Genomic DNA, 56687 nt, shown 5'->3' on the forward strand with positions numbered 1-56687 from the left:
TGAGTCGATGTCTTCGACAGCACAGCCGTTCTCGATCAGGCGAGCGCGCAGTTCTCCCAGCCGAGCCTGATCGCCCAGGTCATAGGCTGCCGCGAGCAGGCCGCTGTGGTCGGCGGGCGATACGAGCATGGCGCGCTGCGGGCCACTGAGTGTCCAGCTGCCATCGGGCTGTGCCAGGCTGTCCATGTCCAGCATGCGCCGGTAGAAATCGATTTGTCGTTGCGGCTCTTTGCTCGCCAGATGCAGATAGCACAGGCGCGCAGGGGTGCAGGTTTGTAGGGTTTGCATAAACACCTCCGTAGCTTTATGGGTTCAGGGAAAGACCGGCGCGATGCTCGACTCGGCTGCCTGGTTTCGCGCCTGCGCGATGCCGAACAGCGACTGCAGAGACTCGGCAGCCTTTGTTTCGCCGGCCTTATCGAAAATGGCGGCGATATAGCGATCCGGGCGCAGCAGTAAGAACGTGTTTGAATCGCCCAGTATTTCTTTGAGCAAACCCTGGCGGTCATGAAGCACCGTGCAGCCAGGCATCGAAGGCATGTTTTCGACAGGCTCGGGAAGGATCAGAATGCGCTTGGCTTCGAGGTGGAACCACAAGCCATGCTGGAGTTCGTCGATGCGTTGGCGGCTGTGGTCGCCGTACTGAATCAAGGCGAAGCCGGCACCGATCGAGTCATCGAGCAGAAATTCCTGACCTTGAGCATCGGTGAGCATCGGTTGAGGGAACATGTGTCCGCAGGACAGTTTCCCGGCTTTGCCTTCGGTCAGTACCAGCCCTTTGGTGAATCGGGGTTTAGGCTTGAAGCGCATTTGCAGGAAATAGTCCCGCAACGGTGGCAGCAGGCCGATCAAAGCAAATGCACCGCTGATCAAACGAGCGCGCAAGACAGTTGCCGGCGCCATGACCACGCCGAGGTTCAAGGCCAGTCTGATCAGTGCCCAGGCGTGATCGCGACGCTCGCTTTCGTAAGACAGTAGAGCTGTTTCAGCCATTTTGCCCTTCAGCACGCCGATCAGTTTCCAGGCCAGGTTATGGGCATCGCGAACACCGCTGTTCATGCCCTGTCCGGCATAGGGAGGAGTCAGATGCGCGGCATCGCCGGCGAGAAACACGCGATTCACTTGCCACCGTTCGGCAACCCGGGCGTGGAAGGTATAAACGGTCTTGCGCACGATGGATGCCGGGGTGTTGCCCTTGAAGGGATGAAGCAACGCTTGCAGGCGAGCATCGCCGAGTACCTGCTCATCGGTTTCGTCCGGCTTGAGTAGAAATTCGAAGCGGCGTGTGCGGTGGGGGCCGGGTACTTCAACGACGGGACGGCGTGCATCGCAGTACACACGTGTTTGCCAGAACGGATCGTCATCCTGATCAGTGTCGACCACCAGCCAGCGCGAGGAGAAGCTCGAGCCAACCATCTCGATTCCCAGTTGCTTGCGCACCGGGCTACGACCACCGTCGCAGGCGACCAGATAGGCCGCATGGACTTCGACAGTTTCGCCGTCTGCGTCACGGATCAGTGCGCGCACGCCATGCTTATCCTGACTGAATTCCAGCAGGTCATGACTGAACCGGGCCTTCAGGTTGGCAAAGCGTTCAAGGCCCGTTTTCAGGGTGCGTTCAAACAGTGGCTGGCGAAATGCATTGCGCTTGGGGAACCCATACAACTTGCCGGTGGGCTCGACTTTGCCGAAGCAGCGGCCACCGGGCCGAGTGAAATAGTGCACGCCATAGCCCGGCACTACATCTCGCAACACGGCTTGATCCAATCCGACGGCCTGCATGGTGCGCAAGGATTCGTCATCGATCGAAACAGCCCGCGGCTCGGTCACGGTGTCTGGCTTGCGATCAATGATCACGGTGTCCACATCGGCTTGGCCAAGCAAGTTGGCCAGGGTCAGCCCGGTGGGCCCGGCGCCGATGATCAAGACGTGCGTACTGATTTTTTTGAGGGGTGTCATTGTTGTTGTTCCCTTCCGGATGGCTCAGTCCAATGGCTTGGGGCGGTTGGCGAGTGCAGCCATGAGCTGCGACAGGTTTTGCGCCAGGGCAAGGATCTGCTGTCCTTGCTGTTCTTCCTGAGTGCTGTCACGTTCCTGAATCGGGCGCACGCAGCTGATGCTGCCGACGACTTTGCCATCGCCATCGAAGATCGGGGCGGCGAGGCCATAGACGCCAGCGTCGACTTCGCCGGCGCTGGCCACATAGCCCTGATGACGAAGACGCAGTAGCGAGCGACGGAACTGTTCCCAGGTCTGACCAAGGTTGCTGGCGCGCACCTCATCGGGGTTTTCCAGGAAAAGTTGGCTGTGTTGACGCGAGGTCATGTTGGCGAGGATGGCCTTGGAGGTCGCCCCCAGGAACAACGGCCTCGGTGAGCCGCGTGAGTAACTGACCTCGCTGAACAAATCGCCGTATTGATGAATGCAGACCACCTGGTCCTTGAACAGGCGGCAGATCAGCCAGATCTGCTGCTCGCTCCAGCGTGGGAGGCTTGGCTCCAATGATTGTGCGGCGCGCACCAAAGGGTCGCTCAGTCGCAACTGACGGTCCCAGGTAATGATTCTCGCGCCCAGGGCGTAACGTCCGGCCCCGACCTGGAACAACAAGTTGGCCTCGGCCAGTTCGCGCACATAGCGGTAGATGGTTGAACGGGTAAACCCCAATGCACCGCCCATGTCATCGACTGCCCAGATCGGGCTCTCTTCGGTAAACAGATCGAGTACCCGCAGCATGCGCTCCAGGCTCGAACCTTTACTGTCGATATCCTGCACCGGCAATTGTTCCGATTCGCGTAGTGTGGCCATGGCTTACTGCTCGTCGACGATGCTGTTGCGCAGGATGCCGATTCGCGAAATTTCGATCTCGACTTCATCGCCCGGTTTCATCCATACCGGCGGTTCACGGAACGCGCCGACGCCGCCGGTGGTGCCGCTGACAATCACATCGCCGGGGGCCAGTTCGGTGAAGGTGGAGCAATATTCGATCAGTGCGCGGACATCGAAAATCATGTCGCTGGTGCTGGTGTGCTGCATGACTTCGCCATTGAGACGGGTAGTCAGTTCCAGGCCCTGCGGATCACCGATCTCGTCGCGGGTAACCAGCCAAGGGCCAAAGCCGCCGGTGTTCGGGAAGTTCTTGCCCGGCACGAATTGAATGGTGTGTTTCTGCCAGTCGCGGACACTGCCGTCGTTGTAGCAGGCGTAACCGGCGACATAGTCCAGCGCGTCGGCTTGCTTGACGTGACGCGCCGGTTTGCCGATCACCACCGCCAGCTCGCCTTCAAAATCAAGCTTGTGCGAGGCCTTTGGGCGAACGATGGGTTGCAGGTGGGCGGTCTGGCTGTCAGCGAAACGAGTGAAAATCATCGGGTAGGTCGGCATCTCACGACCGGTTTCACGCACGTGTGTGGCGTAGTTGATGCCAATGCACAGCACTTTGCCCGGGTTCGGGATAACGGGGAGAAAAGTTACTTCAGCCAGTGGGATACGAGGCAGGCTCGCCAGGACCTCGTGGCTCAGTTCGGCCAGGCGATTGTTGGCGATGGCCTGTTTGAGATCGGTGCCGAAGGATTGCTTGACCGATTCCAGATCGATGACGTGTTCGCCATCGACGACGCCGTAGGTGCTACGGCCTTGAACAATAAAGCTCGCGAGTTTCATTGAGTGCTCCTTGATAGAGGATCAGTGCATGGGCAGGGAGCAAAGAAGCTCGGCACTGCTCATGCAGCTATGGCGGCAGGTAAGCCGCGGCGGTTGAGGTTCAATCTAGTTGCGGAGATTAATCCTGTAAAGCGGGATTTATTAAAAATCCCAAAATGCAGGAATTTTGCTTTTTTATGTATTTTTGGCAGCATTTTGCCGACCCTCCGGAACAGGCAATACGAGACAGTGACGTGTTTGGAAGGTCAGGGCAGGCGCCGTATTCCGGCCTGGTTAATCACAGGCTTCCAGTCATTTCAGTGGGCCGCCCATGGTTTCATTGTTTGCTCGGCACCCAGCAACCATGCAGCGACATGCGCATCCGGAACGGCACTTTGATTCGTGCAGTGGGGCCATTCTCCATGTCACGAGAATCCAGGACTACAAGCTCGCTGCGACCGTCCGCGATGTGATTGAGAACGGAAACGACGTAGCCATCCGCCTCCTGCGCATCTGGGGAGCGCGGAATGAAAATGGGCTCCTGGAAGCATCCGCTGTCACCGGGAAACCAGGCATCGGTGGTGCCTGTTTCCAGGTTCACATGGGCCAGCAGATTGAAGAATTGAAACGGAATCGGCCCATTCGCCGGGTTGTACGGGCGCTCTGGATCGAACGCGAGCACAAAGCCGTGCTCATATTTTCGACCGATATAGCGGTCATCGCACCTTGGGAATTCGCAGGGGTAATCCGTCAATGGCTGCGGTTGAATGTCCTCCTGCGTACTGGTCAGGTCGAAGGTCCAGCGCATCAGGCTGGCAGCCAGTGTTTCGGGTGGCGGGACATGACCGTCGGCCTGGGGAAAGAAGTAAAAGATATTCCCGCCGGTGACCGGCATGTCTACGTAAACCTTGTCGCCCTCATCGAACGCGTTGAGCGTATGGCCCTGGAAACCGTCCTTGGGGCCCTTGAACCATCGAACGTCCTCCGCGCGCCCATTGCGTGGTACGACGGCGAAGAGTTGAGGCAGATCGGGTTGCCATTGGAAATGCTGACCACCTTTCTTCATACGCTCGACGTCGGTCGTCAACGGAATCAGCGGGAACACCACGTAGTGTTCAGTCACCGCGAAATCATGAACCATGGCCGCGTACGGCGCCTGGAACCAGATTTGGTGCAACAGCTTTCCGTCGGGCGACAGTTCGAAATAGGCCAGGTCAGGTGTGCCGTCACCTTTGGCTTCGTAGCTGAAGGCCAAGAGGTTTCCTGTTACCGGGTCGAGCTTGGGGTGGGCGGTGAACGTCGCTGATTCGATCTGCCCGTCAAAATTCCACTCGCCGAGGGTTTCCAGTGTTTCAAGATCCATTGCCCAGGGCATGGCATCTTCTTTGAGTGCAAGCAGCACACCGTTATGAGCGACAACGCTGGTATTGGCGGTGGTGTTGTTCTTCGCCGCCAGTGGATCATTGGTGTAGACGTTGCGATAGATTCCATTGAGCGAGCGACCTTCGCGGCGCTGAGCCATCAACCGCTCGGTTTTTACGTAGCGACGTCGCATCGACACCTTGCCATCGGCAAAGTAGAACGCGCTGACCATTCCGTCGCCGTTGAAGAAAATATCCGAGCCCAGCATCGGCGGGTATTGCGGGTCTGGCGCAACCTGATAAAAGGCGCCACGGATCGACGCGGGAAGGGTGCCTTCAATCTCCAGGTCGAACACCTCGGCTTCTACTCGGCTGGGTGCATAGAGCGCGCCGGAAAATTCAGGGGTTCGGGGAAACGGGGTGGTCATCGGCATAACCTCTGAAGATGGGTATCGATTGTTCATTGACGGGTTCCTGTTTGATATCAGGTCAGGTCGACTGAGGCGACAGTGCTGTTGCGCAAGGCTTCGCGTCCCGACGAAAACGTGCGACGAGCAGACACGAGATAACCAGGGCTGTCAGGTAGGCCGAGGCCGCCAGCCATCCGACGGCGCGGAATTGTCCTTCGCCTACCACGAGTGCCGCGCCAAACGGGCCAAGCCCCTGACCAACGAAAATCGCGGCATTACCCAGCCCGGCCAGTCGGCCGGAAGGGTCCAGTTCGGCCGCCATGGACAGCAAGTAAGGCAGGCTGAAAAACCAGACTGCATGGATCAGGCAGGCAGTGACCGCAAACGCGACAGGGGTATTGCCATAGACCATGACCAGAGTCGCAATCAGCGCCGTGCCGAAGCTCAGTAGCTGCGGAAACAGCAACCCAAGGCGTCTGCCGATAAGTCCGGCCAGTGCCGCTCCAAGGGCACCGGCAAGGATGCTGCCGCCGAGTATCCCACCAATCTGTTGCGGTTCCAGGCCAATGCTTTTACCGATGCGCTCTTGGTAAACCCACAGTGCGGAATGGCCAAAAAACAGCAGCGTAAAAAGCATCAGCAGTAAGATCGATGTGAGCCCGAAAGGCGGGATTGAGCCGCTCGCTGCCCGATGTGCCTCGGGGTAGCTCTTCGGCACTCTCCAGCTACCAACCATCGCCAGGGCACTGGCGATGGCCAAGAGATAAAACGCCCCGGCCACGCCGAATGATTTCAGAATCATCGGCATGGAACTCACAAGCAGCATCCCCCAGAGCAGGTTGCCGATGTTGATCACCGCGAACGTCGAATCCTTGGATGTGCGCAGGGCTGCGGTGGCGTAGACAACGGCCATGAGCGCGCCACCGCTTGCGCCGCATATCATTCGGCAGATCAGTAGCAATCCCTGGCTATGCAGTTGAGCACTGGCCAGATTGCCGAGTACCAGCATCAGCAAGGCAATCAGGGCAAAGCGACGCCGGTCGACGCTGGCCATCAACATGGCGCAAACGCCGCAGGCGACGGCCATTGCTATCAGTTCTGCCGCAAAAATGGCGCCGATGGCGTTCAGTGGCAAACCGAGTTGGTCGATGAAGGCTCCGCCCAGAATAGGCTGGATTTGCAACGTCCCTAAGGAAATGACCATCATCAGGCAGATAGCGGCCAATGATTTTTTACTGTCAATGGAGTCGAGCGCGTTCATGAAACATCACCTCGGGTAAAAGGGCCCGCTCATGCATGAGCGGGCGCAAATCGGTCAGAACGTGTGGGCGTATCGGATCTGGACGGCGTAATCCGTTTGCGCGCGGTTCTCGACGCCGGTCTCTTTATAGGTGTTCAGCCAGAAGCCCTGGCCATCGCTGATTTTCCAGAACATGCCCGGGCCGATGCCCAGCACCTTTTCCCGAGAGTTGCTCAGCCGACCTCCGTTAACCTCGTCATCTGATATTTGCCTGAAGTAGTACCCGTTGATCCCGACGGATACGTTGGGGACCACTTCATACGAGGCCGTGAAGTTGGCCCACGCCGATTGTCCTGCCTGGGTGTCGCGCACAGGCTGACCCTCGAAAAGTTGCGTCGAACTGCTCGCCGGATCGTTGTTCTTGAAGTTGTACAGGTAGTGCAGCCTCCAGCTCACTTCCCAACGAGGCGCCGGCATCCAGGTCGCGGCCCAGTAGGGGTTCAGAGAGAAGTAGTTGGAGCCTGGGTTCAGGTCTTTATGTTTATCGTATTTGCCGGTTGGAAGGATGGTGTCGAAAGCCAGGCGCTGCACGAACACGGGCCTGCCGTGGGCGTCGACGATCGGGTCGAACTGGATCTGCGGCCCTACCGTGACATCACCAAGCCCTGTGCCGTTATCCTGGAGCTTGGCACCGTTGTCGCCAAAGTCACCGTCCAGGGAGATGACGGGCACCAATAAGCTCCAGCCCAGGTGTGCACCACCGCCGATGGTATCGGGTGAGTAATAGCTCAGTTGGTTGATCAGCGAGATGACGTTGATCTTCGGATTATCGAAGGCGCCATTATCCTTGCCTGCATTGTCCCTGATGCTGCGTGCGGTGCTGAATTTCAGATAGGTCAGGTGGGACAGACCGGGCGGCCCCGCGAAACCGTCGTAGAAACTGGTGCCGCCCAGATTGATGCCGCTGGGTTCACTCACTGACGGTGGTGGAGGGCCCTCTGCTGCGGGTACGGCAAGCGATGCGAAGCTGAGTGCCAGGCATACTGGCAGGGATTTTTTCAGGCTCATCGAAGTGGCTCTATTCTTGGAATTGTGAGCCGGGGTAGCTCCCCTGGCACTTCGACTTTAATTCCCGAACGTTCGTGATGCTTGAGCACAACGGCCAGAGTTGACTGAGAGCGCCATGATGCAGGGGGGAGCGCGAAACCTGTGGGGGGGGCGGGCTTGTCCCACATTCTGCACTTCGTGTCAGTGCAACAACGAAGTGGAATGCATGCGGACTCACCGGTTCAAAAAGTCTGCCCCATGGAGAACTGGAACACTTGGGTATCAGCGTTCTCAGGCTTTTTGACCGGGAACGCCAGGTTGAAGCTCAGGGGCCCCATCGGGCTGTACCACGTGACACCGACCCCCACGGAACTGGCCAACTCGCCAAGGTCGACACCGTCGCAACCCTGGGTGGTACTCAGGTAGCACTTGTTGGAGTAGACGCTGCCGACGTCCCAGAACACCGAGGTACGCAGAGATTTGTTGTCTTTGATGAAGGGCATCGGGAACAGGTATTCGACCCCGCCGGTGATGAGGATATTGCCGCCCAATGCGTCGGTGTCCCGATCGGAGTAGTACGCCTGGCCGGCACTGGCATAGGTGCCTGTGGCCGGGGTGTTACGCGGGCCGAGGGTGCCACTCTCAAAACCGCGCACCGAACCTTCGCCACCGGCCGTGTAGTTTTCATAGAAGGGCAGGCCGTCGGTTGAGCCGTAGCTGTTGCCATAACCGAGCTTGGTGTGGAAACGCAGCGAAGTGGCATTGCTGATCGGCAGGAAGGTCTGCCCGGTGTAATCGATCTTGTAGAAACTCAGATCACTGCCGGGCACTGTCACCGTCAGGTTGAGGTTCTGCGAATGCCCGCGGGTGGCCAGCACGCCCTTGTTCAAGGTCGATTCCGACCAGCCAAGGTTGGCCTTGAAGTTGTTGAACTCCTTGCCCTCGCGTGCAATGAAATCGTAGATCTCATCGGCGCTGTAGGTGCCTGGCTCGATGCTGTCGTGTTGCACGGTCAGGCCGAAACTCAGCCGTGAGGTTTCATTGATCGGGTAGCCAAGTGAAGTGCCGGCGCCATAACTGTTGATGGAGTAGTACGAAACGCCGTCACTGTAATAATCGCTGTAGTCGGTGGCGTTGTAGAACAGGTTGTAGCCCAGGCTCACCCCGTCCGGTGTGAAGTAGGGGTTGGTAAAACCGAAGTTGTACTTGCTTTGGTAGTCCGAGCGGGTCAGGCCCAGGCTGGCGTAGTTGCCCGTGCCCAGGAAGTTGTTCTGAGTGATCGAACCTCCGAGGATCAGGCCAGAGCTCTGGGCGAAACCGACGCTGGCGGTAATCGAACCGGAGGCCTGCTCTTCGACGCTGTAGTTCACGTCAACCTGGTCGTCGACACCCGCCACCGCCGGCGTCTCGACGTTGACTTCCTTGAAGAAGCCCAGACGCTCAAGACGGGTCTTGGACTGGTCGATCAGGTAGGTCGAGGCCCAGCCACCTTCCATCTGACGCATTTCGCGGCGCAGCACTTTGTCGTCGGTCTTGGTGTTGCCACGGAAGTTGATGCGGTTGATGTAGGCCCGCTTGCCCGGGTCGACCACGAAGGTGATATCGACGGTATGGTCGTCATTATTCGGGTTGGGGACCGCGTTGACGTTGGTAAAGGTGTACCCCTCGTTACCCAGGCGACGGGTGATCAAGTCCGAGCTGGTGGTCATCAGCTTGCGCGAGAACACCTGGCCCTTTTGAACCAGCAGTAGCGATCTGATCTGGTCTTCAGGCACTTTCAGGTCACCGCTGAGCTTGACGTCACGAACGGTGTACTTCGCGCCTTCGTTGATGTTGACGGTGATGTAGACGTGTTTCTTGTCCGGGGTGATCGACACTTGGGTCGAGGTGATGTCCATGTTGATATAGCCGCGATCCAGGTAATAGGAGCGCAGGCGTTCCAGGTCACCGGAGAGTTTTTCCCGGGCGTACTTGTCATCGTTCTTGAAGAACGACAGCCAGTTGCTGGTCTTGAGGGTGAATTGATCGGTCAATTCACTTTCGGTAAATACGGTATTGCCCACCACGTTGATGTGCTGGATCGCCGCTACAGAGCCTTCATCTATTTTTATTTTCAGGCCCACGCGGTTGCGCGGTTGCGCGATCACCTCGGCATCGACCGAGGCCGAGTAGCGGCCTTGAGCGAAGTACTGGCGCAGCAACTCGTTACGCACACCTTCGAGGGTGGCGCGCTGGAAGATCTCACCTTCGGCCAGTCCGGATTGTTTGAGCCCCTTCATCAGGTCTTCAGTGGAAATCGCCTTGTTGCCTTCGATTTCGATACTGGCGACCGAGGGGCGCTCGACCACCGTGATGATGAGCACATCGCCGTCGTGCCCCAGCTGGATATCCTGAAAGAAACCGGTCTTGAACAATGCACGGGTGGATTCCACCAGGCGACGATCGTCCGCTTCATCACCGACGTTCAACGGCAATGCACCGAACACGCTGCCGGCGGAAACCCGCTGCAGGCCATTAATGCGTATATCGGAAATTTTGAAGCCTTGGGCGTGCGCAAGTGAGGCGTTGAGCAGTAGTGCAGCCGAGCAGAGCAGGCGCGAAAAATTCATCAAGATCTTATCCAGAACACATCGACAAGCAGCGTAGGCGGGCGCGGATATCTCACAGCAAGACGAGTTACCGCGAAGCGAGCAGGCTGGTGGAGGTGAAGCATAAAAGCTCGGTGCGTTTGATGCGGTTAACCAAGTGTCAAGTTAGGTAAAGGTTTGCTCGGGGCGATGACGCTGTGCAGCGCAAGGGCGATAATGCGCGGCCCCCACTCAAGAGCCCGCCATGATCTCTGTATTGCTCGTCGACGATGACCAGGAACTGACAGGAATGCTCAGCCAATACCTGGAGCGTGAAGGCTTCGAGGCGACTGCCGTGCACACGGGCGAGGAGGGCGAGATTCAAGCGCTGTCCGGGCGCTACAGCATTGTGGTGCTGGACGTGATGCTGCCGCGCCTTTCGGGCATCGAGGTGCTCAGGCGCATTCGGGCCGTTAGTCAGGTGCCGGTGGTATTGCTCACGGCCCGTGGCGACAACATCGACAAGATCACTGGTCTGGAACTGGGGGCCGATGACTACGTGCCCAAACCCAGTTCACCGGGGGAACTGGTGGCGCGTTTGCGGGCAATCATGCGTCGGGTGCAGCCGGCGGATCAACCCGTCTCAGAAGTGATCAGGACCGGCCCGCTGGTCTTGTGGCCCGGCAAGCGTCAGGCCCAGTGGCAGGGGCGCGAGCTGGGGGTGACCAGTACCGAGTTCAGCCTGCTCGAAGAGCTGGCCCGCTGTGCCGGGCAGGTGGTGAGCAAACAGGACCTGTCGCTCAATGCCTTGGGCTGTCCCTTGACCCGCTACGACCGGCGCATCGACGTGCACATCAGCAGCATTCGCCAGAAGCTCGGTCCGCGCCCTGACGCCAAGGCCTGGATTCAGAGCGTACGTGGCCTCGGTTATCTGTTGATCGCTGAATGATGAAACCCAGCCGGCTGTTCTGGAAACTGTTCCTGGCGTTTTGGCTAGCCACCAGCCTGACGTTTCTGGTCGGGGTGGGCATTCTGGTGCTGGGCAATCACGGGCCTGGCGATCCTCATTTGGAGGCCATCCTGAGCAGCGAGGAACAGCTGCTGCGGCAATTCGGGGTCGAGTCGGGAAGGCAATTGCTGGCAGTGTGGCGGCACCCCGGTGACGAAACCATTGGAGTCTATGACAGTGCCGGTCAACTGTTGGCCGGGTCGCCGGTTCCGCGGCCGGCCTTTGAACGAACGGTCATCAGCAAGGACGGTCTGACCCTCTCGCTCAGATCCTCACAGCCCCTTGGCAAAGAAGGTGAGCAAGGGCCGGGGCGTTCGATCCCGCTGATCATCGGCACGGTGATGAGTGCGCTGTTCAGCGGCTACATGGCGTACTACCTGGCGTGGCCGCTGGCCTACCTCAGGCGGGCGATGAGCGATGTGGCCAAGGGACGCTTCGAAACCCGGGTCAAGCCGATGATGGGCGGGCGCCGCGATGAAATCGTCGATCTGGCCGCAGACTGCGATCGAATGGCCAACCAGCTGAAGCTGCTGGTGGAGGCCCAGCAACAACTGCTGCATGACATCTCTCACGAACTGCGTTCACCGTTGACGCGCATGCAAGCGGCCATCGGGTTGCTGCAGCAAGAACCGGCCCGCCAGGAAATGGTGGAGCGCATCCAGCGCGAGTCGGTACGGATGGATGCGCTGATCGAGGCGTTGTTGACCTTGGCGCGCATACAAGGCCGGCCCGAGAGTATCGATCGCCAGCAACTCGACGTCATCGAGTTGCTGGCGGTGATCGTCGAGGATGCTCAATTCGAGGCGGGAATGAAAGGTTGCCGGGTTAGCCTCCAGGCGTGTCCGGTCTTTGTCAGTCGGGTCAGCGGCGAGTTGCTGTATCGGTGTTTCGAGAACGTCATTCGCAACGCGGTGCGCCATACCAAACCGATGACGGCGGTTGTTGTGTCGGCTGAGGTGAATCTCGAAGCAGACTGCCTGACGGTGCGGATTACCGATCAGGGGGCGGGTGTTGAAAACGAGCGGCTGCTGAGCATTTTTCACCCGTTCGAGCGTGGCTTGAGCGAGGCCAGTGCCGGTTTCGGCCTGGGCCTGGCGATCGCTTCAAGGGCCGTGGAAATGCACGGCGGCACGATTGTGGCGCGCAACGAGCCGTCCGCTGGGCTGACCGTGGAAATCAGCTTGCCCCGTCAGGCGTGATCTTTACACGATATTACATTGGCTTGACGGCTCTGTACGCCTCGTCTCAGTAGACTTCCCGCTCAAACTTACGCAGCGTTTGCTGATGTTTCAGCGTGGAGGTGGGCATGTTTCTGGTTCATAAAAAGGGCTTCGTTTCCGGCAAGAAAATGGTCGACGGGCTGGTGCCCTATGACTTCTTTTGTGAAGACAATCCGGCCATCAATCTGTTTGTGTTTACGGGTTCTACCGCGCAGGGCAAAACGGTCGAGGAGCAGACGCTCTGGGGCTTTACCCGGTTGGAGCGTTTCGAGGCGCTGACCAGCACCCTGGTATCGAACAAAAAAAATGATGGCTGGTTTCAAACGGTCAATGTGCTCACCGGGCCTGCCCAGAACGGCACCCAAAGCGTGAAATTTCAGCGGGTGCTGAAGATCATCAAGCATGCCGCTGTATCGAGCCGTGTCGCCGGCAAGGTGCAATACGAGATCCTCACGGATGACGGCGATACATACTTCACCCGGCCGCCCGCGACAGCAGACAGCGCGCAAACCATCATCTATGCGGCAGAGCAATAACTCGTTAGTTAATAGCCGCGAAGGTGTTTACTGGAAATACATCGCACCATACAATGAGAATCATTACTACTAACTCATTGAGTGCGACGTCTTGAGCCATCCCCATCCCTTTGCTCGCCGCAAAGTTTTCATCAAACACGCGTTGCCAACACTGTCCTGCGTGATGTTTGCCGGCCCATTGTGGGCACAGGAACTCATCGAGCTGCCGACCACTGATATTCAGGCGAGCCGCGTCAGCCAAGACACGAGCTACACCACCTCTCAAGCCAGCACCGCGAGCAAAAGCGATGTGCCGATCAAGGAAGAGGCGCAATCGGTCAATGTAGTAACCCGGCAAACCCTGGCCGACTATCAGGTGCGCTCGCTGAACGACGCGATGAAGTTCGTCAGCGGCGTCAGCCAGGGAAACACCCTGGGCGGTTCCCGGGACTCGCTGGTCAAGCGCGGTTTTGGCACCAACGATGACGGCTCTATCCTGCGCGATGGCGTGCGTTCCAATCTGGGACAAAACTTCAGCGCCACGACGGATCGCATCGAAGTGCTCAAAGGGCCTGCGTCTATGCTGTACGGCGCGCTGGAACCCGGCGGGTTGATCAACGTGATCAGCAAGAAACCTGAATATACCCAGAGCACGACCCTGAGCGGCTCGGCCTACAGCGAAGGCGGCGGCACCATGGCCGTGGACACCACCGGGCCGCTGGGAAATACCGGCCTGGCCTATCGCCTGATTGCCGAACGCGGCCACGAGGATTACTGGCGCAACTACGGCGTGAATGAAAGCACCTTGGTCGCACCGTCGCTGACCTGGACGGGCGACCGTGCCAGCCTGACCCTCAGCTACGAATACAACGATTACTCCAAACCTTTCGACCGTGGCACGGTGTTCACCAATGGTCATCCGGCGGACATCGACTACGACAAGCGCCTCGACGAAAAATGGGCCAAAAGCGTCGGTATCCGTGAATTGGCTACCGCGCGTTTCGAGTATCAGCTGAGTGACGACTGGAAAACCCGCGTTACCTACGGCTGGAACAACGACCGCTACAGCCTTTCGATTGCCCAGCCGAGTTCGTTGACCGGCAACAACCTGCGACGTGCTGCCAACGGCGCTCACTACGATGACGAGACCCGCTACGCCAGCTGGGATTTCATCGGCCAGCAGGAACTGTTCGGCCAGCGCCATGACTTGCTGATCGGCGCGGACACCGAAGCGTCCGACCAATTCCGTGGCAAAACCTACCGTAATACCGCGCAGTCAGGCTTCGACATCACCTCGCCGGTTTATGGTCGTCTGGCCGAGCCGAGCCTTGTCAGTGCCAGCCAAAGTGACCTGAGCAACCAGTTGAACTCCAGCTCCGTGTACTTCAAGGATAACTGGCACCTCGATGACCGCTGGATCCTGGTTCTCGGCGGTCGCCAGCAGCATTTCGATCAGTACAGCGATCAGGGCCGCGGCAGCAGCTACAAGGTCAACCGTGACGATAACGGCGATGCCTTCGTGCCGTTCCTGGGGCTGGTTTACAAAGCCACCGACAGCTTGTCGCTGTACGGTAACTACAGCCGTTCGTTCAAGCCCAATACCCAAGTCGACGATGCCGGCCATACCTTCGATCCGGAGGAGGGCCGCAGTTATGAGGTCGGCGCCAAGTACGATCCGCTGCCGGGGCTGAACATCAACCTGGCGCTGTTCGACATCGAGAAGAAAAACGTCGTGACCACCCAGACGGTCGGTGGCGTCAGCCTCTCGGAGGCCGCGGGCAAGGTCGGTTCGCAGGGTCTGGAACTGGACGTCACCGGGCGTGTGGCCGAGCGCTGGGACCTGATCGGCACCTACGCTTACACTCACACGGAAATCCTCGATGATCCGGATGACGAGGGTCACCGTCTCGCCAACGCGCCGAAGCACACCGCGAGTCTGTACCTCACCCATCACCTGAACGTCCCTACGGAATTCGGGGCCTGGCATGCGGGTGCCGGTGCGCGTTACGTCGGCGAACGTGCGGCCAACAACGCCAACGATTTCTGGCTGAGCAGCTACACCGTTGCCGATGCCTTCGTGCGCTGGGAGGCGCCGATGTTCGGGTACAAGACGTCGTTGCAGTTCAACGTCGACAACCTGTTCGACAAACAGTACTACCCATCCTCCACTGGCAGCCAACTGGCGGTCAGTGTCGGCGAGCCGCGCACGGCACGCCTCAGCGCCAGTGTGACATTCTGATCGCACTGTCTTGATGTGCCGCCCCGTTCTGCCCGTGGAACGGGGTGGTAGTCTTCCTTCATCTCGGCGACGCTTCAGGCGTCGGCGAGCTGAAACCGATACCCCACCCCATACAACGATTCAATCGGATGCTCCCCCGGGCAGGCTTGTTCAAGCTTGCGCCGCAGATTGCGGATATGGCTGTCGACCGTGCGGTCGGTGACCACCCGGTGATCGGAGTAGATCCTGTCGAGCAACTGATCGCGGGAAAACACCCGTCCCGGCGAGCGGGCGAGGGTGCTTAGCAGGCGCAGTTCCAGCGGTGTCAGGTCCAGTGTCATGCCATCGAGGGAGGCCAGGTACTGTTCTTCATCAATCTGCAAGCGCGACGGCGCAGTCGTCAAAAGCTGAGGGCTGCGTCGCAGGATGGCTTTGACCCTGGCCACCACTTCACGCGGGCTGAAGGGTTTGCAGATGTAGTCGTCGGCGCCCAGGTCCAGCCCGAGCAGGCGATCCACTTCCTCGACGCGAGCGGTGATCATGATGATCGGTACGGCACTGAAACTGCGCAGCTCCTTGCACACTTGCAGGCCATCGCGTCCAGGTAACATCAGATCGAGCAGGATTAGTCGCGGCTCATGGGTGCGTACTGCTGACACCACCTCTAGCCCGTTGTCCAGGCACAGAGTCGCGTAGCCGGCGGCGATCAGGTAGTCGCGCATCAACGCGGCCAGTTTGGGCTCGTCTTCGACGATCAGGATCGGTTTGTCGTTGAGCATGCTTCAGGCATTCCGTGGCAGGCGCAGGGTCAGCCAAAGGCCACCCAACGGGGAATGATCAGCACTGAGGCTGCCGCCATGAGCGAGGGCGATGCTGTGACAGATCGCCAGCCCCAAACCGGCGCCACCGCTGGCGCGGTTGCGTGAAGTTTCGCCTCGGTAGAAACGCTCGAACAGCCGCGGTAACTGATCTGCGTCGACCCCGGGGCCGGAATCAAGGAAATCGATGCGTACGTCGTCGCCATCGCTGGATGCGCGAATGCGCAGTACACCGCCTTCATCGGTATAACGTACGGCGTTTTCCAGCAGATTGCCGAACAGTTGCTGCAAGCGCTTGGGGTCGGCTTCCACCCTTGGCGCTGGTGTCGGTAGTTCCAGCTCCAAGCGCAAGTGCCGGGCATTGCAGCGTTCCTGGAACATCGCCACGCAACTGTGCAGCAGATCGTTGAGATCGCACTCGCTCTTGCGGTAGGTCAGCGCGCCCACATCGGCCAGGGACAGTTCATACAGGTCATCCACCAGTTTGCTGAGCATGCCGACTTCGCCTTGCAGCGATTTCATCGATGACTGATCGAGGGTGCGCACACCGTCCTCTATGGCCTCCAGCTCACCGCGCAACACCGACAGCGGGGTGCGCAGTTCATGGGACACATCGGCCATGAACTCCCGGCGCATTTTTTCGTTGCGCTCCAGCGTATACGCAAGTTGATTGAAGTCGCGGGCCAACTGCCCGACTTCGTCATTGGAGGACACCGCCACCCGGTTGCTGTATTCCCCGGCAGCCAGTCGGTGCGTGGCGGCGGCCACTCGCTTGACCGGCTCAAGCAAAGTGCGGGCGATCCACCAGGCAATCAGCATTGCCAGCAGCAACGAGAACACGCCCACGGCCAGACTGGTGCGCAACAGGTACAGGCGAAAGCGTTCACCGCCGGCTTCGGTCACGTTCTGGAACGGCGTTACCGCCAGCCAGCCGACGGTTTTACCGGCCACCTTGATCGGGCGCATCAGGGCGTCGTCGGCAATTGCCGAGTAGCCCATGACCAACTGCTTTTGCTGGTCCAGCAGGGCGATGCGAAACACCGCGCCGGTCAGGTCAGACGTGGGCAGGGTCGGCTGCTGCGGGTTGGTGAAGTCTACGCCCGGCTCCGGTCGCATGAGTTCGAACCAGCGATCCGGCTGGTTGCGCAGAAATTCCCAACTGCCTTCGCGCTCATAGGCGCTGGCCAGGCGCGGCAGCACTGGGGTCATGCGCAACAGAGCCTGTTCGTTGAGGTAATCGAGAAAGCCTTTGCCGAAGCTCCAGCCGTTGGCCAGCCCCATGCTCAGGATGACAAACAGCACACTGGCCAGTACCGCGATAAACAGTTTGGTGGAGATACTCAGTTTCATGGGCTCGGGCAGGTCGGTGAATGGCCCGCCCATTTAGGCCCTGGCGCGACGAAGATTCAAGGGCGGCAGGCAATCTTCAATTTTCCTGCACATTTGCCTCGCAGTATGGCGCCTGGCTTCAGCCATCCCGTCTTGCAGAGGCATTTATGTCGACCAAAATTTTCGCCAAATCCCTGGTAACCGCCGCGGTTTTACTGTCCTTGATCATTCTGGTGGTGTTGAGCGGTTGCTCCCCCGGCGCATCCGCGCCCGTGGTCGAACCGGCCAAAGTGTCAGTGATCACGGTGCAACCTCAAAGCCAGGCGCTGACCACGGAGCTGGCCGGGCGTACTCAGGCGTTTATGGTCGCCGAGATTCGCCCGCAGGTCGGCGGTATCGTCCAGCAGCGGCTGTTTGTCGAAGGCGCCGAGGTCAAGGCCGGACAGGCGCTGTATCAGTTGGATGCAGCCTCGTACAAGGCCGCCTTGGCTGAAGCGCAGGCGACTCTGGCCAAGGCTCGCGCCACATTGAAGTCGGCTCAGGCCACGGCCAAGCGTGATGCCCAGTTGGCGAAGATCGATGCCATCAGCCAGCAGGACAACGAGGATGCCCAGGCCAGTCTGCTGACCGCCGAGGCTGAACTGCAAGTGGCCCAGGCCGGCGTGGATACCGCGCGCATCAACCTGGCCTATACCCGCATCAGCTCGCCCGTCAGCGGGCGCATCGAAACTTCGACGGTCACCCCCGGCGCATTGGTGGTGGCCAATCAGGACAGCGCACTGACCACGGTGCAGCAACTGGACCCGATCTACGTGGATATCACGCAATCGACCACCGAGCTATTGCGCCTCAAGCGCGACCTCGCCAGCGGTGTGCTGCAAAGCAACGGCGAGGGCGAAGCGCGGATCAGTCTCAAACTCGACGACGGCAGCACCTACGCCCATGAGGGCCGCTTGAAATTCAGCGGGGTCAGCGTCAATGAGGGCACCGGCACCGTGACCCTGCGGGCGGAAATCGCCAACCCGGACCGGCTGTTGCTGCCCGGGATGTATGTGCGGGCGGTGCTGGAACAGGCCCGGGACGATCAAGCCATTCTGATCCCCCAACAAGCCGTGACCCGCAGCGCCAGTGGCGTGACATCGGTGTTGCTGGTGGTTAACGGCAAGGTCGAGCAGCGCGTGCTGACCATCGATCGCGCCGTGGGTAACCAGTGGTGGGTTACCTCTGGCCTGACGGCGGGTGATCAGGTGATTGTCGAAGGCGGGCAGAAAGTCCGGGTCGGCGCCCCGGTGCTGGCGCAAAACCCGGGCACTCGCAGCCGCACGCGGCAATCGGCGCCGACTGCCATTGCGCAGGAGGGTTGAGCATGGCGCGGTTCTTTATCGATCGACCGATTTTTGCCTGGGTCATCGCCATCGTCATCATGCTCGCCGGCGCCTTGTCGATCAGCCAACTGCCGCTGGAACAGTACCCGGACATCGCGCCGCCAACGGTACGGATCTCCGCCACCTACACCGGCGCCTCGGCCAAAACCGTGGAAAACTCGGTGACCCAGGTCATCGAACAGCAGATGAAAGGGCTGGATAACCTGACCTACATGTCGGCCTCCAGCAGTTCGGCGGGCAGCGCCAGCATCAGCCTGACCTTCGCCGCCGGTACTAACCCGGATGTGGCGCAGATGCAGGTGCAGAACAAACTGCAACAGGCCGAATCCCGACTGCCGCAATCGGTGCAGAGCGAAGGCTTGACCGTGACCAAGGGCGGTTCGGACTTTCTGATGATTGCCGCCCTGGCCTCCGATAACGAAAGCGTTACCGGCACCCAGATCGGCGACTACATTTCCAGCACCTTGCTCGACCAGATCAGTCGTATCGATGGCGTCGGCGACGTGCAGACTCTCGGTTCGGGTTATGCCATGCGCATCTGGCTGGACCCGGCCCTGTTGGAAAAGTATGCGTTGATGCCCTCGGACATCAGTAGCGCCCTGGAAGCACAAAACACCGAGGTGTCCGCCGGCCAGCTCGGTGCCTTGCCGGCGGTGGCCGGGCAACAGTTGAACGCCACTATCAGTGCCCGCAGCAAGCTGCAAACCGCCGAAGAGTTTCGCAACGTGGTGGTCAAGTCCACCAGCAATGGGGCGGTGGTGCTGTTGGGCGATGTGGCGCGGGTCGAACTGGGCAGTGAAAGCTACGACGTGAGTTCTGCCCTCAACGGCAAACCTGCCGCCGCCATGGGCGTGCAGCTCGCCGCCGGGGCCAATGCCCTGAGCGTGGGTGAAGCGGTGAAGGCCAAACTCAAGGAACTGGAGCCTTTCTACCCTGCAGAAATGCAGCTCAAGAACGTGATCGCTTACGACACGACCCCCTTTGTCAGCCTGTCCATCGAAGAAGTGGTCAAGTCTTTGGGCGAAGCGATCGTGCTGGTGGTGCTGATCATGTTCCTGTTCCTGCAGAATCTGCGGGCCACATTGATCCCGGCGATCACCGTGCCGGTGGTATTGCTGGGCACCTTCGGCGTGCTCGCGCTGTTCGGCTATTCAATCAATACCCTGACCATGTTCGCCATGGTCCTGGCTATCGGACTGCTGGTGGACGATGCCATCGTGGTGGTGGAAAACGTCGAGCGGGTGATGAGTGAGAAGGGACTTCCGGCGCTGGCGGCGACTCGCCAGTCCATGGCGGAAATCACCAGCGCGCTTATCGGCATCGCTCTGGTGCTCAGCGCCGTGTTTATTCCCATGGCATTTTTCGGTGGTTCCACAGGGATTATCTATCGGCAGTTTTCGGTGACCATCGTCTCGGCCATGCTCCTGTCGGTGCTGGTGGCGATGACGCTGACACCGGCCTTGTGTGCGACCTTGCTCAAGCCGTCGGATGGCCAGGGCCATGGTACGCAAAGCGGTTTCTTCGGCTGGTTCAACCACAGCTTCGAGCGCAGTGCCTTGCGTTATCAACAATGGGTCGGCGGCATTCTGCAGCGTGGGCGTCGGAGCTTGCTGGTGTACGGGGTGATTTTGTTGGCGATGGGCGCTGGTTACGCCAGCCTGCCGACTTCGTTTTTGCCGGATGAAGACCAAGGCATCCTCATGGCGCAGATCCAATTGCCGGTGGGCGCCACCGATAGCCGTACTCAGGCCGTGATGAAGCAGTTCGAGAGCTACATGCTCGAACAATCGGAAGTCGAGGCGCTGATCAGCATCAGCGGTTTGGGCATGGGTGGCAACAGCCAGAATACCGGCCGGGCTTTCATCAAACTCAAGGACTGGAGCGAGCGATCGGGGAAAGGGCAGGACGCGGCTTCTATTGCCCAACGTGCAACCCTGGCGTTGGCGAGCATTAGCGATGCCAACGTGTTTGTCATGCAGCCGCCGGCTGTACGTGGCCTGGGGCAAAGTTCGGGGTTCGACCTGCAACTCAAAGACCTTGGTGGACTGGGGCATGACGCCCTGGTTGCCGCGCGGGAGCAGTTCATCGAGTTGGCGAAGAAAGACCCGCGGCTGCTGGGAGTACGCAGCAATGGCCTGGACGATACACCGCAGCTCAAGGTCAGCATCGACGATCGCAAGGCCGGGGCCTTGAGTCTGAGCACCAGCGACATTAACAGCACCTTGTCCACCGCGTTGGGCGGCACTTACGTCAACGACTTCCTCAACCAGGGGCGGGTGAAGAAGGTCTACGTGCAGGGCGAGGCGTCGGCGCGGATGCAGGCGGCCGACCTGGAGCACTGGTTCGTGCGCAACAGCAAAGGTGAGATGGTGCCGTTTTCCTCGTTCGCCAGCAGCGCGTGGAGCTATGGCTCGCCGTTGCTGGAACGCTACAACGGCAATGCCTCGCTGGAGGTGGTCGGTGATCCGGCACCGGGGGTGAGCTCCGGGGTTGCGATGGATGCGGTGGAAGCGATCATCAAACAACTGCCCGAAGGCATCGGCTATGAGTGGACCGGGCAGTCATATCAACTGCGCTTGTCCGGCTCCCAGGCGCCGCTGCTGTACGGGATCTCGGTGTTGTTTGTGTTCCTCTGCCTGGCGGCGTTGTACGAGAGTTGGTCGGTGCCGTTTTCGGTAATGCTGGTGGTGCCGCTGGGGGTGGTCGGCGCGGTGCTGGCGACTCGTTTCAGTGGTTTGAGCAACGACGTGTACTTCCAGGTCGGGTTGTTGACCACGGTGGGGCTGGCGGCGAAGAACGCGATCCTGATCGTTGAGTTTGCCAAGCACCTGCAAGAGCAGGGCAATAGCTTGAGGGACGCGACGCTGACTGCCGTGCGTCAACGCCTGCGACCGATCCTGATGACGTCTTTAGCCTTCATGTTCGGCGTGTTGCCACTGGCATTGAGCTCCGGCGCCGGTTCTGCCGGTCGCCAGGCCATCGGCACTGGCGTGCTGGGGGGGATGTTCAGCGCCACCGTGCTGGGGATCTTCTTTGTGCCGCTGTTTTTCGTGCTGATCCGTCGTCGTTTCGGTCGCGTATCCACCGCAACAACCGCCAACCCAACCGCGCAGAAAGGTGATGCATGATCAAGTTTCATTGGCCCTTGTTGGCTGCTCTGGCGTTGCTCAGTGGTTGTGTCAATCTGGCGCCGCAGTATCAGCGCCCCGAAGCGCCGGTCGCCGGGCAATGGTTGCCGTCAACCAGCGTGGCCTCAGGCGATGCGGCGGCGGATATTCACTGGCAGCAGTTCTTTACCGACAGTCGCCTGGCGCGTTTGCAGACCCTGGCGCTGACCAACAACCGTGATTTGCGTCTGGCCAGCCTGAACATCGAAAAGGCCCAGGCTCAATATCGCATTCAACGGGCGGCGGCGTTTCCCACCATCGATGCCGGAGTCAGCGGTACACATAGCCGCACGTCCAGCAGCGGCACGGCGAGCACCAGTCATGAGTACAGTGCGCAACTGGGGCTGAGCAGTTATGAACTGGATGTGTTCGGGCGGGTACAGAACCTTCAGGACGAAGCGCTGGAAGACTATCTGGCACTGACCGAAACCCGGCGCAGCACCCAGATCAGCCTGGTGGCTGAAGTGGCCACGGCCTGGCTGACGCTGGCGGCGGACAACGAGCGTTTGCAACTGGCCCAGGAAACCCTGCGCAGCCAACAGGCAACCTACGAACTGACCCAACGCAGCCATGCCTTGGGCGGTTCTTCCGGCTTGGCCCTGGCTCAGGCGCAAACCACTGTGGAGTCGGCCCGAGGCGATGTAGCGGTCTACGCCAGTCAGATTCTCCAGGACCGCAATGCCCTGCGCTTACTGGTCGGCAGTGATTTTCCCGATGAGCTGCTTCCCGGTGCGAGTCTGCAATCGGTCGCGCTGCTGGTTCAGGTGCCGGATGAGTTACCGTCCAGTTTGTTGCAACGGCGCCCGGATGTGCTGGCCGCCGAACACACCCTCAAGTCGGCCAACATGGATATCGGCGCGGCGCGGGCGGCGTTCTTTCCGAGCATCAGCCTGACCGCCAATGCCGGTTCTGCAAGTTCGGCCTTGTCCGGCCTGTTCAAGTCCGGCAGCGGCGCCTGGACCTTCGCCCCGAGCGTCAGCCTGCCGATCTTCGATGCCGGCAGCAATCGCGCGACACTGGATGCGGCCAAGGTCGAGCGTGAAATTCAGGTGCAGACCTACCAGCAAACCTTGCAGACCGCCTTCAAAGAAGTGGCCGATGCCCTGGCGGTGCGCAGCACCCTGGACCAACGTCTGACGGCGCAGCAAGCCTTGACCGACGCCAGCCGTAAAAGCTTTGAACTGGCCGACGCGCTCTATCGCGGCGGCTCGCAAAGCTACCTCGAAGCGCTGGACGCCCAGCGTTCGTTGTACAGCGCCCAACAGGACCTGATCACCCTGCGTCTGGCCGAGCAGAGTAACCGGGTGACGTTGTACAAGGTGATGGGGGGCGGCTGGAATTAATATTCGCGATGAGGCCCGCCCCCCTGGATCAGTGCCCGCCCACCACCATATGACTGAACGGCGCCACATACGCCTGCAACGTCACCAGCCCGCCGACCAGAATTGCCAGCACCACGGAGTGGAAAAACACGTAGCGCAGGATTTCCCCTTCATGGCCGTACCAGCGGGTGGCGGTGGACGCGACCACGATCGACTGGGCGTCGACCATCTTGCCCATGACCCCGCCGGAGCTGTTCGCGGCGGCCATCAGCACCGGGCTCAGGCCCAGTTGCTCGGAGGTCACCCGTTGCAAGCCGCCGAACAGCACGTTGGAGGCCGTGTCCGAGCCGGTCAGGGCCACGCCGAGCCAGCCGAGCAGGGTGCCGAACATCGGGTAGAAAATGCCCGTTGCGGCGAAGGCCAGGCCCATGGTGGCGTCGAGGCCCGAATAGCGGGTGAGAAAACCCAGGGCGAGCATCGCCACAATGGTGGTGAGCGAATAGCGCACTACCCACAGCGTTCGCAGGTAATGGTGCAGCAGTTGCGGGATTGAGTACCCCATCAGCAGCCCGCCGAGGATCGCCGCGAGCAAGATGCCGCTACCGGTGCTGGTGAACCAGGTGAACTTGTAGATCGCGTCCTCGGCTTTCGGTGCGGGCACCACCGGCGGGACCTTCTCGATCTGTTGATGAATCGTGGTGAAGGTCACGCTCGGGGCAAAGATCGGGTTGGCCTCGCGCATCGGTTTGCCCTGCGGATCAAGCTTGGCCGAGTGGGTTTGCGGATCCATGGCCGGGCGGGTATCGAACAGGTTTTTGAAGCCCTGGGTGCCCCAGGCGAAAACGAACACCGTGAGGATGATCCACGGCATCCAGGCGCGCATAACCGCGGGTTTTGCATCGCTGGCAAAGGTCGCGCTAGCGACGGGTTTTTGGTCATGCTCCTCGGCTATTTTGGAGTGGTCGACTCGCCCTGAAAGGGCGGCAGAGGTATGCACGGTGGCCGGTTTCCAGACCCTGAGGAAACCGGTCAGGCAGGCCATGGAAATCAGCGCCGCGATCACATCCACCAGCATCGGCCCGTGGTAGTTGGAGACGAGGAATTGCGGTATGGCGAAGCTGACGCCGGCAACCAGAATCGCCGGCCATATTTCCAGCATCTTGCGCCATCCGGCGAAGGCCCAGATCAGCCAGAACGGCACGATCACCGAGAAGAACGGCAACTGCCGACCGACCATCATCGACAACTCCATTTCATCCAGCCCGGTCACTTTGGCCAGGGTGATGACGGGCGTGCCCAGTGCACCGAACGCCACGGGCGCGGTATTGGCGATCAACGCCAGGCCAGACGCGGCCAGGGGCGAGAAACCCAACCCGATCAAAATGGCCCCGGTTACCGCCACGGGAGTGCCGAAACCGGCGGCCCCTTCGAAGAAAGCACCAAAGCAGAAGGCGATAAGCAGCAATTGCAGACGTCGGTCGTCGGTGATGCGCGCCAGGGAGTCTTGCAGCACTTTGAACGAGCCGTTCTCGGTGGTCAGCCGATGCAGGAAAATAATGTTGAGCACGATCCAGCCAATCGGCAACAGACCGTTGGCGGCGCCGAACAGTGCGGCCGAGCCCGCCATGTTCGCGGGCATGCCGAAGGCGAAAATCGCGATCAGCAAGGCCGAACCCAGGGCCAACAACGCCGCCAGATGCGCCTTGATGTGGAAAAACGCCAGGGAAACCAGCATCACCACCACCGGCGTCGCCGCCATGAGGGTTGATAGCACCGGGTTACCGAAGGGGTCGTAGATTTGCTGCCAGACCATGTTCCACCTCTGCTTTTTATTGTGGGTAGCGCGGGGAAGGTGGCTTGAGTATAGGTGGCATTGCGCTGACAGCCTGGAGGGGTCTGAGGCCGGTCCGCAGGTCTTTAGGGCGCTGGAATTTTTACAGACAAAAAAAGAGCCTCAAAGCTCTTTGATGGGGAGGAAGTAGAGCCGAGAGGCTCAAGATGCGCATGAAACAAGTGGTGGGCTTATTGGGGTTCAGTTCACCCACCACTTACGCAACGGTTTAAACCTCCAACCGCTGCGTACCATTATCGTAGAAAGTCGCGAGTTAGCACTCAAGTACCATTAGTCTGCTGCCCCTGGCCAACCAGCCCGGCGCAACGCCTTGAGCAAGGTGTCGGCGTCCAGACCGGGCACTGTATGACCGTTGCCTTCGGTGGTGTTGGCGGCGAGCAGGGCATTGATGATCGCTTCTTCCACGGCTTCGGTGGCGGCCAGGAACAGTTCACTGATGTGGTCGTTGTTGACCATGCTCAGGTGGTCGCAGGTGGGTGCGCCTTTGCCTTGATAAGCGGCCGGCGGCACGTGTTGATTACCGGTGGCGAAGGCCACGAAGATGTCGCCGCTGTGGTCTTCGTTGCCGCCGCCGGTGCGGGCCAGGCCGAGGCTGGCGCGTTGCGCGAGGCGTGTGCATTGGTGCGGCAAAAGCGGCGCATCGGTGGCCAGGCAGACGACGATGGAGCCCATGCCCGGATGCGGCAGGGCGGCTTTGAGGAACGGCGAATCGACCTGTTCCATATACCGTCCCACCGGATATCCATCGACGCGTAATTCGTTGCGAATGCCATGGTTGGCCTGGACAATCGCACCGACGGTCCAGCCTCCCTGCGCTGGGTTCAGCTGTCGCGACGAGGTGCCGATCCCGCCCTTGAATTCATGACAGATCATCCCGCTGCCGCCGCCCACGGCGCCTTCGATGACCGGGCCGCCGACCGCTGTGCGCAAAGCTTCGGCCACATGTTCAGGGTGTACATGAAAGCCGTTGATGTCGCTGAGCAAACCGTCGAACGTTTCCAGGACCACCGGCATGTTCCAATAAAGACGCCCGTCGTCGGGCTGGTCCTGACGATCCAGAACAATCAGCGCATCGCGCACCACACCCAGGCTATGGGTGTTGGTGAAGGCGATCGGGCTGGTCAGCAGGCCGGCCTCGCGAATCCACTCCAGCCCCGTGGCATCGCCATTGCCGTTGAGTACGTGGACGCCGGCGAAGCATGGTTGTTGATTGGTGGAACCGGCACGGGGTTCGATCAGCGTGACGCCAGTGTGAATATCGCGGCCATTGGCGGTTCGCCCGCGCACATTGCTGTGGCCGACCCGTACGCCGGGCACATCGGTGATGGCGTTGAGGGGGCCGGGTTGCAGTTGGCCAAACTGAATGTTCAGATCGCGGGCACGTGGTTTCATTGTTTCTCTCATCTTCAACTCGTTCAAAAAAGGCGGCTTATCGACCGTTCCAGTAGCAGCTGCCGAACGCCGTGTTCGGCCGTAGCAGCTGTCGAGCCTGCGAGGCTGCGTTCGGCGGCGAAGCCGTCGTGAATCCGGCTGACGCGGTCGGCCTGACGCACCGCGAGTTCTGGTTTTACGACGGCTGCGCCGCCGAACGCAGCCTCGCGCTGCTCGACAGCTGCTACAAAAAATGCGTTGCGGTTTGGATCGCGAGGTTTACTGGCCGTTCTTCACCATGCTCCAGACGCGCGTGCGTACGCGCTCGGTCGCCTTCGGCAAGGGCTCCAGGGTGAACAGCTTGGCCATGGCCTCGGCCGGTGGATAAACGGCAGGGTTGTTGCGGGTTGCCTCGGTCACCAGGCTGGTCGCGCTGCGGTTGCCGTTGGGGTAGGACAGATGGTCGCTGACCGGGGCGATGACGTCGGGGCGCATCAAGTAGTCGATGAATGCCACGCCTTGCTGCGGATGCGGGGCGTCCTTGAGCAGCACCAAGGTGTCGAACCACACCGGCGCACCTTCCTTCGGCAGGCTGTAGGCGATCTTCACGCCATTACCCGCCTGCTCGGCGTTGGCCTTGGCTTCCAGCATCGCGCCAGACCAGCCCACCGCCACGCAGATGTTGCCGTTGGCCAGGTCGCTGATGAATTTGGAGGAGTTGAAGTAGGCGATGTGCGGGCGCAATTTGAGCAGCAGCGCCTGGACTTTCTTGTAGTCCTCGGGGTCGGTGCTGTTGGGCGGCAGGCCCAGGTAATGCAGCGCGACCGGCAGCATCTCCGAAGGCGAGTCGAGCATGGCCACGCCGCAGTCGCCAAGCTTGGCCAGGTTCGCTTCGTTGAACACCAGATCCCAGGAGTCCACTGGCGCCTTGTCGCCTAGTGCGGCGAGGACTTTGTCGACGTTGTAGCCGATGCCGTTCGTGCCCCACAGATACGGCACGGCGTACTGGTTACCCGGATCGTTGTTGGCCAGTTTCGCCAACAGGTCGGTGTCCATGTTTTTGAAACCGGGCATTTGCGCCCGGGGCAGTGGTGCCAGCGCACCGGCCTTGATCAGGGTCGGCAGGCTGAAGTTGCTGGCCACCACCACGTCATAACCACTGCGGCTGGTCAGCAGTTTGCCTTCCAGGACTTCGGCGCTGTCGAAGGTGTCGTAAACCGGCTGGATCCCCGTGTCGCGCTTGAAATCCTGCAGGGTGGTGGGGCCGATGTAGTCGTACCAGTTGTAGACGTGCACGGTGGGGTTGTCGGCGGCGACTGCCGACAGCGAAGCGCACAAGCAGGCGCTCAGTCCCAGGTTGATATGCGAACGGTGACAACTCATGATGCGGCACTCCTGGCCTGCTGCAGGCCGGTTATGATCAGGTGCTTGCAGCGTATCGGCATGCGAGGTACTCACCCATTCCCATCATGGGTTACTCAAAAGGGGTAGGGCGTGGACGCGTTGCTCAAAGAATTGCCGATGCACCAGGGACTGGCGCGGGTGTTTGGCACATTGGGGCAGGAAGGTTTCTGGCGAGCGCTGGTGGACACCTTGCGGCTACTGGTACCACTGGATAACGCGTTGGTCGCAGTGATGCGGCCAGGGCGGGTGCCGCGGCTGCTGATCGACTTCGATGCCAAGGGCGGCGCCGATGAGGATGAGGAGTTGGCGGACTACAGCGCCGGCATGTATTTGCTCGATCCGTTCTACCAGGCCGCATGTGCCGGTATTGCCGATGGCTTGCACAGCCTGGCGTCGGTGGCCCCCGACCAGTTTCAGCAGAGCGAGTATTACCTGAGCTACTTCCGCTCGGTGGTGGGTAGCGATGAGTTGCAGTTCATGGTCAACGTCAACGGTGCGGTACTCGGTTTATCGCTGGGGCGCTCGACGGCGTTCACTCTTGAGGAGCAGGGTCGTCTGCTGTGCGTACGCGACTGGGTGCTGGCGGCCATGCGCCGTCACCTGCAACTGCGCCCCCCGGAAGGGCCGACCGCCGAGGCCGTGGCCGGCGATCTGGCGACCCTGCTGGACCGCTTCGACGCACGTTTGTCGGGGCGCGAAGTCGAGACGGCGCGGTTGATCCTCCAGGGCTTTTCCAGCAAAGCCATCGCCCAGCAACTGGGTATTTCCCCGGAAACGGTGAAGGTGCATCGGCGCAATCTTTACCACAAACTCAACGTCAACGGGCATGGCGAGTTGTTCGCGCTGGTGTTGCAGCCGCGTTGACCTTTGGATCTTCAATTACCCCTGTCTGAACACCAACGCTTTCAACCCGCACTCAACATCGGCATCGGGAAACTCCGGCGGATTCTCCAACCGTTGCTCAAACCGCAGGCTCGGTGCTTCGCGAGTGACGCCGTCGATGAGGAAGTCCGCGCCAAAGGCCGGATCATTCATGCAGGCCAGCACCGTACCCTGAGGGCTGAGCAACTCCGGCAGACGGCGCAGTACGCGCTGATAATCCTTGGTCAGCAGAAAACTGCCCTTCTGAAAGGAGGGTGGGTCGATGATCACCAGATCATAAGGGCCGCTATTGATCACTTTGCCCCAGGACTTGAACAGGTCATGGCCGAGAAAGCTCACCTTGCTCAAGTCATGGCCGTTGAGCCGGTGGTTGTCGCGACCACGGCTCAGGGCCGCGCGGGACATGTCCAGGTTGACCACATGCGTAGCGCCTCCCGCGATGGCGGCCACTGAAAACCCGCAGGTATAGGCAAACAGGTTCAGCACCCGCTTGCCGTCAGCATTGGCCCGCACCCAATCGCGGCCGTAGCGCATGTCGAGAAACAGGCCGGTGTTCTGTTTGCGGCCCAGGTCCACGCGATACTGCAGGCCGCCCTCGGTGATCGTCATCTCCTCGATCGGCTCCCCGAGCAGCCATTCGGTGGTGCTTTCCTGCAAATAGCGATGTTGCAGCAGCAAGGTATGCGCGCCTGAGGCTTTCCACGCAGGCGCCTGCGTGATCGCCATCAGTCGCTGCTTCAAATCATCCAGTTGCGACGCTTGCGGCTCCTTGAACACGCAGACCAGCACCACGCCCTGCAGCCAGTCGACGGTCAATTGCTCCAGCCCCGGCCAGCAGCGCCCACGGCCGTGAAACAGCCGACGGGTTTCGGCGGGGACGGCCGCAAGCGCTGTCAGCAGATGGTCATGGAGGATGGAAAGGGCGTCTGGATTCATCGGGCAAGGTCGGCAAAGTAGAAGGGGCGGCATTTTAACCACAATTACGCGCTGACAAACGGTCGTGTTTGGCGGTCTGAACAGAGAATCTCCAAGACAACCGTATCAAAAATGAATTTCCGCGAACTGTGCTGCTCATACCTGAAACAGGAGGCGGATTTGAGCCCGCGCAAACATTGAAACAATCAGGGAGTGGCACAGTGATGAGTCCAGTATCGGCGGCGGGCACGCATTTGTCTGACGGTTTGATTCTTGTGGTTGAGGACGACCCGTTGATCCTGGAATTTCTTTGCGAAATTCTTCAGGAGGAAGGCTTTGCGGTTCAACCACAGATCAGCGCGGATGCGGCTTCGCAGTTTCTGGAGCAGCACGCGCCGGAGGTGGGGCTGTTGCTGACGGACATCACCATGCCGGGAAAACTCAATGGCGCGGACCTGGCCAATCAGTTTGGCGACCGTTGGCCAGACAAACCGATCATGATCATGTCCGGCTTCGAAACTCCGAAAAGCTCCGGGGTCAAGCATCCGGTTTCGTTCATCAAGAAACCCTGGGCGGTGGGGCAGTTGCTCGATTGTGTGCAAAACGCCTTGCTGTCGCACCGAACCCCTTAGCGGGTGGTGTACATTACCTGACAACATTTGCCTGGTTCTTGCGGAAGGAAGTCTCCCTTTTGTCTGTTCAAACACCCCTGTTCAACAGGTCATACCGCGCCTTCCTGTTCGATATGGACGGAACCGTCCTCAACTCCATTGCCGCCGCCGAGCGGATCTGGACCGCCTGGGCCGTGCGCCATGGTGTCGATGTCGACAGCTTCCTGCCGACCATTCATGGCGTTCGCGCCATCGACACGATCAACCGTCTGGCGTTGCCCGGGGTGGACGCTGAAGCTGAAGCCGCGTGGATCACCGAAGCGGAAATCGATGATGTGCAAGGGGTTGTCGAGGTGCCCGGTGCAGCGAGTTTCTTGCAGTCACTGCCCGCCAACCAATGGGCTATCGTCACCTCCGCACCACGGGCGCTGGCCCTGCGCCGGATGGCGGCGGCCGGTATTCCCGAACCCGAAGTGATGGTCACCGCAGAAGACGTCAGCGCCGGCAAACCAGACCCTGCGGGCTATCGGCTGGCGGCTCGTCGACTGCAAGTGGATCCTGCCGAATGCTTGATCTTCGAAGACGCCGACGCCGGTATTCGCGCGGGCGAAGCGGCGGGTGCCCGCGTCATGGTCATCACCGCGACCCATGTCCATCCACTTCAGACCACGCATGCCACATTGGCCAGTTATGACTTGGTCGCGGGCTGTGTGGATGCCAATAACCTGATCCGTCTACACTTTTTATAATCGATACGCGCCCTAATAATGTGGGTTTGTTTTTAGTAAATCCCTGGTATCAATCTCCAGCTACGGGCGCAATAAGCGTCGTATTCGCTGCCGAACTGCGTGCGTAACAGCGCTTCTTCAGAGCGAATGCGGGCGATCAGCGGTATCAACATCAGCGCCACCAGCAGCAACCCGACGCCGGAACGAAAGGCCAGCGCCCAGCCCACGCCGTTGATCAGCAGCCCCAGGTAGCTGGGGTTGCGCAGGTTCCGATAAATCCCGTCGGTGACCAGGTGGTGCCCCGGTTGAATCGCCACCAGGCCGCTGAAGCGTTTGCCCAGTACAAACACCGGCCACATCCGCAGTGCGCCACCGCCGATGAACAGCAGCGCGCCCAGCCAGCGCAAGCCCTCGCCCCCGAAGGTCCAGAAGTCGATCCGGTCGGTGTAGGCCGGCAGATACCCACTCAATAACCCGATCACCCCGAAAACCGGCAGCACCCAGCGATTGGCCCGGTCTTCACGTACACCGGAGCTCAAATTACCTTCACTGAACAAAGACACGATCGCCATCACGAGGGTGGCAAGCGCAATGACCACCAGTGACGGATGCGAGAAAAAAGCCGCCAACCCACCCAGTCCGAACACCGCGAGAGCGAGGTACGCAAGGGTGGAAACGAGGATGAAAAACGCGAGTCTGGCTGAGATTTTCATGACTGATTTCGCAAAAAGGGCATATCACCAGTGTAGAGGGCAGCCCGTTATGAGAGCGGTAGTCGTCGAGCCGGGTGAACTAAGCTTGGATAAGGATGAGTCTGCCCGTTCACTCCCGGTTCGTTGAAAGACCTCAACGCGCTGGTGCTGTCACAAGGAACACACGATGCTTCACATCAGAACGCCCCTGATTCTGCACCCGGGTCTGTCGATTCCGACTCGGCGGATCTGGCTCAAGCTGGAAAACCTGCAACCCAGCGGCTCGTTCAAACTGCGCGGCATGGGGCTGCTGTGCAGTCAGGCGGCGGAGCAGGGCAAGCGCAAGGTTGTCTGTCCTTCCGGTGGCAATGCCGGTCTGGCCACGGCCGTGGCTGCCGCCAGTCTTGGGCTGAAAGCTTGCATTGTAGTGCCGAATACCACCCCGGAAACCACCCGCGCCAGGATCAGGAAAACCGGTGCCGAGGTGATTGTTCATGGCAAGGTCTGGGATGAGGCCAATCAACGGGCGAAAGAACTCGCGCAGGGCGCAGACACAGAATATGTGCCTGCTTTCGATCACCCGGTGCTGTGGGAAGGGCACAGCACGATGATCGATGAAATCCTAGAGGACTGTCCTCAGGTCGATGCATTGGTGACATCTGTGGGGGGCGGCGGTTTGCTGGCGGGCCTGCTCACCGGCCTGATCCGTCATCAGCGCATGGATTGTCGGATTGTTGCGTGCGAAACCCAGGGTGCGGCGTCGTTCGCCGCTGCCATAGCTGCCGGCCATCCCGTCAGACTGCCGCGCATCGACACCGTCGCCACGTCACTCGGCGCCGCGCAAGTGGCCGCCTGGCCGGTGCAGCACATCCTTGATTTCCCGCATGAATGCGTGGTGCTCAGCGATGATGAGGCGATCATGGGCGTGGTTCGTTACGCCAACGACTTGCGCCAGTTGGTCGAACCGGCGTGCGGCGTTTCATTGGCAATTGCCTACCTCGACCATCCTGCGATTGCCGAGGCGCATGACGTGGTGATTGTGGTGTGCGGTGGCGTCAGCATCAGCGCGCAGTTGGTCGCCAATTGGGCACGTTTGTCCGCAGGGGTCGAGAAGGGCAGCGCTGAAGCAAGATAGGCTGTCAGGGGGCGAGGAACCCCATAGAGAACGCCCCCTGGACCTACCGCTTACGTTTGAGACATCAGTTAGCCGCTGGCACACCATCCTGAACGAGGATCGCTCTGGCCAAGTCTTCATCGCTGGCCTTCAGGCCGGGATGATTTTGCCGAATTTCCTTCAATACCGATTCCAGGTAAACGCCACGGATCGTACCTCCACTGGCGACAAAACTGGAGGCGTCATCCCGGGCGGGAACGACCATTTTGTGATCCTTGAACGTTGAGTACAGCGATGCGGAGATCCCGGCTGAGGTGGCGACATCTTTTGCATCTACATCGGCCATGGCCGAACCAACGGGCAAACAAAGCACTAGCGAAGAGATGAGAAACAGACGGCGCATGACGGCGTCCTCCGAAGCGTGAAGCGTAAAAGAAGTAACACATAAATTTGGATGCCTGGCGGTGGTCAGGAGTTCCCTGACGATTCGAACACCGAGCCCCCTGCACAGATCCATGCAACTCATGGTCATGGACTGGCGATATTCTCCAGCCTGATCGATTATCTCTCCCAGGTTTGGTTTGAGTGAGTGGAAAAAACGGGTGAGCGTCGATATCGAATGCGTGGTGATCGGGGCTGGCGTGGTCGGGCTGGCGGTGGCCAGAGCCCTGGCACGGACCGGGCGAGAAGTGATCCTGGTGGAGGCGGGCGAGGGGATTGGCGTGGGCGTCAGTTCACGCAATTCGGAAGTGATCCACGCCGGGATCTATTACCCGAGCGGCAGTCTCAAGGCGCAATTATGCGTGGAGGGCAAGCAACGCCTGTATGCCTTCTGCGATGAGCGCGGCGTCGATTACCGGCGCCTCGGCAAGCTGATCGTGGCCACCGATGACCGTCAGCGCCATGCCTTGCAGGCGTTGCTGGAGCAAGGCCGGCGCAACGGTGTCGATGACCTGCAATTGCTGGATGCCGGTCAGGCACGGGCGCTTGAGCCGGCGTTATTGTGTGTCGCTGCGCTCTGGTCGCCATCCACCGGGATTGTCGATTCCCACGCCTTGATGCTGGCGCTTCAGGCTGACGCCGAAGCCCGGGGCACCTCGATGGCCTTCCATACACCGCTGGAGTCGGCCCGTTGCACCGAGCAAGGTTTTGAGTTGCACATGGGTGGAGCTCAGTCGATGACCTTGAGTTGTCGTGAACTGATCAACTGCGCGGGATTGTCCGCGCCTGAGGTGGCGAGCCGGATCGAAGGCTTGCCGGCGCGGCACATTCCAAAAGCCTGGCTGTGCAAGGGCAGCTACTTCAGTTACAGCGGTCCGGCGCCGTTCCGGCATCTGGTTTATCCGGCGCCGGAAAGCGCCGGGCTGGGCGTGCACATGACCCTGGACCTGGGCGGTCAGGCGCGTTTCGGACCGGATGTCGAATGGGTCGAGCAGATCGATTATCGCGTCGACCCCCATCGTGGCGAAGGCTTCTATCAGGCGATCCGGCGCTACTGGCCGGCGTTGCCCGATGGCAGTCTGCAACCGGCCTACAGTGGTATTCGCCCGAAAATCAGCGGGCCGACCGAGCCGGCCGCCGACTTCATCATCAGCGGCCCGGACGTTCACGGCGTACCGGGTTTGGTTAACTTGTTCGGCATCGAATCGCCGGGGCTGACCAGTTGCCTGGCGCTGGCCGAACGGGTGGTGCAGCGTTTAATTCGCAATGAAACTCTGTAGCAGCTGGCGAAGCCTGCGTTCGGCTGCGCAGCAGTCGTGAATCCTGCGCACGTGGTTTATCTGACCCACCCGCAGCGTATGGTTTAGCGACTGCTGTGCAGCCGAACGCAGCCTTCGGCAGCTGCTACAAAGTCGTGCGGGGCAACCGATGATCAGGGTTTAGGCTGCAACCAGCTGCGAGGGTTATTCTTGGCAATGCGCCCATCGCTATGGGAGAACTCTGATGATCAACGTACGCACTGCCCGCATGCTCGCCGATTACAAGCGCTGGGCCGATCAGCGACTCTTCGACAGCCTCATGGCGCTGCCACCGGAGGAACTCAATCGCAAACGGGTGTCGGTATTCAATAACATGATCGGCGCCTTGAACCACACCTACGTGATGGACTGCATTTGGCAAGCTCACCTGGAGGGGCGAGGGCACGACTTCAAAACCTCCCACGACCTGCTTCATACCGAGCTCGCCGAGCTGCGCATGGCACAACAGGAGATCGATCAATGGTTCTGTGGCTGGAGCTCGGCCCAGACTGAGGACTCGCTGGATAAACCCATCGAATTCACCTCCATGTCGGGGGAAAGCGGGGTCATGAGCGCCGGCGCCATGCTGTTGCATGTGGTCAACCACGCCAGCTATCACCGGGGCTGGGTGATCCAGATGTACTTCGAGATACCGGCCATACCGCCGATCACCGACCTGTCAGAGTTTTTGCGTGAGGTTCCGGGGTATTGAGTTCCTGCTGACTCAGGAAAGTCCTGTGGGAGCGGGCTTGCCCGCGATGGCTGCGTTCCGGTCAACATTGACGTTGTCTGGCAGTGCGCTATCGAGGGCAAGCCCGCTCCCACAGGGTAATGCGGTTCACTTAAGTCATTTCAGCCGCGTCGCATTCTGTGTAGCAGCTGCCAAAGGCGGCGTTCGGCTGTACAGCGTCAGTTACCCGCTCGCCACGGCAAGAGGCACCTACTTGGGCAGATCAATCTTATCCAGCACCCGGTTCGCGGTGATCTCCGCCACCATGATGCTGTTGGAAATACCCAGCAGGGCATAGCGCGACTCACCCTCCAGGTGATCCACCAACTGGTGGACCATCACGTCGACTGAGGCCAGGGTCTCGACCAAAAACAACGCCAGGGTTTCGGCCGTCGCCTCTGGGGCCGCAACCATCTCGCGACTAAACGAGGGTGGCAGCCGTGCGCAAGTTAGTCGACCGGCAAGGAAAAGCAAAATCCGGCGCGTCCGAAGACGCCTTGCGCACAGCTGCCATAAAGTACAGGCGAATACCTGACTGACGATGCTCGTGCGACCGCTTTACCTTAGCCGGGCGACTAAACCCGATCACTGATGGGCAGTGACGGGATCAAGTTACCGAGCGGCCCCAAGGCGCACAAGCCGGCGGACTCTGGCGCAGCCGTAGGCAACGACGCAAGGTTTTGTAGCTTTCAGGAAGTATCCATGAAGGCGCTTAAACAAGCCTGTTTCACGGTTAAACACGAGCAAGGTCTCAAGCCTGGGGAATCAGGCTCTGCCGGCAGTCGATCATCAACTGCGCGCCACCCAGCTCGCTGTCGCCCACTTCCAGCGTAAACCCATGCAGGCTGATGATCGCCGCGACGATCGACAACCCCAGCCCGAAACCGCTGTGCGAGTTACCGCCTTCGGTGCGATAGAAACGCTGAAACACCGCCTCGCGCTCGGCCAGTGCAATCCCGGGGCCGGAATCGATCACTTCGATGCGTGTATGCCCAGCATCATTTACCCCACGCAGAATCACCCGGCCACCCGGCGGGGTGAATTTGATCGAGTTGCTCAGAAGATTCGCCACGGCTTCAAACAGCAGAGCACGGTCGCCGTTGAGCCCGGGCAAGGATTCGGGCATCTGCAGTTCAAAGGTCAGTTCGCCTTCTTCCGCCAGCGGCAGGTAAAAATCGTGCAGTTCTTGCAGCAACGGTACGGGGTCCAGCTGCACGAAACCCGAACGACGCTGGCGATCTTCCAGCTCGGAAATCCGCAGCAAACCACGAAAACGCGCCATCAAGGTATCCGCCTCTCCGAGCACGGAGTCCAGTTGCACCGCCAGCGTCGATCCTTCATCGGCCTGCTGTTGAATCCGGTACAGCTGCGCCCGCAGGCGGGTGAGCGGCGTGCGCAGGTCATGGGCGATGTTGTCGCACACGCCCTTGACCTCATGCATCAAGCGCTCGATGCGTTCGAGCATGGCGTTGACGATGGCGGCGAGCATGTCCAGTTCGTCACGGCGATCGGACAGTGGCAGGCGCCGGGTCAGGTCGCCGGCGACGATGGCTTCGGCGCTGGCCTGGATCGCCCTGATCCGCCGCAGCGGCCGCCGTCTCAATAAATGCCAGCCGGCGATGCCCGGCAGAATCGTCAGCGATACGCCCCACAACAGCGCGTGCAGGATGATCCGGGTCACGGCAAACAACGAACCGTTGTCCCGCACCAGCACCAGCCAGCGCCCGTCCAGGGTCCGGGTTGCCACGGCGTCGCAGCTGTCGGCGGGCAGGGTCGGGTCGTCGGCTTCGACGCAGTCACCGAGCATATGAATCCTGCCGTCCAGCGGCAGGCCTTCGGGGATCTGGCGCAAGGCACCGCTGAGATAGCGCTGCTGGCCATCGAACAGGCCATAGGCATCGATGCCGCGAATGTCGAAGGTCATGCTGGCGGCGAGGGCGTCTACCAGTTGGTCGCCCTGAAACCGTGAAAACAGATGTTGACGTTGCATCAGCGAGTGTTTGGCGAGGGTGTCGAGGTAGCTGGACACTTCGTAATACATGACCCCCATGAGAATCGCGCTCCAGGCCACGAACAGCGAACTGTAAAGGGCCAGCAAGCGGCTGCTGGAGGAACGCCAGCCTTTAGACGGGTTCAGCAATGACATAACCCGAGCCTCGCACGGTCCGTATCAGTGGGACTTTGCCTGGCGGGTCGATCTTCTTGCGCAGACGGCCGATGTGCACATCGATCAGGTTGGTGCCGGGGTCGAAGTGATAACCCCAGACTTCTTCGAAAATCATCATCCGCGACAGAATCTGCCCGGTGTTGCGCATCAGAAATTCCAGCAACTTGTACTCGGTGGGCAACAGCGTCAGTAACTGGCTGTCGCGGCTGGCCTCGTGGCTGATCAGATTCAGCTCAAGATCGGCCACGCGCAACGTGGTGGCCTGGGCGGTCACGGTGTTCTGCCGGCGCAGCAAGACTTCGACCCGGGCGGCCATTTCATCGGTGGCGAACGGTTTGGTCAGGTAATCGTCGCCACCGGCGCGCAAGCCACGCACGCGTTCATCGACGTCGGAGAGGGCGCTGATCATCAGGATCGGCGTGGCCACGCCCATGGTGCGCAGGGTGGTGACAATCGCCAGGCCGTCGAGCTCCGGCAGCATGCGATCGAGGGTGATCAGGTCGTAGTCGCCGCTGACGGCGCGCTCCAGGCCTTCGCGGCCATTGTCGACCCAATCCACCTCAAGGCCGTGGCTGCTCAGTTCGGCGACGATTTCCCGGGCGGTCACGGCGTCGTCTTCGATGGTCAAGATGCGGGTCATAGGCTTGCCTGATAATCGGTTCATTACGAAGTTGCGAGCATTTTGCCAAGAATTACCCACGGTTTTTTAAATTAACTTTCATATTGCCTCGTGAGCCCGACAGGACGTTAATATCATCCGGCCATAACTCTAAAGGGAAGTTGTACTGTGCGCACTTTAATGGTTCGTGGCTGGATGCCAATATTTCTGTTGTTGGTGTGCCTGTTCGGCTCATCCGCCTGGGCTGCCAACACGCCGTGTTCCGGGAAGAAGGGTGGTATTGATCGTTGCGACGGCGATCTGTTCCTGTGCAATGACGGCTCCATCAGCGGTTCAAAGAAAAGCTGTTCGGCGATGTTTGGCACTAAAAGCCAGGCGCGACCGCAGACGCTATTGCAGGAAACCGATGGTTGCGCCTGTGGCACCGGTACGTTTTGCACCGGGCCAAGAGGCGGGGTGTATTGCCTCACGCCCAGCGGCAACAAGAGTTACAAGCGCAAGTAATTCTTTCCCGGCGTTCCGTCATGCCGTCTTCACGAGCAGGCTCGCTTGTATGTTTAGACGTTTTTTGCCCCCCCCATACCTCCTGCGGGAGCGAGTCTGCCAGGACAAAGGTGTTTTCACTGGCCTGGATCAATATTTCCGTCAGCGATATCTCCTAACATGAAATATCCAGCCCCATCCTGCGGTGTCGACTACAGTGCTTGAACGCGCAGCTGATGCGCTGTCGAAGTACCAGTGCAGACCTTCTCGTTGTTATTAGTCAGGTGGCCCGCAAGGTGTAGTGCAGCATGGAGCTGAAGAATCTCACCTGAACCTTTCACGGATGAACAACTGCAATGCAACCCATAAACCGATCCTTCGATATTCAGCCACTGGTGCGGGCGGATATGACTGTGCGCATCAATGGTCAAACCGTCAGCGCCGCCATTGGCGAAACCGTCCTGACGGTCATTCAATCACTGGGCATTCGCCAGGTAGCCCGTAACGATCACGATCAAATCAGCGGTGCCTATTGCGGCATGGGCGTGTGCCAATGCTGCCTGGTGAAAATCGATGGCCGGCACAAACGTCGCGCCTGCCAGACAATCGTGCGTGAGGGCATGAGCATCGAAACCCGAGTCAACCGTATCGCCGGGCAGGAGGTTCTATGAGCCTGCATCCGGTGATCGTCGGCGGTGGGCCGGCGGGCATGGCCGCGGCCATTGAACTGGCGCGCCATGGTGTGCGTTGTACCTTGCTTGAAGAAGCTTCGCGCCTGGGCGGGGTGGTTTATCGCGGCCCCTTGCGCGATAACGTTCAGCTGGATTATCTGGGGCCGCGCTATTCGGAGGCGCTGGCCAAACTGCATGGACAATACCAGGAGCAGTCGGGCCTGATCGACGTGCGTTTGAACCACCGCGTGGTCGGCGCCGAAGGTACTCGGGCGCTGGTGGTACTGGACGTCAATGAGCGTTTACAGGAGGTCGAATACCCGCAGCTGTTGCTAGCTGCCGGTTGCCATGAGCGCAGCGTACCGTTCCCCGGCTGGACCTTGCCCGGCGTGATTCTGCTGGGTGGCTTGCAACTGCAGATCAAGAGCGGCGTCGTTCAACCGCAGGGGCCGGTGGTGATTACTGGCACCGGTCCGCTGTTGCCGCTGGTGGCCTGCCAACTGCACGCTTCGGGGGTGAGCGTCGCCGGAGTCTACGAGGCGTGCGCGTTCGGCAAGATCGCCCGGGAAAGCCTCGCACTATTGAATAAACCGCAGTTGTTCCTCGACGGTTTGAGCATGCTCGCGTACCTGAAACTGCACGGTATCCCCATGCACTATGGCTGGGGCGTGGTCGAGGCTCAAGGCGAGGGAGAGTTGAAATCAGTGACCGTCGCGCCGTACTCCAGCACCTGGGAGCCGGACCTGAGCCGCGCCGAACGGATTGCCGCGCAGACTCTGGCGGTCGGCTACGGCTTCATTCCACGTACCCAACTCAGTCAGCAAATGGGCCTGGACCACAGTTTCAGCGATGACGGCTACCTGCGGGCCAGCGCCAATGTCTGGCAGCAAAGCAGCGAACCGCATGTGCACCTGGCCGGTGACATGGGCGGCATTCGCGGTGGCGAGGCGGCGATGCTCGCGGGACGAATCGCAGCAGTGTCGATCCTGCTGCAACGTGACGTGCTGGACGCGGAGCTGGCGCGGGTCAGACGTGACCGCTACCTGTCGAAACTCAAGTCCATCGTGCGCTTTCGCGCCGCCGTCGACCGTTACACCGCACGCGGTGCCGGGCAGACCGCATTACCGGCCGCCGACACGGTGATCTGCCGCTGCGAGCATGCGACCCGCGCCGATATCGATCGGGCGCTGGAGCAGGGTGTGCAAGACCTGGCGAGCCTGAAAATGCGTACCCGTGTGAGCATGGGCGACTGTCAGGGGCGGATGTGCGTCGGTTATTGCACCGACCGTTTGCGCGAAGCCACCGGGCGGCAAGATGTGGGCTGGTTGCGACCGCGCTTTCCCGTCGACCCGATTCCTTTTTCAGCATTCCAGTCTGTCGGCACGGAGGCTGCTAGCCATGAGTAAGTTCTACGACGTGATCATCGCCGGCGGCGGTGTGATCGGGGCGTCCTGCGCCTATCAGTTATCCAAGCGCAAACACCTGAAAGTGGCGCTGATCGACGCCAAGCGTCCCGGCAACGCGACCCGGGCCTCGGCCGGTGGCTTGTGGGCGATCGGCGAGTCGGTAGGCCTGGGCTGCGGGGTGATTTTCTTCCGCATGATGTCGGCCAATCGCAAGCGTGAAGCCCAGGGGGCGGCCGTGGCGGTGGATGCCAGCACGCCGCACATCTTGCCGCAGTCGTTCTTCGAGTTCGCCTTGCAGTCCAACGCGATGTACCCGGATTTGCACCGGGAGCTGCGGGACAATCACGGAATGGATTTCAAGTTCGAGAAGACCGGCTTGAAATTCGTGATCTACGACGACGAAGACCGGCTCTACGCCGAGCACATCGTGGCGTGCATTCCGCACTTGGCGGATCAGGTGCGCTGGCTCGATCAAGCGGCACTGCGCGAAGCCGAGCCGAGCGTCAGCCATGAGGCGAGGGGGGCGCTGGAGTTTCTTTGCGACCATCAAGTCAGCCCGTTCCGCCTGGCCGATGCCTACACCGAAGGCGCGCGGCAAAACGGCGTGGATCTGTATTTCAACACCAATGTTACCGGCGTGCTGCACCACGGCTCGCAGGTCACTGGCGTGCAGACCTCAGAGGCGGGCGTGTTCCGTTGCGATACGCTGATCAACGCCACCGGTGCCTGGGCCGCCGACCTCAGTGAGCAGGCCACCGGCATTCGCATACCGGTGAAACCGGTGAAGGGCCAGATCCTGCTGACCGAGCGTATGCCGAAGATCCTGCGCGGTTGCCTGACCACCAGCGACTGTTACGTTGCGCAGAAAGACAATGGCGAAGTCCTGATCGGCAGCACCACCGAAGACAAAGGTTTCGACGTGACCACCACCTACCCGGAAATCAGCGGCCTGGTGCAAGGCGCGGTGCGCTGCATTCCGGAACTCGCCAACATCAACCTGAAGCGTTGCTGGGCCGGATTGCGCCCGGGCTCACCGGACGAACTGCCGATTCTCGGGCCAATGAAAGGGGTGCAGGGTTACCTCAATGCCTGCGGACATTTCCGCACCGGCATCCTGACCTCGGCGATTACCGGCGTGTTGCTGGACAAACTGGTGAATAACGAGCCGTTGCCGCTGGATATCACGCCGTTTCTGGCGGATCGGTTTGAGGTGGCGCCAGAGGTCGAATCGAAAGAAGCGCACATGGCTTGACCTCAACCTCGCCACAGACGCGCGAGCGCTGTGGTGAGGGCGCTTGTGCCGTCACTCTTTGACGCTCATGTATTCCTTGGCCCAAAGAATGTAATCCTCCGGCTGCGTATAGGTATGCGTCAGTTCGGTGGCGTTCAGGTCGGAGGCCTGGGTGAAAATCTGGCGTTGTTCACGCAGGCTGTCATAAGTGGCTTTGATCGCTGCGAAGTAGGCGCCATGGCCGTCGATGGTGACTCGCACGCCCAATTCGGCCAGGCGTTTGTCGTCGCGCAGCAGCGGGTTGCCGTAGGTGACCAGCATCAGCGGTACGCTCAGGTGTTCGGCGATCTGTTCCAGATGATCGAAATCCTGCACGCCCACCATGCAAATCCCGTCGGCCCCGGCCTGTTGGTAATGCTGGGTGCGGCTGATGATTTCCTGGACCGGCAGGATCCCTGCGTTGGTGCGGGCGATGATCGCCATTTCCGAGTCGACCCGGGCTTCCAGCGCCGCGCGGATCTTGCCGACACCTTCGGCGACCGTGATCAGGTCGGTGGACTTGCGACCGAATTGCGCCGGCAGCAGGGTGTCTTCGATGGTCAGGGCGGCCACGCCGGCGCGTTCGAGTTCGACGATGGTGCGCATGACATTGAGCGCGTTGCCGTAGCCGTGGTCGGCGTCGGCAATGACCGGCAATTGCGCCACTCGTCCGATGCGGGTGGCCTGTTCGGCGAACTCACTGAGGGTAATCAACGCAAAATCGGGAGCGCCCAATACCTGCAACGACGCCACCGAACCACCCAGGATTCCCACCTCAAAACCCAGGTCGGCGGCGATGCGTGCCGACATCGGATCGAAGACAGAGGCCGTGTGGTAGCAGGTGTCGGAAGCGAGCAGTTGACGGAAATTACGGCGCAAATCTTGATGAGAAAGCCTGGACATACGAGTTCCACCATATAAAGGAATGGAAGGGCTTGAGCAAAAGTGTCAACGCCGAAGGAACAAAAGGCTATCACGCGGGCGGGTAAAGGATGATGACGAATTTGTCGGAGATAAGCGGTATTTTTGTCGATGCCATTTCTGGATTCAAAAAAAAAGGCTGCAGACCTAGTCGGTCTGCAGCCAGGTAGTGCGTTACTACGAGCGTCTTCAGTCTTTGGCTGGCACGCTCCAGATTTGTTTGATTTCGTGGATATTGCCCACGTTATATCGAAGAGTGAAAGTGGAGCATGGTGCTTCCATCGTGGTCTTGACCGGAGTATTGATCACGTTGGTACCTGCGCGCAGCAGTGGGGTTTCGTTCCAGCTGTTCATGGGCTTGTTCATATGTTTTCCTTTGGTGTTTTGGGGTAGCGAATGACTACTCATCGTTAAGGAGTGACAGCGCATTTTCAAAGAGTGCTGTTTCCTGCGTAGCAATTCCGGGGTGAGTCGGCACATGGTTTTCGTCGAAGCACCAGGCCTCTTCGTTTTTAACCGAGCGCTGAGGGTGAATTAGCAAACTTAGCGATGCGGACATTGTTCGGGGTGGAAGTTGCTTGTGCGTCTCTTGCCGTGGAAGCATGTGCAGGACTTCGCCGGGCGAAAGTTTAAGCCGTCGCTCTTCACTCAGTGCGGGTCTTGTCCCAACTCGTAGCGGTGCATCATCAAGTATTCTTCGTGTGACGGTTGTATAGCCATCACCGCTATAGCCCACCGCGTAAAGCTCAAAGTCGTGGGTGTGGTTCAGGTTGTAGATGAACGTTTCGTTTTCGTCTTGTGACTTAACTGGCGACCAGAATCCCAAGCGAACAGTAAACAATTCATTGTAATGCAGTACAAATGCATAAGTGCTGTAAAGATTGTTGCTTGTACTGAAGCCTTCGCGCTGAATGGTGGTGTAAAGGTGTTCGCTCAGTAACGTGCGGTTTGTCGCCAGTTGACGTAGATCGTTAATGATTTCTGGTTTGTTTCGCAGCAGATCGTAAGCAGACATGCGCTCAATAAATGTCTTCAGTTTCATGCCGATTCCTCGAACTGATCGAGCAAATGATCAAGGCGACGGCTTTGCAGGTTTCTTAATAGCGGCATGTAATTTAGTGCGGCCTCCTGATCGGCTTGGTAAAGCACCTGAAACGCCTTCCACGCAACAGCGGGGTGGTAGTGATAAATCAATTCTTCTGCCACTTTCTTGGCCCCGGGATCCTCGGCGGCTTCCAGTAGTTCAAGACTCACCAGATAGCGTGCGGCGCTATCGTCATGCGGGAACCAGGCGATTTTGCGCAATGAGGTACGGTCAAACACACTGATGTCTGCACTTCTGTCTGGCAGATTGATGCTGCCGATAAATGCATTGTGCCCTTGGCCCGTTGGGTCGCAATCGTAGAGTGTCTGTGTACCATCAATAGACAGTGGGTTGCTTTCATCAACGACGACGGCGTCTTTCACTATTAGTCGATCCGCTTCAACGGTATATCGATGGACGATGAACGACTGTTTGTTAATCGCAAACAAAATGGATTGTCCAGGAACCGAGTACAGCGGCGACGGTATTGATTGGACGTGCGGCGCCTTGATGCTGATATTGCCGATCTCGGTGCAGTGCAGTGTGATGTTCCCTGTGTGCGGGTTGGTGATGTTCATGATCGCTGCACGTCGAGCAATGGTTTTTGTGAATGCTGGTTGAATGTTCAAGTTGTTGATCAGGTCTTTGATTTCCGCTGTCATGTTTGATGTTTTAATGAGAGTGGTTACTTCGGTTGGTGTCAGCTTCTTGGAAATTAAAGTTCTAATCATAAGGCTTTTGGTTGTGGTGTTTATTGGTGTTTTTTGAGTATGTGGATACCTTGTGATAAAGGCAATTTTGTAGTTGTAAGTTGGTGTTGTTAGTTGTTTTTGGATGTGTTTGTTGAGGTTGAAGATTTCGGAGGGGGGTGCAGTTTTTGACAATGTCAGGCTGTTCGTAACAGGCCGGGGGTGAAGGTAACGATTTTTGACCAACGAAACGAATCGCCTGGTCAACAGCGACCGGGGCCCGTTAATCTGGATTTACACCAATTCTGACCTTCACACCAGCCTACGTAGCAGCTGCCGAAGGCTGCGTTCGAGTGCGAAGCGCTCACCATCCGATAGGCACGCTTGATCGGAAGTCATGATTAATCGACGATCAGTCTGAAAGACCGGGTTAGCAGGTTTTATAACTGCTACGTCAGAACGCGGCCCGAGGCCGAACGCAGGCTTCGCCAGCGGCTACAGCTCACGCCGCCACCGCTTGCTGCTGTCGGTTGCGCAGCGGCACGGCGCGCACCGAGTTGCCGGGTTGCAGTTGCAGGCGTTTGGCGGTGAGGCGGTCGATCACCAGACTGTTGCCTACCATTCGCGCCTGGGCGGTGGTGATGCGGCAGTTTTCCAGGCGACGGTTGTGGATCAGCCACATCGGGGCCTGATCGTCGGGCGTGCCGATGGTCAGGACCAGTGATTGGCTGTCGCGCACCGCGCGGATTCTCGACACTGGGGCTTCGATCACCGGGCCTGCGTCGAAGATGTCGATGTAACCCTTATGGGCAAAGCCCTCGGCGGTGAGGATCTTCAGCGCAGGTTCGGTGTTTGGGTGGGGCTTGCCGATCACCGCTTGGGCCTGTTCGGTAAGCAGGCAGGTGTAGAGCGGCTGACGCGGCATCAGCTCTGCGATGAATGATTTATTGCCCAGCCCCGACAAGTGATCGGCGTGGCTGAAATCCATCTTGAAAAAGTGTCGGCCCAGGCTGTCCCAGAACGGTGAGCAGCCTTGCTCGTCAGCACTGCCGCGCAGTTCGGCTATGAGCTTGTCGCCGAACAGGTGGGGAAACTCGGCAACGAACAGCAGACGCCCCAATGACAGCAATCGACCATTACTGCCATGGCGTTGGTCGTGCCGCAGAAACAGCGAGCAGATTTCCGATTGCCCGGTCATTTCGTTGTTGAGGAACAACGTGGGAATCTGGCGCTGAATGCCCAGGTCCGGCGATGAACTGACCGTGAGCCCGACCCGGTAGTTGTACCAGGGCTCCCGCAGGCCGACTGCCCCGACCAGGGCACTGACGCCGACTACTTGCTGATCATCGTCTTCGAGCACAAACAGGTAGTCGGCATCCGCGCGCTCGACCTGTTCGGCGAAGGTGCGCTGGGCCCAGCGCACCCTGTGGGCCAGGCGATCCTCGTTGGCCGGCAGGGAGGTGAACCCGGGGCCGGCCCGTTGTACCAAATCCAGCAAAGCGGGCAGGTCGGTCATTTGAACCGGGCGCAAAATCATGATGCAGCTCCTTCTTCGCGCCTGCTCGGGCGCTGTCGTTGGGCTCGGGGCCGGTTGCCGCTCACAGGGCGATCAGCCGGATCGCACTGGCGTCGGTCACGTTCAAGGCCGCGCACATTTCGGCGCTCAAGGCGATAGGTTGCCCGGCGCTGTAGTCCAGCTCGGCGACGATGGCGCGGTAGCCCTTCAAAGAATCGTTGCTCACCAGGTAACTGCCGCGGGCGTCGATGGGCGAGCCCGTTTGCACCGTGCCGGACTGGCTTTGGGCGATGGAACGAATGCTTGAGGTGCGGGCGTACAGTGTTGGCCCGCCGTCGAACAGGTCGATGTAGCTGTTGGTCTCGAAGCCTTCGCGCTCCAAAATGTCGAAGGCCTCCTGGCCATCTGGGTGGATCCGGCCGATGCAATCCTGTGCAGCCTGCGGCAGCATCGGCACGTAGATCGGGTATTGCGGCATCAATTCGGCGAGGAATGTCCGGCTCTGCAGGCCGCAAAGCCGCTCGGCCTCGACGTAAGGCAGATCGAAGAAATGCTTGCCCAGTGCATCCCAGAACGGCGATCGCCCCTGTTCGTCGCTGTAACCGACGATCTCGGTGACTACCGCTTCGGCAAAGCGTGCCTTGTGCGCAGCGATGAACAGCAACCGCGCCCGGGACAGCAACTCGGAAAACGGTGTGCGCTCCAGCGCCGAGTCGATATGGAAACCGCGCAGTAAAGTGTGACCGCTCAGGTCTTGGCACAACGACAGCGCCGGTACTCCATGCTCGATGTTCAGTTCCCGCGAGGCGCTGGTGAAATGGCGGTTGCGCAAGCTGTAGAACGGCTCGCCGAACCCTGCGGTAGCGAGGATTTCCGAGCAGCCGACCAGGCGCCGGGTCGTCAGATTTTCCAACACGAAGAAATAGTTTTCCGGCCCCTGACCTTCGACGTCTTTTTCGAACGAAGCGCAGGAATCGAGAATTTTTTCGCGCAGGCGTTCAGTGTCATCCGGCAAGGACGTGACCCCCACCAGACTGTCACGCGCCAGTTGCTGCAACTGGGGCAGGTCGGCTAACTCGACTGGACGTAAGACCAGCATGGACATACTCCTGTATCAAAGGGTTCGGCGGGTTGCACCGAACCTGACTATCACTGTCGGTTTCCACGCGTTAAATCGGCTGTCGCCTGAATTCGTGTCAGACGCTGCTCTTTTTCTTGTCAGCCATTGCTTGGGTCGGGCAATGCCGTGCTGGCACCCAGTTTGTTGAGGAAGAACAGATAAACCAGGCCCAGGGCAATCCAGATCAGGCCGAGTTTCTGTGCATCGACGCCCATGTTGTACATGATGGCCGCGACGATGATGAAGCCTATGACCGGGCAGATCAGGTGACGGATAACCTGGCCGGATTGCTGCCGGCGCCAGTAGTAATTGATCACGGTCAGGTGCAGCAGCATGAAGCCGCTCAGGGCGCCGAAGTTCACCAGGGAGGTGAGGGTGTCCACCGAGTTGATGAACAGGTAGCAGATCACCAGCGACAACACTGCCACCAGATAAATGCTCAAGTACGGCGTGTTGTGTTTCGGGTGCACCTTGGCCAGCACTTTTGGCAGTTTGCCGTCCCGGGCCATGCCGAACAGCAGTCGTGAAACCGCCGCTTGTGAGGTAATGGCGACCGCCACACCCCAGGCCAGCGCGGTGGCCACGGCGGTGAGGGTGGCCAGCCAGCTGCCAGCGGCGATTTCGGCGATTTCATAGAACGCGGTATCGGCGGACTTGAAGCCCAGGCCGGCAGCCAGGTCAGTGGCAATCCAGGTCTGCACGACAAAGATCACTCCCATGACCACCAGGGTAATCAACGCTGCTTTGCCGACGCTGCGGCCCGGATCACCCTTGATCTCTTCGGCGAGGGTCGAAATGGCATCGAAACCGAGGAACGACAGCACCGCGATCGACACCGCTTGCATCAGCAGGGCGAAGTTGAAGGTCTCGGGGTTGTACAGCGGCGCCAGGGTCAGCTGACCGTTACCGCCGCCACTGTGCAAGGCATTCCAGGCGTAGAACAGGAAGATCCCCAGCACCACCAGTTGCGCCAGCAGGAAGATGATGTTCATCCGCGCGGTGAAGGTGATGCCCCGCAGATTGACGAAGGTGGCGCTGACCAGAAAGGCCAGGATGAAGCCGACTTTCGGGATGTCCGGGTACAAGTGATTCAGTGCCATCGCCGCATACACATAGAGCAGCGGTGGAATCAGCAAGTAATCGAGCAGCATCAGCCAGCCGGCGATAAACCCGACATGCGGGTTGAGGCCGCGTTGTGCGTAGGAATACACCGAGCCTGCCACCGGAAAGGCCCGGGCCATGCTGCCGTAACTGAGGGCGGTGAACAGCATCGCCACCATGCCGATGATGTAGGCCAGCGGCACCATGCCCGGTGCTTCGGCGTTGACGTAGCCATAAACGCCGAATGGTGCGATGGGGATCATGAAGATCATCCCGTACACCACCAGGTCTGTCAGTGACAGGCTACGTTTCAACTCTTGCTTGTAGCCGAATTCTTCAATGTCCATGAAGCCGTTCTCCTTGATATGAAAGCAGCTGCACGCTGCGAGTTTGAAGCTGTTGCTATAGCAGCGGTGCCAGATAGTCGACCCAGCGACCAACGTCCTCGGGGGTGCGCAGCAAATCGTTGCGGACCTCGATCAGCACCGAGTCCAGCCCGCGTGCGTCGCCGTGAACCGGTACGGTCATGTCACCCAGCGGATCGACTTTGTACGGCTGATTACCGGCGACTTTCAATGGATGCCGGCTCAGCCCGTCGATCACTCGCTGGGCGTACTCCCTGGCCTGCCCGTACAGCACGCCGACTTCCAGCGATCGTGGCTGTCCGTAATATATCGGCGTGAAACTGTGAATCCCCACCACTCGAACCGGCCGATTTTGCTCCACACGGGCGTCGATCAAGGTTTGCAGGCGTGCATGAAACGGTTTGAACAGGCACTGCCGGCGGTATTCCCGGGTGGCCTCGTCCAGATCCCGATTGCCCGGCACCTGATAAATCTCGCTCTGCAACGGAATGCTGTCCGGCGCGTGGCGCGGGCGGTTGAGGTCGATCAATAGCCGCGAATAATTGGCCGCCAACAGGGTCACGCCCAAGGCTTCGGCCAAACTTTCGGCCAGCGCCAGGGCGCCGATGTCCCAGGCGATATGTTCGCGGGCGGCCTCGTGGCTCAGGCCCAGGTCATTCAAACCGTCCGGAATAAAACGACTGGCGTGTTCACACACCAGAATCAGCGGGTGCTCGGAAGCTTCCCGGCTCAGGGTGTACGCAGGCTGGGTGTAGAGGCCCAGTTCGGCGGACTCAGTACAGGCGCGCATAGTGCTCACAGCGATCGGCGGGCGAGAGCTGTTCCGTCAGCGTCAGTTCCTCGGTTTTAAGGGCGAAGTAGGTGTCCAGCAAGGCGCTCGGCAGGGCTTCGATCAGCGCCTCGCTGTTGCGCAGGCAATCCAGTGCCCGGGACAGCGACGCGGGCAGGGCGACGATGCCCCGGGCCTGGCGTTGCTCCTCGTTCAGGGAGTCAGGGATTTCATCGGTGATCGCGTTCAGCACCAGGCGCTGCTCGATACCCAGCCGTCCGGCGATCAGTAATGCAGCCATGGCCAGGTGCGGGGACGCGGTGGCGTCCATGGCGCGAAATTCCAGGTTGTACTGCATCGCCACGGATTTGCCGCCCAGGCTGACGGTCGGGCAAATCCGCAGCGCCGCTTCGCGGTTGCGTTGGCCGAGGCAGGCGTAGGAAGCACTCCAGTGATGAGGCTGCAAGCGTTCGTAGGACACTGGCGTCGGCGCGGTGAAGGCGCACAGCGCAGGCAAGTAATGCAGAACACCGGCGGCCCAATGCCGGCCGAGGGTCGACAGGCCGTTGCTGGTGTCGGCGTCATACATCACCGGTTGACCGGCCAGGTCCTGCAGGCTCACGTGTAAGTGCACGCCATTGCACACGGCATGCTCGGATGTCTTGGGGGCGAAACTTACATCAAGGCCCATTTGCCGGGCGATCTCACGGGTGATCTCGCGCACGTTCACCGCGCGGTCGGCAGCGGCGACACCAAGGGCCGGGCGACAGGTGATCTCATATTGGTGCTTGCCGTATTCCGGCAGGAACATTTCCGGCTCCACACCGCCGGCACGCAGTGCACTGAGCAGCCAACCGCCGAACCCGGCGCCCTGGCGCTGGGCTTCCAGGGAGAACGCCAAGTGCTCCGCCGCGCCGCTGTCGAGATTGAATTCATGTTCGAATGCGGCGTTGATCTGCAACCCTAACTCGTCGCGATAGCGCTCCACTTCATTGCGCAACAGCGTGCGCGGGCAGGCGCCCCAAGGACGACCATCGGTTTCGCGAATGTCGCCGTGAATGAAGTCCAGCGCCGGGGCAGTGGCATCCGGGCCGTTGTTGACGGTCACCCGGCTGCTCAAGTCGGGAATCAGCCGTAAATCCCCATAAGCGCCCCAAGGGTTGCTGGAGGCGATGATGTCTTGCGGGGTCAGGGCGCTGTTGGCCGGTACCCAGCCGCAACCGGCTACTTGATAGGCATCGAGCTCATCGGTGGGGAAGGACCGGCCGCGCGTCACGCCGATCAGGTCGGTGGTGACAATGGTGGTCATGGGGAGTGGTGACAGGCGTTCGCTCATGGCTGCATCTCCTGCAACCGGCCGAGCACGGTCTGGGTGTCGGTGATCCAGCAGTAGCCCTTGATGGCGTTCAGGCAGGCGTGATGCCGTTGTTCGGTGTAGGTGGCGCAGGCATCTTCGACCAGCGTTACCAGGTAGCCGCGGTCGGCGGCATCGCGCACGGCCATGTCGACGCATTGGTCGGTGACGATGCCGGCGATGATCAGGTGGCGGGTTTCAAGGTTACGCAGCACGTAGTCGATGTTGGTGGAGTTGAACACCCCGGAAGAGGTCTTGGGCAGCACGATTTCGTTTTCGGTCGGCGTCAGCTCATCGATGATCCGTGCTTGCGGGCTGCCCTTGGGCAGGTGCATATCCGAGAGTTTGTGGTCCAGCGAACGGTCGCGGCCATCGGCGGTGAGGCTTTCGATGAGCGTGTGCAACACGTTTTGCCGGGCGCTGCGAAACCCATTGAGCAACTTGCGCTGATTGGGCACCACCTGCGTGCGGGCGCGGGTCAGGAAGTAGTCGGCATCCGGCTCGTTGAGGTGCGGATCGAACTGCGGTTCGAGCCAGGCACGTTGCATGTCCACCAGCAACAGCGCGGTGTGGTCGGCGGCAAACGGCAAGTCCCGGGGCGAATGGTGGGGGAGCATGAACATCCTTATTTATCCTCCAGCAGGTGAGTGTCGAAGTCGGCTCGCAGGGCATCGATGCCTTCCAGGCGATCGGCCAGATCGGGGCTGCGCAGGGTCAGGCAGGCAATCAGTGCTTCAACCTGGGCCAGCGCCGGCACTATCGAGTCGAAGGCCGACGCCGATTCCACCGGTGCGCTGATGATCAGGTCGGCTATTTCCCGCAGCGGTGATGCGTAGATGTCGGTGAACAGCACGACGCGCGCATGTCGGCTCTTAGCGGCATTGGCGACCCGCAGGGCTTGGGACTGATAGCGGCGATAGTCGAACACCAGCAATACGTCCTGACGCTGCACGTCAAACAACCGGTCCGGTAACTGGGCGTTGTCTTCCAGGGCGAAACAGCCGGGCCGCAACAGGCGCAGGTGATTGAGCAAATAGTTGGCTAGGAAACTGCTGAAGCGACCGCCAAAGCAGTGGACCTGATGGCGGGTGTCGAGCAGCCACTCCACCAGAATCCGCACATCTTCAGGCTGGGTCAGCGCCTGGGTTTCTACCAGTGCCCGATGACTGTCTGCCAGATAATGGCTCCAGGGGTCATCTTTTTTGAGTTGGGCGCGGGGCTGCAACAGGGTGCTGGGGGAGCGCAGGCGGTGATCCATGTCACTGAGCAAGGCTTCCTGAAAATCGGCGTAACCGCTGAAACCCAGTTTTTTTACCAGCCGCACGATGGTCGGATCGCTGACACCGGCATGTTCAGCCAGACGTGACATCGGGCCCAGTCCGTTACGCGGGTACTGGTCCAGCAAGGCACGGATGACTTTGCGTTCCGACGGCGTGAAGTCCAGGCCGGGATCGGTGATCAGGTCTCTGAGAGGGGGCATCCGGGCTCCTGCTGGATGGGTGTGTCGGTTTCATTTCATAAATCGCTAAAATAGTATTTATGTAACGTGCGCTACATGTCTAGTGAATTTTTGCGTGGATTTTCAAAGCACTAAAATGGGGCGAAACCCCCGTGTAGTTGGGGTTACGTGGATGTCGACGGGTCTTGTAGGACATCGCCCATAGGGAAGTGAGATATCGACACTTCTCAGGGATAAAATGGGCACTTCGAGCTCAACCGTAGCAGCTGCTACGAGGAAGGCGCTCAGAGTGCGTTACTTGCGGCACAATGCGCGGCATCGTGCCATCTTTTATCCCATCGACAGAGAGAACCTTCGTGCAGGCAACCCGCTTGACCCTGATTTGTCATGCTCGAACCGTCGCACAGAAACTGGCGCGTTTTCCTACGAATGAACCCGTGGAAATGGATTGGCAATCGGCGAAGGGCTCGCGCTGTCGTCTGTTCAAGCGAGCCCCCCGTTTACTCTGCGGCCCTGAACTGCGGACCCGGCAAACCGCTGAGCTGTTTGGCGACAACGTGGAGATTGTCACGGCACTGGGGGATTGCGATTTCGGACGCTGGCAAGGCACGTCGATCGACGACTTGCAAACATCCGAACCCGAGACGCTCCAGGCCTGGCTCAGCGACCCGACGTCGGCGCCCCACGGGGGAGAATCGGTGGCGCAGCTCGGCGAGCGGGTAGCCGCGTGGTTGAAGACCCTTGAGGCGACACCGGAGCATATCGTTGCCATCACCCATCCGTTTGTCATTCGCGCCGCGCTGATGCAGGTGTTGCAGGGCACCGGGTTCAACCAGATCGATGTCGAACCGTTGTCGGCCGTCGAGTTGCGGTTCAACGGTCGCTGGCGGTTACGCTTGACGGGCATGGACCCTGAAGGAGTGCTGTGATGAAAAAACTTCTGGTTATCGGTGTCGGCGCGGGCAATCCCGACTACATCACGATGCAGGCGGTGAAAGCGCTGAACCGGGTCGACGTGTTTTTCCTCATGGACAAAGGCCAGAGCAAAGACAAACTGATCGACCTGCGCCGCGAGCTCTGCGAGCGCTACATCACCGATCACGACTACCGCTTCGTTGAAGCCCACAGCCCGGAGCGTGAGCGCGGGGATGTGGATTACAACGCCATCGTCGAAGACCTGAACCGTGCCAAGCAGCAGACGTTCGAGCGGTTGATCAATGAGGAAATGACCGACGATCAGTGCGCCGGTTTTCTGGTGTGGGGCGATCCGGCGTTGTATGACAGCACCATTCGCATTCTGCAGGCGATTCTGGCGTCCGGTCGTTGTCTGTTCGAATTCGAGGTGATCCCCGGCATCACCAGCGTGCAGGCGTTGGCGGCGCAACATAAAGTGCCGCTGAACAGCATCGGTCGCTCAGTTGAAATCACCACCGGTCGACGGCTGGCGGCCGGCCAAGTAAGCGATGCCGACAGCCTAGTGGTGATGCTGGATGCGCAAGATGCCTACCATCACGTGGCTGATCAGGAGACAGAGATTTATTGGGGCGCTTATCTGGGGACGCCGGATGAAATCCTGATCAGCGGCAAGCTCAAAGACGTGGCCGATGAAATTGAGCGGGTGCGCAAGGCGGCGCGGTTGGCCAACGGGTGGATCATGGATACCTACCTGTTGCGCAAGCCTTGAACGCCGCCAACCGATTGATCAGTGTTCTTTGGCCTTTCTGATCCTGATCAAAATAAACAGCAGGATGCACAGTGCGAGCGGGGTCATGGCCAGCATGGCGTCCCGCGCGGAAATGTCCGCGCCCAGGGTGTGCAGGCCTGAGTAGAACAGCTTGAACAGGCTCAGCAAATAATAGGTGATGGCGATAATCGACAAGCCTTCGACCGCGCGCTGGATTTTGATTTGGGTATCGGCGCGGGCGTTCAGGCTTTTCAGGATTTCCGAATTCTGTTCTTCCATCTCAACCTGTACCCGGGCCTGCAGCAGATCCCCGAGGTTGGCCACACTCTTGGCCAGTTGCTCCAGGCGTTGTTCGGTGACGTCACAGTACCTGACGGTGGGTTTGAATCGCCTTTCGATGAAGATCCCCAGTCGCTGGCAATCGCCCACGTGAGTTTCCCTGAGTTCGCCCAAACGCTCGAAAACCAGCTGGGCATACGCTTGGGTGGCGCTGAAGCGGTGTCGGGTTTTCGCGGTGCTGCTGACCACTTGCGCTGACAGACTGGCGATATCAGTCAACAACGCTTTCGCATTGCCGGTATCGGGGCCGGCGTTACGTTCCGAAAGGTTGACCAATGTCTTATCGAAGACGTTGAGCTGAGCGCTCAAGGTTTTCGCGGTGGTAAGGGAAAGCGACGCCATCATGCGGTAGGTTTCGATTTCCAGCAGGCGGCGGATCATCCGGCCTTGGCGATAGGCATTCAGGCGCTTGTTGACGAACAGGAAACGGTTGGTGCCGTCCTCGCTCAGGCGAAAATCGCTCCAGACCGTCGCATCGCCACCGCCTATGCATGAGCCGCAAGGGTCTTTGAATCCATAAGCCGACAGATCGCCGGAAAACGACGCATCGTTGCGCACCACAATCTGCACGGCGTTGATCACGTGCTGCATGAAGGGTTCGACGCGGTCCATCAAGGTCTTGGGGGGCTGGCTCCAGTCAGGCTCCTGACTGGAAGAAGGCACCACCAGTGTCAGCGTCAGGAACTCCGCGTGCCGCTCCCACTTCAAGGCATGCCCCTCCAGCCGGGTGATGCCCTGTGCCGCATCCGGGTCGACGGGGCCGGGGCAGCAACGACTCAGCAGGGTGTCGCATTGCCCGTCATTAGCCAGAAACGCCAGATGAAACACGTGGGCGGGTTCGTCGAAATACAGCGAAGGGCGCGCGTGCAACTCATTGTGCAGGGTCAGTCTTTGCGGGTGCATGCTGTCGAGGCCATGTTGGAGTTGTTTGTTCTTGGGACTGGGTGACCGATTCTTGAGTCACAAACAAACCCGAGCCATCGACCATCCGGTGGGCATTTCCACAACACCGTTGTGAACTATTCTTTCCCAAGTGGGCACCTTCAATGACGCCCACAGGGGATTGATATAAATCAAGGCCCAAGAGACTTTAAGGAGGGAGTCTGGGCTGAAGCCGGGTTGCTGACCTGGCGAAAACGCCATCGCTGTCCGGAGTCAGATCATGAGCCAGTATCAACGGTTATTACTGATCATCAACCCGCTCCTGCGCCAGTCTCCCGCGCTCAACCATGCCGCTGCCGTGGCCAAGGCCAGTGGGGCGAGTTTGCATATTGCTGCGCTGATCCCCTCGTTGGACATTCTGTCGTTACTTGAAGAGGGCGACCGGAAAGTGGCTCGGGCGAGCTACCTGCAGGAACACCGCGACTGGCTCAAGGAACAGGCGGAAAAAATGCAGGGCAGGGGAATCGAGGTGACAACCGAGGTCGCCTGGGCCGACAACATGCGCCAGGACATCCTTGATCACGTCACGGAAATGCACCCCGATCTGTTGATCAAGCAAGTCCAGCATGAGCCCGTGCTCAAGCGCGCGTTCTTTACGCCGCTGGACTGGCGTTTGTTGCGCCATTGTCCGGTGCCGGTCTATCTGGTGGGCGCCGAAAGCCATGCCTTGCCGCAGAAGGTGGTGGCCGCGGTTGATGTTGTCGATACCGAGCCTTCGAACAGCGAACTCAATGACCGGATTATCCTGCAGGCGTCTGCCCTTGCGCTGCAATGCAATGCCGAGTTGCATCTGCTGTACGCATGTGACATTCCGGCCGCTTTTCTGGCGGATCTGGGTGGTGGCCTGACGCTATCGGAGCTTACCCGGGAATTGCGCAAGGACCTGGAAACCTCATTCCTCAAGTTGGCCGCCCGGTTCGGCGTGCCCGCTGAATGCCGGCATTTCATCACGGGGCATCCGGTGTCGGCGCTGAGTGAGTTCGCCCACGAACACCAGATAGATGTGATCGTGATGGGCAGAACACAGTACGGCAGCCTGGAGAAACTGCTCGGCAGCACGACCGAACATATTCTGTATCAGGTGCCTTGCAGCATTCTGGCGGTGTAGTCGCAAGCATCCTTGGCGAAATTGACTTGCCCGTTTCGGGGTTCCCGCCCCAGGGAGGTTTTCAGATGAATCACAGTCCTTCATTGCAAACCATCTTGAATGACCGGGTTGATGCCGGCCGAAGCCTGGTGGAACCGTTGCTTAAATACGCTAAAAGAGCCGATGTCATTGTCCTGGCCTTACCCCGTGGCGGCGTGCCGGTCGCCTATGAAGTGGCCACGGCCCTGGAGGTTCGCCTGGACCTGATGCTGGTCCGCAAGCTGGGCGTGCCGTCCCACCAGGAATTCGCCATGGGCGCTATCGCCAGCGGTGGCATTCAAATCGTCAATGACGAT

At 59.7% G+C, this 56687-nt stretch carries 51 protein-coding genes and 1 pseudogene (2 of these 52 cut by a window edge); 21 read left to right on the forward strand and 31 right to left on the reverse strand.

Features of this window, described 5'->3' with window-relative positions:
- From AC30D7_RS03170 to bamA, 8 genes are all read right to left on the reverse strand, one after another.
- A protein-coding gene (locus AC30D7_RS03170) for a VOC family protein (RefSeq protein WP_490132997.1) crosses the window boundary here: on the reverse strand, positions 1 to 288 show its beginning. The gene continues 561 nt to the left of window position 1, outside the view; 288 of the gene's 849 nt are visible here — the first part of the coding sequence; the start codon lies at positions 286 to 288; its stop codon lies off the left edge, out of view.
- A 24-nt stretch (positions 289 to 312) separates the two neighbouring features.
- The gene (locus AC30D7_RS03175; RefSeq protein WP_490132998.1) at positions 313 to 1959 is read right to left on the reverse strand and encodes a bifunctional 3-(3-hydroxy-phenyl)propionate/3-hydroxycinnamic acid hydroxylase; all 1647 of its coding nucleotides are present in this window, start codon (positions 1957 to 1959) and stop codon (positions 313 to 315) included.
- Positions 1960 to 1983: 24 nt separating this feature from the next.
- The gene (locus AC30D7_RS03180; protein ID WP_490132999.1) at positions 1984 to 2805 is read right to left on the reverse strand and encodes an IclR family transcriptional regulator; all 822 of its coding nucleotides are present in this window, start codon (positions 2803 to 2805) and stop codon (positions 1984 to 1986) included.
- A gap of 3 nt (positions 2806 to 2808) precedes the next feature.
- Positions 2809 to 3660, reverse strand: a complete 852-nt coding sequence (locus AC30D7_RS03185) for a fumarylacetoacetate hydrolase family protein (protein WP_490133000.1) — start codon at positions 3658 to 3660, stop codon at positions 2809 to 2811.
- Between the two features lie 316 nt (positions 3661 to 3976).
- Positions 3977 to 5428: a carotenoid oxygenase family protein gene (locus tag AC30D7_RS03190; protein WP_490133059.1), complete on the reverse strand. Its 1452-nt coding sequence runs from the start codon at positions 5426 to 5428 to the stop codon at positions 3977 to 3979.
- A 61-nt stretch (positions 5429 to 5489) separates the two neighbouring features.
- On the reverse strand, positions 5490 to 6671 hold the full coding sequence (locus AC30D7_RS03195) for an MFS transporter (RefSeq protein WP_490133001.1): 1182 nt from the start codon (positions 6669 to 6671) through the stop codon (positions 5490 to 5492).
- A 54-nt stretch (positions 6672 to 6725) separates the two neighbouring features.
- Positions 6726 to 7718, reverse strand: coding sequence for a SphA family protein (locus AC30D7_RS03200; RefSeq protein ID WP_490133002.1), 993 nt, complete (start codon positions 7716 to 7718; stop codon positions 6726 to 6728).
- Positions 7719 to 7939: 221 nt separating this feature from the next.
- Entirely contained in the window at positions 7940 to 10306 is a 2367-nt protein-coding gene (bamA, locus tag AC30D7_RS03205) for an outer membrane protein assembly factor BamA (RefSeq protein ID WP_490133003.1), read from the reverse strand.
- Positions 10307 to 10529: 223 nt separating this feature from the next.
- Between bamA and AC30D7_RS03210 the strand changes: the two genes are divergently transcribed.
- The 4 genes from AC30D7_RS03210 (at position 10530) to AC30D7_RS03225 (ending at position 15247) form a co-directional block, all read left to right on the forward strand.
- Positions 10530 to 11213, forward strand: coding sequence for a response regulator (locus tag AC30D7_RS03210; protein ID WP_490133004.1), 684 nt, complete (start codon positions 10530 to 10532; stop codon positions 11211 to 11213).
- Positions 11210 to 12472, forward strand: coding sequence for a HAMP domain-containing sensor histidine kinase (locus AC30D7_RS03215; RefSeq protein WP_490133005.1), 1263 nt, complete (start codon positions 11210 to 11212; stop codon positions 12470 to 12472). Before AC30D7_RS03210 ends, AC30D7_RS03215 begins: the two co-directional genes overlap by 4 nt.
- Before the next feature lie 107 nt (positions 12473 to 12579).
- Complete coding sequence (locus AC30D7_RS03220; protein ID WP_019578705.1) at positions 12580 to 13029, forward strand: hypothetical protein; 450 nt, start codon at positions 12580 to 12582, stop codon at positions 13027 to 13029.
- Between the two features lie 91 nt (positions 13030 to 13120).
- Positions 13121 to 15247, forward strand: coding sequence for a TonB-dependent siderophore receptor (locus AC30D7_RS03225; protein ID WP_490133006.1), 2127 nt, complete (start codon positions 13121 to 13123; stop codon positions 15245 to 15247).
- A gap of 74 nt (positions 15248 to 15321) precedes the next feature.
- Here AC30D7_RS03225 and AC30D7_RS03230 read toward each other — a convergent pair whose 3' ends face one another.
- A complete protein-coding gene (locus tag AC30D7_RS03230) occupies positions 15322 to 16005 on the reverse strand; it encodes a response regulator (protein WP_490133007.1) in 684 nt (227 codons plus the stop codon).
- A 3-nt stretch (positions 16006 to 16008) separates the two neighbouring features.
- Entirely contained in the window at positions 16009 to 17427 is a 1419-nt protein-coding gene (baeS, locus tag AC30D7_RS03235) for a sensor histidine kinase efflux regulator BaeS (RefSeq protein WP_490133008.1), read from the reverse strand.
- A gap of 113 nt (positions 17428 to 17540) precedes the next feature.
- Between baeS and AC30D7_RS03240 the strand changes: the two genes are divergently transcribed.
- The 3 genes from AC30D7_RS03240 to AC30D7_RS03250 are packed head-to-tail and all read left to right on the forward strand — an operon-like array spanning position 17541 to position 23268.
- Complete coding sequence (locus tag AC30D7_RS03240) at positions 17541 to 18737, forward strand: efflux RND transporter periplasmic adaptor subunit (protein ID WP_490133009.1); 1197 nt, start codon at positions 17541 to 17543, stop codon at positions 18735 to 18737.
- A 2-nt stretch (positions 18738 to 18739) separates the two neighbouring features.
- Positions 18740 to 21886: an efflux RND transporter permease subunit gene (locus tag AC30D7_RS03245; RefSeq protein WP_490133010.1), complete on the forward strand. Its 3147-nt coding sequence runs from the start codon at positions 18740 to 18742 to the stop codon at positions 21884 to 21886.
- Positions 21883 to 23268, forward strand: a complete 1386-nt coding sequence (locus AC30D7_RS03250) for an efflux transporter outer membrane subunit (protein ID WP_490133011.1) — start codon at positions 21883 to 21885, stop codon at positions 23266 to 23268. The genes AC30D7_RS03245 and AC30D7_RS03250 overlap by 4 nt, the downstream gene beginning before the upstream one ends.
- Positions 23269 to 23296: 28 nt before the next feature.
- Here AC30D7_RS03250 and AC30D7_RS03255 read toward each other — a convergent pair whose 3' ends face one another.
- The 3 genes from AC30D7_RS03255 to AC30D7_RS03265 all read right to left on the reverse strand — a co-directional run bounded on the left by AC30D7_RS03255 (position 23297) and on the right by AC30D7_RS03265 (position 27853).
- Entirely contained in the window at positions 23297 to 25060 is a 1764-nt protein-coding gene (locus AC30D7_RS03255; protein ID WP_490133012.1) for an L-lactate permease, read from the reverse strand.
- A 309-nt stretch (positions 25061 to 25369) separates the two neighbouring features.
- Positions 25370 to 26491: a DmpA family aminopeptidase gene (locus AC30D7_RS03260; protein WP_490133013.1), complete on the reverse strand. Its 1122-nt coding sequence runs from the start codon at positions 26489 to 26491 to the stop codon at positions 25370 to 25372.
- 258 nt (positions 26492 to 26749) lie between these two features.
- Positions 26750 to 27853, reverse strand: a complete 1104-nt coding sequence (locus AC30D7_RS03265) for a polyamine ABC transporter substrate-binding protein (protein WP_490133014.1) — start codon at positions 27851 to 27853, stop codon at positions 26750 to 26752.
- 111 nt (positions 27854 to 27964) lie between these two features.
- On the opposite strand from AC30D7_RS03265, the gene AC30D7_RS03270 reads away from it, so the two are divergent.
- Positions 27965 to 28738 carry a helix-turn-helix transcriptional regulator gene (locus AC30D7_RS03270; RefSeq protein ID WP_490133015.1) on the forward strand — a complete coding sequence of 258 codons (774 nt, stop codon included), beginning with the start codon at positions 27965 to 27967 and terminating at the stop codon, positions 28736 to 28738.
- Positions 28739 to 28753: 15 nt separating this feature from the next.
- On the opposite strand, the gene AC30D7_RS03275 is transcribed toward AC30D7_RS03270, so the two are convergent.
- Complete coding sequence (locus AC30D7_RS03275; protein ID WP_490133016.1) at positions 28754 to 29692, reverse strand: class I SAM-dependent methyltransferase; 939 nt, start codon at positions 29690 to 29692, stop codon at positions 28754 to 28756.
- Between the two features lie 203 nt (positions 29693 to 29895).
- Here AC30D7_RS03275 and AC30D7_RS03280 point away from each other — a divergent pair, with 203 nt between their 5' ends.
- Positions 29896 to 30303 (forward strand): response regulator, encoded by a 408-nt coding sequence (locus AC30D7_RS03280; protein WP_490133017.1) that lies wholly within the window; start codon positions 29896 to 29898, stop codon positions 30301 to 30303.
- A 59-nt stretch (positions 30304 to 30362) separates the two neighbouring features.
- Positions 30363 to 31031 carry an HAD family hydrolase gene (locus AC30D7_RS03285; protein WP_490133018.1) on the forward strand — a complete coding sequence of 223 codons (669 nt, stop codon included), beginning with the start codon at positions 30363 to 30365 and terminating at the stop codon, positions 31029 to 31031.
- 32 nt (positions 31032 to 31063) lie between these two features.
- Here AC30D7_RS03285 and AC30D7_RS03290 read toward each other — a convergent pair whose 3' ends face one another.
- Complete coding sequence (locus tag AC30D7_RS03290) at positions 31064 to 31723, reverse strand: methyltransferase family protein (protein WP_490133019.1); 660 nt, start codon at positions 31721 to 31723, stop codon at positions 31064 to 31066.
- Between the two features lie 166 nt (positions 31724 to 31889).
- Here AC30D7_RS03290 and AC30D7_RS03295 point away from each other — a divergent pair, with 166 nt between their 5' ends.
- Entirely contained in the window at positions 31890 to 32837 is a 948-nt protein-coding gene (locus AC30D7_RS03295; RefSeq protein WP_490133020.1) for a pyridoxal-phosphate dependent enzyme, read from the forward strand.
- A gap of 64 nt (positions 32838 to 32901) precedes the next feature.
- Here the strand turns inward: AC30D7_RS03295 and AC30D7_RS03300 are convergent, their stop codons facing one another.
- A complete protein-coding gene (locus AC30D7_RS03300) occupies positions 32902 to 33219 on the reverse strand; it encodes a DUF2388 domain-containing protein (protein ID WP_490133021.1) in 318 nt (105 codons plus the stop codon).
- 199 nt (positions 33220 to 33418) lie between these two features.
- Between AC30D7_RS03300 and AC30D7_RS03305 the strand changes: the two genes are divergently transcribed.
- On the forward strand, positions 33419 to 34537 hold the full coding sequence (locus tag AC30D7_RS03305; protein ID WP_490133022.1) for an NAD(P)/FAD-dependent oxidoreductase: 1119 nt from the start codon (positions 33419 to 33421) through the stop codon (positions 34535 to 34537).
- A gap of 223 nt (positions 34538 to 34760) precedes the next feature.
- Complete coding sequence (locus tag AC30D7_RS03310; protein WP_490133023.1) at positions 34761 to 35267, forward strand: DinB family protein; 507 nt, start codon at positions 34761 to 34763, stop codon at positions 35265 to 35267.
- Positions 35268 to 35495: 228 nt separating this feature from the next.
- Here AC30D7_RS03310 and AC30D7_RS03315 read toward each other — a convergent pair.
- From AC30D7_RS03315 to AC30D7_RS03325, 3 genes and pseudogenes are all read right to left on the reverse strand, one after another.
- Positions 35496 to 35693 (reverse strand): annotated as a pseudogene (locus AC30D7_RS03315) (DUF6124 family protein); the annotation flags it as partial.
- A 343-nt stretch (positions 35694 to 36036) separates the two neighbouring features.
- Positions 36037 to 37431: a sensor histidine kinase gene (locus AC30D7_RS03320; RefSeq protein WP_490133024.1), complete on the reverse strand. Its 1395-nt coding sequence runs from the start codon at positions 37429 to 37431 to the stop codon at positions 36037 to 36039.
- Positions 37409 to 38092, reverse strand: coding sequence for a response regulator transcription factor (locus AC30D7_RS03325; RefSeq protein ID WP_490133025.1), 684 nt, complete (start codon positions 38090 to 38092; stop codon positions 37409 to 37411). The genes AC30D7_RS03320 and AC30D7_RS03325 overlap by 23 nt, the downstream gene beginning before the upstream one ends.
- 159 nt (positions 38093 to 38251) lie before the next feature.
- Between AC30D7_RS03325 and AC30D7_RS03330 the strand changes: the two genes are divergently transcribed.
- The 4 genes from AC30D7_RS03330 to hcnC all read left to right on the forward strand — a co-directional run bounded on the left by AC30D7_RS03330 (position 38252) and on the right by hcnC (position 41883).
- The gene (locus tag AC30D7_RS03330) at positions 38252 to 38575 is read left to right on the forward strand and encodes a YdcA family protein (protein ID WP_007934993.1); all 324 of its coding nucleotides are present in this window, start codon (positions 38252 to 38254) and stop codon (positions 38573 to 38575) included.
- Between the two features lie 335 nt (positions 38576 to 38910).
- On the forward strand, positions 38911 to 39225 hold the full coding sequence (locus tag AC30D7_RS03335) for a (2Fe-2S)-binding protein (RefSeq protein ID WP_490133026.1): 315 nt from the start codon (positions 38911 to 38913) through the stop codon (positions 39223 to 39225).
- Positions 39222 to 40631: a cyanide-forming glycine dehydrogenase subunit HcnB gene (gene hcnB / locus AC30D7_RS03340; RefSeq protein WP_490133027.1), complete on the forward strand. Its 1410-nt coding sequence runs from the start codon at positions 39222 to 39224 to the stop codon at positions 40629 to 40631. Before AC30D7_RS03335 ends, hcnB begins: the two co-directional genes overlap by 4 nt.
- Entirely contained in the window at positions 40624 to 41883 is a 1260-nt protein-coding gene (hcnC, locus tag AC30D7_RS03345; RefSeq protein WP_490133028.1) for a cyanide-forming glycine dehydrogenase subunit HcnC, read from the forward strand. The genes hcnB and hcnC overlap by 8 nt, the downstream gene beginning before the upstream one ends.
- Positions 41884 to 41934: 51 nt before the next feature.
- Here the strand turns inward: hcnC and AC30D7_RS03350 are convergent, their stop codons facing one another.
- From AC30D7_RS03350 to AC30D7_RS03400, 11 genes are all read right to left on the reverse strand, one after another.
- Positions 41935 to 42804 carry an isocitrate lyase/PEP mutase family protein gene (locus tag AC30D7_RS03350; RefSeq protein WP_490133029.1) on the reverse strand — a complete coding sequence of 290 codons (870 nt, stop codon included), beginning with the start codon at positions 42802 to 42804 and terminating at the stop codon, positions 41935 to 41937.
- Between the two features lie 207 nt (positions 42805 to 43011).
- The gene (locus AC30D7_RS03355; protein ID WP_490133030.1) at positions 43012 to 43188 is read right to left on the reverse strand and encodes a hypothetical protein; all 177 of its coding nucleotides are present in this window, start codon (positions 43186 to 43188) and stop codon (positions 43012 to 43014) included.
- 34 nt (positions 43189 to 43222) lie between these two features.
- Positions 43223 to 43864 (reverse strand): transposase, encoded by a 642-nt coding sequence (locus tag AC30D7_RS03360; RefSeq protein ID WP_490133031.1) that lies wholly within the window; start codon positions 43862 to 43864, stop codon positions 43223 to 43225.
- The gene (locus tag AC30D7_RS03365; protein WP_490133032.1) at positions 43861 to 44841 is read right to left on the reverse strand and encodes a hypothetical protein; all 981 of its coding nucleotides are present in this window, start codon (positions 44839 to 44841) and stop codon (positions 43861 to 43863) included. Before AC30D7_RS03365 ends, AC30D7_RS03360 begins: the two co-directional genes overlap by 4 nt.
- Positions 44842 to 45097: 256 nt before the next feature.
- Complete coding sequence (gene astA, locus AC30D7_RS03370) at positions 45098 to 46132, reverse strand: arginine N-succinyltransferase (protein ID WP_490133033.1); 1035 nt, start codon at positions 46130 to 46132, stop codon at positions 45098 to 45100.
- A gap of 61 nt (positions 46133 to 46193) precedes the next feature.
- Positions 46194 to 47210, reverse strand: a complete 1017-nt coding sequence (locus tag AC30D7_RS03375; protein ID WP_490133034.1) for an arginine N-succinyltransferase — start codon at positions 47208 to 47210, stop codon at positions 46194 to 46196.
- 119 nt (positions 47211 to 47329) lie between these two features.
- Positions 47330 to 48679: an APC family permease gene (locus AC30D7_RS03380; RefSeq protein ID WP_490133035.1), complete on the reverse strand. Its 1350-nt coding sequence runs from the start codon at positions 48677 to 48679 to the stop codon at positions 47330 to 47332.
- A 55-nt stretch (positions 48680 to 48734) separates the two neighbouring features.
- Positions 48735 to 49487: an N-formylglutamate amidohydrolase gene (locus AC30D7_RS03385; protein ID WP_490133036.1), complete on the reverse strand. Its 753-nt coding sequence runs from the start codon at positions 49485 to 49487 to the stop codon at positions 48735 to 48737.
- Positions 49471 to 50802, reverse strand: a complete 1332-nt coding sequence (locus AC30D7_RS03390) for a glutamine synthetase family protein (RefSeq protein ID WP_490133037.1) — start codon at positions 50800 to 50802, stop codon at positions 49471 to 49473. The genes AC30D7_RS03385 and AC30D7_RS03390 overlap by 17 nt, the downstream gene beginning before the upstream one ends.
- The gene (locus AC30D7_RS03395; protein WP_490133038.1) at positions 50799 to 51443 is read right to left on the reverse strand and encodes a cysteine hydrolase family protein; all 645 of its coding nucleotides are present in this window, start codon (positions 51441 to 51443) and stop codon (positions 50799 to 50801) included. The genes AC30D7_RS03390 and AC30D7_RS03395 overlap by 4 nt, the downstream gene beginning before the upstream one ends.
- Before the next feature lie 2 nt (positions 51444 to 51445).
- Positions 51446 to 52300 carry a MurR/RpiR family transcriptional regulator gene (locus tag AC30D7_RS03400; RefSeq protein WP_490133039.1) on the reverse strand — a complete coding sequence of 285 codons (855 nt, stop codon included), beginning with the start codon at positions 52298 to 52300 and terminating at the stop codon, positions 51446 to 51448.
- A gap of 335 nt (positions 52301 to 52635) precedes the next feature.
- Here AC30D7_RS03400 and AC30D7_RS03405 point away from each other — a divergent pair, with 335 nt between their 5' ends.
- On the forward strand, positions 52636 to 53208 hold the full coding sequence (locus AC30D7_RS03405; protein ID WP_490133040.1) for a histidine phosphatase family protein: 573 nt from the start codon (positions 52636 to 52638) through the stop codon (positions 53206 to 53208).
- Positions 53208 to 53963, forward strand: coding sequence for a precorrin-6A synthase (deacetylating) (gene cobF, locus AC30D7_RS03410; RefSeq protein ID WP_490133041.1), 756 nt, complete (start codon positions 53208 to 53210; stop codon positions 53961 to 53963). Before AC30D7_RS03405 ends, cobF begins: the two co-directional genes overlap by 1 nt.
- Positions 53964 to 53981: 18 nt before the next feature.
- On the opposite strand, the gene AC30D7_RS03415 is transcribed toward cobF, so the two are convergent.
- Positions 53982 to 55205 carry a DUF3422 domain-containing protein gene (locus tag AC30D7_RS03415; protein WP_490133042.1) on the reverse strand — a complete coding sequence of 408 codons (1224 nt, stop codon included), beginning with the start codon at positions 55203 to 55205 and terminating at the stop codon, positions 53982 to 53984.
- A gap of 259 nt (positions 55206 to 55464) precedes the next feature.
- On the opposite strand from AC30D7_RS03415, the gene AC30D7_RS03420 reads away from it, so the two are divergent.
- Positions 55465 to 56352, forward strand: coding sequence for a universal stress protein (locus AC30D7_RS03420; protein ID WP_204125377.1), 888 nt, complete (start codon positions 55465 to 55467; stop codon positions 56350 to 56352).
- A gap of 65 nt (positions 56353 to 56417) precedes the next feature.
- On the forward strand, positions 56418 to 56687 hold the beginning of the coding sequence (locus AC30D7_RS03425; protein WP_490133043.1) for a phosphoribosyltransferase. 411 nt of this gene lie beyond the right edge of the window; 270 of the gene's 681 nt are visible here — the first part of the coding sequence; its start codon is at positions 56418 to 56420; its stop codon lies off the right edge, out of view.

The organism is Pseudomonas sp. DF5 (assembly GCF_058148225.1).

What these genes read in the sequence shown, in the direction of transcription:
- AC30D7_RS03395 (WP_490133038.1), bottom strand. Translation starts at nt 51,443, where the DNA reads ATGTTCATGCTCCCCCACCATTCGCCCCGGGACTTGCCGTTTGCCGCC.
- AC30D7_RS03320 (WP_490133024.1), bottom strand. Translation starts at nt 37,431, where the DNA reads ATGTCATTGCTGAACCCGTCTAAAGGCTGGCGTTCCTCCAGCAGCCGC.
- hcnC (WP_490133028.1), top strand. Translation starts at nt 40,624, where the DNA reads ATGAGTAAGTTCTACGACGTGATCATCGCCGGCGGCGGTGTGATCGGG.
- AC30D7_RS03190 (WP_490133059.1), bottom strand. Translation starts at nt 5,428, where the DNA reads ATGACCACCCCGTTTCCCCGAACCCCTGAATTTTCCGGCGCGCTCTAT.
- AC30D7_RS03390 (WP_490133037.1), bottom strand. Translation starts at nt 50,802, where the DNA reads ATGAGCGAACGCCTGTCACCACTCCCCATGACCACCATTGTCACCACC.
- AC30D7_RS03415 (WP_490133042.1), bottom strand. Translation starts at nt 55,205, where the DNA reads ATGCACCCGCAAAGACTGACCCTGCACAATGAGTTGCACGCGCGCCCT.
- baeS (WP_490133008.1), bottom strand. Translation starts at nt 17,427, where the DNA reads ATGGGCGGGCCATTCACCGACCTGCCCGAGCCCATGAAACTGAGTATC.
- AC30D7_RS03355 (WP_490133030.1), bottom strand. Translation starts at nt 43,188, where the DNA reads ATGAACAAGCCCATGAACAGCTGGAACGAAACCCCACTGCTGCGCGCA.
- AC30D7_RS03260 (WP_490133013.1), bottom strand. Translation starts at nt 26,491, where the DNA reads ATGAAACCACGTGCCCGCGATCTGAACATTCAGTTTGGCCAACTGCAA.
- AC30D7_RS03230 (WP_490133007.1), bottom strand. Translation starts at nt 16,005, where the DNA reads ATGCTCAACGACAAACCGATCCTGATCGTCGAAGACGAGCCCAAACTG.
- AC30D7_RS03195 (WP_490133001.1), bottom strand. Translation starts at nt 6,671, where the DNA reads ATGAACGCGCTCGACTCCATTGACAGTAAAAAATCATTGGCCGCTATC.
- AC30D7_RS03420 (WP_204125377.1), top strand. Translation starts at nt 55,465, where the DNA reads ATGAGCCAGTATCAACGGTTATTACTGATCATCAACCCGCTCCTGCGC.
- AC30D7_RS03255 (WP_490133012.1), bottom strand. Translation starts at nt 25,060, where the DNA reads ATGGTCTGGCAGCAAATCTACGACCCCTTCGGTAACCCGGTGCTATCA.
- AC30D7_RS03175 (WP_490132998.1), bottom strand. Translation starts at nt 1,959, where the DNA reads ATGACACCCCTCAAAAAAATCAGTACGCACGTCTTGATCATCGGCGCC.
- AC30D7_RS03185 (WP_490133000.1), bottom strand. Translation starts at nt 3,660, where the DNA reads ATGAAACTCGCGAGCTTTATTGTTCAAGGCCGTAGCACCTACGGCGTC.
- AC30D7_RS03350 (WP_490133029.1), bottom strand. Translation starts at nt 42,804, where the DNA reads ATGTCCAGGCTTTCTCATCAAGATTTGCGCCGTAATTTCCGTCAACTG.
- AC30D7_RS03380 (WP_490133035.1), bottom strand. Translation starts at nt 48,679, where the DNA reads ATGGACATTGAAGAATTCGGCTACAAGCAAGAGTTGAAACGTAGCCTG.
- AC30D7_RS03200 (WP_490133002.1), bottom strand. Translation starts at nt 7,718, where the DNA reads ATGAGCCTGAAAAAATCCCTGCCAGTATGCCTGGCACTCAGCTTCGCA.
- AC30D7_RS03310 (WP_490133023.1), top strand. Translation starts at nt 34,761, where the DNA reads ATGATCAACGTACGCACTGCCCGCATGCTCGCCGATTACAAGCGCTGG.
- AC30D7_RS03295 (WP_490133020.1), top strand. Translation starts at nt 31,890, where the DNA reads ATGCTTCACATCAGAACGCCCCTGATTCTGCACCCGGGTCTGTCGATT.
- AC30D7_RS03300 (WP_490133021.1), bottom strand. Translation starts at nt 33,219, where the DNA reads ATGCGCCGTCTGTTTCTCATCTCTTCGCTAGTGCTTTGTTTGCCCGTT.
- AC30D7_RS03215 (WP_490133005.1), top strand. Translation starts at nt 11,210, where the DNA reads ATGATGAAACCCAGCCGGCTGTTCTGGAAACTGTTCCTGGCGTTTTGG.
- bamA (WP_490133003.1), bottom strand. Translation starts at nt 10,306, where the DNA reads ATGAATTTTTCGCGCCTGCTCTGCTCGGCTGCACTACTGCTCAACGCC.
- AC30D7_RS03275 (WP_490133016.1), bottom strand. Translation starts at nt 29,692, where the DNA reads ATGAATCCAGACGCCCTTTCCATCCTCCATGACCATCTGCTGACAGCG.
- AC30D7_RS03240 (WP_490133009.1), top strand. Translation starts at nt 17,541, where the DNA reads ATGTCGACCAAAATTTTCGCCAAATCCCTGGTAACCGCCGCGGTTTTA.
- AC30D7_RS03335 (WP_490133026.1), top strand. Translation starts at nt 38,911, where the DNA reads ATGCAACCCATAAACCGATCCTTCGATATTCAGCCACTGGTGCGGGCG.
- hcnB (WP_490133027.1), top strand. Translation starts at nt 39,222, where the DNA reads ATGAGCCTGCATCCGGTGATCGTCGGCGGTGGGCCGGCGGGCATGGCC.
- AC30D7_RS03330 (WP_007934993.1), top strand. Translation starts at nt 38,252, where the DNA reads ATGGTTCGTGGCTGGATGCCAATATTTCTGTTGTTGGTGTGCCTGTTC.
- astA (WP_490133033.1), bottom strand. Translation starts at nt 46,132, where the DNA reads ATGATTTTGCGCCCGGTTCAAATGACCGACCTGCCCGCTTTGCTGGAT.
- AC30D7_RS03360 (WP_490133031.1), bottom strand. Translation starts at nt 43,864, where the DNA reads ATGAAACTGAAGACATTTATTGAGCGCATGTCTGCTTACGATCTGCTG.
- AC30D7_RS03400 (WP_490133039.1), bottom strand. Translation starts at nt 52,300, where the DNA reads ATGCCCCCTCTCAGAGACCTGATCACCGATCCCGGCCTGGACTTCACG.
- AC30D7_RS03385 (WP_490133036.1), bottom strand. Translation starts at nt 49,487, where the DNA reads ATGCGCGCCTGTACTGAGTCCGCCGAACTGGGCCTCTACACCCAGCCT.
- AC30D7_RS03375 (WP_490133034.1), bottom strand. Translation starts at nt 47,210, where the DNA reads ATGCTGGTCTTACGTCCAGTCGAGTTAGCCGACCTGCCCCAGTTGCAG.
- AC30D7_RS03180 (WP_490132999.1), bottom strand. Translation starts at nt 2,805, where the DNA reads ATGGCCACACTACGCGAATCGGAACAATTGCCGGTGCAGGATATCGAC.
- AC30D7_RS03220 (WP_019578705.1), top strand. Translation starts at nt 12,580, where the DNA reads ATGTTTCTGGTTCATAAAAAGGGCTTCGTTTCCGGCAAGAAAATGGTC.
- AC30D7_RS03245 (WP_490133010.1), top strand. Translation starts at nt 18,740, where the DNA reads ATGGCGCGGTTCTTTATCGATCGACCGATTTTTGCCTGGGTCATCGCC.
- AC30D7_RS03290 (WP_490133019.1), bottom strand. Translation starts at nt 31,723, where the DNA reads ATGAAAATCTCAGCCAGACTCGCGTTTTTCATCCTCGTTTCCACCCTT.
- AC30D7_RS03325 (WP_490133025.1), bottom strand. Translation starts at nt 38,092, where the DNA reads ATGACCCGCATCTTGACCATCGAAGACGACGCCGTGACCGCCCGGGAA.
- AC30D7_RS03280 (WP_490133017.1), top strand. Translation starts at nt 29,896, where the DNA reads ATGAGTCCAGTATCGGCGGCGGGCACGCATTTGTCTGACGGTTTGATT.
- AC30D7_RS03265 (WP_490133014.1), bottom strand. Translation starts at nt 27,853, where the DNA reads ATGAGTTGTCACCGTTCGCATATCAACCTGGGACTGAGCGCCTGCTTG.
- AC30D7_RS03210 (WP_490133004.1), top strand. Translation starts at nt 10,530, where the DNA reads ATGATCTCTGTATTGCTCGTCGACGATGACCAGGAACTGACAGGAATG.
- AC30D7_RS03250 (WP_490133011.1), top strand. Translation starts at nt 21,883, where the DNA reads ATGATCAAGTTTCATTGGCCCTTGTTGGCTGCTCTGGCGTTGCTCAGT.
- cobF (WP_490133041.1), top strand. Translation starts at nt 53,208, where the DNA reads ATGAAAAAACTTCTGGTTATCGGTGTCGGCGCGGGCAATCCCGACTAC.